This window comes from Comamonas suwonensis, from assembly GCF_012844455.2.
In the GTDB taxonomy this organism is placed as follows: domain Bacteria; phylum Pseudomonadota; class Gammaproteobacteria; order Burkholderiales; family Burkholderiaceae_C; genus Comamonas; species Comamonas suwonensis.
In genome coordinates this window covers 172773-228526 of record NZ_JABBCQ020000008.1, presented here as the reverse complement: position 1 = coordinate 228526, position 55754 = coordinate 172773, and the positions used below count along the sequence as shown (strand labels likewise).

General features: G+C 58.6%; 52 protein-coding genes. 29 read left to right on the top strand and 23 right to left on the bottom strand.

What is annotated here, in order from left to right; translation table 11 throughout:
• The 5 genes from HF327_RS11360 to HF327_RS11340 all read left to right on the top strand — a co-directional run.
• The coding region (locus tag HF327_RS11360; protein WP_268904687.1) for a PilC/PilY family type IV pilus protein at positions 1–1052 on the top strand (1052 nt) is incomplete at its 5' end.
• A gap of 2 nt (positions 1053–1054) precedes the next feature.
• A complete protein-coding gene (locus HF327_RS11355) occupies positions 1055–1567 on the top strand; it encodes a type IV pilin protein (protein ID WP_169108322.1) in 513 nt (170 codons plus the stop codon).
• Positions 1564–2145: a GspH/FimT family pseudopilin gene (locus HF327_RS11350; protein ID WP_169108321.1), complete on the top strand. Its 582-nt coding sequence runs from the start codon at positions 1564–1566 to the stop codon at positions 2143–2145. Before HF327_RS11355 ends, HF327_RS11350 begins: the two co-directional genes overlap by 4 nt.
• 98 nt (positions 2146–2243) lie before the next feature.
• Positions 2244–3332: a bifunctional diaminohydroxyphosphoribosylaminopyrimidine deaminase/5-amino-6-(5-phosphoribosylamino)uracil reductase RibD gene (gene ribD / locus HF327_RS11345; protein WP_236024146.1), complete on the top strand. Its 1089-nt coding sequence runs from the start codon at positions 2244–2246 to the stop codon at positions 3330–3332.
• Positions 3333–3384: 52 nt separating this feature from the next.
• Positions 3385–5085 (top strand): phospholipase D-like domain-containing protein, encoded by a 1701-nt coding sequence (locus tag HF327_RS11340; RefSeq protein WP_169108319.1) that lies wholly within the window; start codon positions 3385–3387, stop codon positions 5083–5085.
• Here the strand turns inward: HF327_RS11340 and HF327_RS11335 are convergent.
• Positions 5039–6082, bottom strand: a complete 1044-nt coding sequence (locus HF327_RS11335; RefSeq protein ID WP_169108318.1) for a tRNA dihydrouridine synthase — start codon at positions 6080–6082, stop codon at positions 5039–5041. The two genes, HF327_RS11340 and HF327_RS11335, sit on opposite strands and share 47 nt — an antisense overlap.
• A gap of 193 nt (positions 6083–6275) precedes the next feature.
• On the opposite strand from HF327_RS11335, the gene HF327_RS11330 reads away from it, so the two are divergent.
• Positions 6276–6803 carry a hypothetical protein gene (locus HF327_RS11330; RefSeq protein WP_236024144.1) on the top strand — a complete coding sequence of 176 codons (528 nt, stop codon included), beginning with the start codon at positions 6276–6278 and terminating at the stop codon, positions 6801–6803.
• Positions 6804–6821: 18 nt separating this feature from the next.
• Here HF327_RS11330 and HF327_RS11325 read toward each other — a convergent pair whose 3' ends face one another.
• The 6 genes from HF327_RS11325 to HF327_RS11300 form a co-directional block, all read right to left on the bottom strand.
• On the bottom strand, positions 6822–8021 hold the full coding sequence (locus tag HF327_RS11325) for a methyltransferase (RefSeq protein WP_407927037.1): 1200 nt from the start codon (positions 8019–8021) through the stop codon (positions 6822–6824).
• A gap of 31 nt (positions 8022–8052) precedes the next feature.
• Positions 8053–8577, bottom strand: a complete 525-nt coding sequence (locus tag HF327_RS11320; protein ID WP_099738175.1) for a GNAT family N-acetyltransferase — start codon at positions 8575–8577, stop codon at positions 8053–8055.
• A gap of 267 nt (positions 8578–8844) precedes the next feature.
• On the bottom strand, positions 8845–10284 hold the full coding sequence (locus HF327_RS11315) for a coniferyl aldehyde dehydrogenase (RefSeq protein WP_169108317.1): 1440 nt from the start codon (positions 10282–10284) through the stop codon (positions 8845–8847).
• Between the two features lie 179 nt (positions 10285–10463).
• Positions 10464–10820, bottom strand: coding sequence for a hypothetical protein (locus HF327_RS11310; protein WP_169108316.1), 357 nt, complete (start codon positions 10818–10820; stop codon positions 10464–10466).
• Positions 10821–10847: 27 nt separating this feature from the next.
• The gene (gene clpB, locus HF327_RS11305) at positions 10848–13460 is read right to left on the bottom strand and encodes an ATP-dependent chaperone ClpB (RefSeq protein WP_169108315.1); all 2613 of its coding nucleotides are present in this window, start codon (positions 13458–13460) and stop codon (positions 10848–10850) included.
• A 426-nt stretch (positions 13461–13886) separates the two neighbouring features.
• Positions 13887–14348 carry a molybdenum cofactor biosynthesis protein MoaE gene (locus HF327_RS11300; protein ID WP_169108336.1) on the bottom strand — a complete coding sequence of 154 codons (462 nt, stop codon included), beginning with the start codon at positions 14346–14348 and terminating at the stop codon, positions 13887–13889.
• A gap of 53 nt (positions 14349–14401) precedes the next feature.
• Here HF327_RS11300 and HF327_RS11295 point away from each other — a divergent pair, with 53 nt between their 5' ends.
• Both HF327_RS11295 and HF327_RS11290 read left to right on the top strand, forming a co-directional pair.
• Complete coding sequence (locus HF327_RS11295) at positions 14402–14656, top strand: hypothetical protein (RefSeq protein ID WP_169108314.1); 255 nt, start codon at positions 14402–14404, stop codon at positions 14654–14656.
• A gap of 14 nt (positions 14657–14670) precedes the next feature.
• Positions 14671–14994: a hypothetical protein gene (locus tag HF327_RS11290; RefSeq protein ID WP_169108313.1), complete on the top strand. Its 324-nt coding sequence runs from the start codon at positions 14671–14673 to the stop codon at positions 14992–14994.
• Positions 14995–15095: 101 nt separating this feature from the next.
• On the opposite strand, the gene HF327_RS11285 is transcribed toward HF327_RS11290, so the two are convergent.
• The 9 genes from HF327_RS11285 to HF327_RS11245 form a co-directional block, all read right to left on the bottom strand.
• The gene (locus HF327_RS11285) at positions 15096–15437 is read right to left on the bottom strand and encodes a recombinase family protein (RefSeq protein ID WP_169108312.1); all 342 of its coding nucleotides are present in this window, start codon (positions 15435–15437) and stop codon (positions 15096–15098) included.
• Complete coding sequence (locus tag HF327_RS11280) at positions 15434–16861, bottom strand: short-chain fatty acid transporter (RefSeq protein ID WP_169108311.1); 1428 nt, start codon at positions 16859–16861, stop codon at positions 15434–15436. Before HF327_RS11280 ends, HF327_RS11285 begins: the two co-directional genes overlap by 4 nt.
• Positions 16862–17075: 214 nt before the next feature.
• Positions 17076–17330 carry a molybdopterin converting factor subunit 1 gene (gene moaD, locus HF327_RS11275; protein WP_169108310.1) on the bottom strand — a complete coding sequence of 85 codons (255 nt, stop codon included), beginning with the start codon at positions 17328–17330 and terminating at the stop codon, positions 17076–17078.
• Between the two features lie 11 nt (positions 17331–17341).
• On the bottom strand, positions 17342–18586 hold the full coding sequence (locus HF327_RS11270) for a molybdopterin molybdotransferase MoeA (RefSeq protein WP_169108309.1): 1245 nt from the start codon (positions 18584–18586) through the stop codon (positions 17342–17344).
• 13 nt (positions 18587–18599) lie between these two features.
• Positions 18600–19163 (bottom strand): molybdopterin-guanine dinucleotide biosynthesis protein B, encoded by a 564-nt coding sequence (gene mobB, locus HF327_RS11265; RefSeq protein ID WP_328701785.1) that lies wholly within the window; start codon positions 19161–19163, stop codon positions 18600–18602.
• Between the two features lie 105 nt (positions 19164–19268).
• Positions 19269–20693 (bottom strand): threonine synthase, encoded by a 1425-nt coding sequence (thrC, locus tag HF327_RS11260; RefSeq protein ID WP_169108307.1) that lies wholly within the window; start codon positions 20691–20693, stop codon positions 19269–19271.
• 169 nt (positions 20694–20862) lie between these two features.
• Positions 20863–22143, bottom strand: a complete 1281-nt coding sequence (locus HF327_RS11255) for a hypothetical protein (RefSeq protein WP_236024143.1) — start codon at positions 22141–22143, stop codon at positions 20863–20865.
• Between the two features lie 145 nt (positions 22144–22288).
• A complete protein-coding gene (locus tag HF327_RS11250) occupies positions 22289–23623 on the bottom strand; it encodes a homoserine dehydrogenase (RefSeq protein WP_169108306.1) in 1335 nt (444 codons plus the stop codon).
• Positions 23624–23692: 69 nt separating this feature from the next.
• Positions 23693–24982: a pyridoxal phosphate-dependent aminotransferase gene (locus HF327_RS11245; RefSeq protein ID WP_169108305.1), complete on the bottom strand. Its 1290-nt coding sequence runs from the start codon at positions 24980–24982 to the stop codon at positions 23693–23695.
• A 165-nt stretch (positions 24983–25147) separates the two neighbouring features.
• On the opposite strand from HF327_RS11245, the gene HF327_RS11240 reads away from it, so the two are divergent.
• The 4 genes from HF327_RS11240 to HF327_RS11225 all read left to right on the top strand — a co-directional run bounded on the left by HF327_RS11240 (position 25148) and on the right by HF327_RS11225 (position 28499).
• Positions 25148–25516, top strand: a complete 369-nt coding sequence (locus HF327_RS11240) for an Mth938-like domain-containing protein (RefSeq protein ID WP_169108304.1) — start codon at positions 25148–25150, stop codon at positions 25514–25516.
• Between the two features lie 139 nt (positions 25517–25655).
• Positions 25656–26144 (top strand): peroxiredoxin, encoded by a 489-nt coding sequence (locus HF327_RS11235; RefSeq protein WP_169108303.1) that lies wholly within the window; start codon positions 25656–25658, stop codon positions 26142–26144.
• A 249-nt stretch (positions 26145–26393) separates the two neighbouring features.
• The gene (locus HF327_RS11230; RefSeq protein ID WP_169108302.1) at positions 26394–28094 is read left to right on the top strand and encodes a PhoH family protein; all 1701 of its coding nucleotides are present in this window, start codon (positions 26394–26396) and stop codon (positions 28092–28094) included.
• Positions 28095–28499 carry a hypothetical protein gene (locus HF327_RS11225; RefSeq protein ID WP_169108301.1) on the top strand — a complete coding sequence of 135 codons (405 nt, stop codon included), beginning with the start codon at positions 28095–28097 and terminating at the stop codon, positions 28497–28499.
• 280 nt (positions 28500–28779) lie between these two features.
• Here HF327_RS11225 and dnaB read toward each other — a convergent pair whose 3' ends face one another.
• From dnaB to rpsF, 5 genes are all read right to left on the bottom strand, one after another.
• Positions 28780–30213: a replicative DNA helicase gene (gene dnaB, locus HF327_RS11220; RefSeq protein WP_099738193.1), complete on the bottom strand. Its 1434-nt coding sequence runs from the start codon at positions 30211–30213 to the stop codon at positions 28780–28782.
• Between the two features lie 149 nt (positions 30214–30362).
• A complete protein-coding gene (rplI, locus tag HF327_RS11215; RefSeq protein WP_169108300.1) occupies positions 30363–30815 on the bottom strand; it encodes a 50S ribosomal protein L9 in 453 nt (150 codons plus the stop codon).
• An 11-nt stretch (positions 30816–30826) separates the two neighbouring features.
• Positions 30827–31108 (bottom strand): 30S ribosomal protein S18, encoded by a 282-nt coding sequence (gene rpsR / locus HF327_RS11210; RefSeq protein WP_099738195.1) that lies wholly within the window; start codon positions 31106–31108, stop codon positions 30827–30829.
• 18 nt (positions 31109–31126) lie between these two features.
• The gene (gene priB / locus HF327_RS11205) at positions 31127–31417 is read right to left on the bottom strand and encodes a primosomal replication protein N (RefSeq protein ID WP_169108299.1); all 291 of its coding nucleotides are present in this window, start codon (positions 31415–31417) and stop codon (positions 31127–31129) included.
• A 20-nt stretch (positions 31418–31437) separates the two neighbouring features.
• Positions 31438–31800 carry a 30S ribosomal protein S6 gene (rpsF, locus tag HF327_RS11200; protein ID WP_099738197.1) on the bottom strand — a complete coding sequence of 121 codons (363 nt, stop codon included), beginning with the start codon at positions 31798–31800 and terminating at the stop codon, positions 31438–31440.
• A 309-nt stretch (positions 31801–32109) separates the two neighbouring features.
• On the opposite strand from rpsF, the gene grpE reads away from it, so the two are divergent.
• The 3 genes from grpE to dnaJ all read left to right on the top strand — a co-directional run bounded on the left by grpE (position 32110) and on the right by dnaJ (position 35941).
• On the top strand, positions 32110–32655 hold the full coding sequence (gene grpE / locus HF327_RS11195) for a nucleotide exchange factor GrpE (protein ID WP_169108298.1): 546 nt from the start codon (positions 32110–32112) through the stop codon (positions 32653–32655).
• A gap of 113 nt (positions 32656–32768) precedes the next feature.
• Entirely contained in the window at positions 32769–34703 is a 1935-nt protein-coding gene (dnaK, locus tag HF327_RS11190) for a molecular chaperone DnaK (RefSeq protein ID WP_169108297.1), read from the top strand.
• 101 nt (positions 34704–34804) lie between these two features.
• Positions 34805–35941 (top strand): molecular chaperone DnaJ, encoded by a 1137-nt coding sequence (dnaJ, locus tag HF327_RS11185; RefSeq protein WP_169108296.1) that lies wholly within the window; start codon positions 34805–34807, stop codon positions 35939–35941.
• A gap of 84 nt (positions 35942–36025) precedes the next feature.
• On the opposite strand, the gene HF327_RS11180 is transcribed toward dnaJ, so the two are convergent.
• Positions 36026–37366, bottom strand: a complete 1341-nt coding sequence (locus tag HF327_RS11180; RefSeq protein ID WP_169108295.1) for an SEL1-like repeat protein — start codon at positions 37364–37366, stop codon at positions 36026–36028.
• Positions 37367–37716: 350 nt separating this feature from the next.
• On the opposite strand from HF327_RS11180, the gene HF327_RS11175 reads away from it, so the two are divergent.
• From HF327_RS11175 to accD, 11 genes are all read left to right on the top strand, one after another.
• A complete protein-coding gene (locus tag HF327_RS11175; RefSeq protein WP_169108294.1) occupies positions 37717–38685 on the top strand; it encodes a LysR family transcriptional regulator in 969 nt (322 codons plus the stop codon).
• 64 nt (positions 38686–38749) lie between these two features.
• A complete protein-coding gene (leuC, locus tag HF327_RS11170; protein WP_169108293.1) occupies positions 38750–40171 on the top strand; it encodes a 3-isopropylmalate dehydratase large subunit in 1422 nt (473 codons plus the stop codon).
• Positions 40172–40203: 32 nt separating this feature from the next.
• Positions 40204–40860: a 3-isopropylmalate dehydratase small subunit gene (gene leuD / locus HF327_RS11165; protein ID WP_169108292.1), complete on the top strand. Its 657-nt coding sequence runs from the start codon at positions 40204–40206 to the stop codon at positions 40858–40860.
• 293 nt (positions 40861–41153) lie between these two features.
• Positions 41154–42227 carry a 3-isopropylmalate dehydrogenase gene (gene leuB / locus HF327_RS11160; RefSeq protein ID WP_169108291.1) on the top strand — a complete coding sequence of 358 codons (1074 nt, stop codon included), beginning with the start codon at positions 41154–41156 and terminating at the stop codon, positions 42225–42227.
• Positions 42228–42729: 502 nt separating this feature from the next.
• The gene (gene asd, locus HF327_RS11155; RefSeq protein WP_169108290.1) at positions 42730–43842 is read left to right on the top strand and encodes an aspartate-semialdehyde dehydrogenase; all 1113 of its coding nucleotides are present in this window, start codon (positions 42730–42732) and stop codon (positions 43840–43842) included.
• Between the two features lie 369 nt (positions 43843–44211).
• On the top strand, positions 44212–47094 hold the full coding sequence (locus HF327_RS11150; RefSeq protein WP_169108289.1) for a FimV/HubP family polar landmark protein: 2883 nt from the start codon (positions 44212–44214) through the stop codon (positions 47092–47094).
• 40 nt (positions 47095–47134) lie between these two features.
• A complete protein-coding gene (truA, locus tag HF327_RS11145) occupies positions 47135–47986 on the top strand; it encodes a tRNA pseudouridine(38-40) synthase TruA (protein ID WP_169108288.1) in 852 nt (283 codons plus the stop codon).
• Entirely contained in the window at positions 47983–48756 is a 774-nt protein-coding gene (locus HF327_RS11140; protein ID WP_198460469.1) for a phosphoribosylanthranilate isomerase, read from the top strand. Before truA ends, HF327_RS11140 begins: the two co-directional genes overlap by 4 nt.
• Positions 48681–49976 (top strand): tryptophan synthase subunit beta, encoded by a 1296-nt coding sequence (gene trpB / locus HF327_RS11135; protein WP_169108287.1) that lies wholly within the window; start codon positions 48681–48683, stop codon positions 49974–49976. Before HF327_RS11140 ends, trpB begins: the two co-directional genes overlap by 76 nt.
• A complete protein-coding gene (gene trpA / locus HF327_RS11130; RefSeq protein ID WP_169108286.1) occupies positions 49973–50782 on the top strand; it encodes a tryptophan synthase subunit alpha in 810 nt (269 codons plus the stop codon). The genes trpB and trpA overlap by 4 nt, the downstream gene beginning before the upstream one ends.
• A 103-nt stretch (positions 50783–50885) precedes the next feature.
• On the top strand, positions 50886–51761 hold the full coding sequence (accD, locus tag HF327_RS11125) for an acetyl-CoA carboxylase, carboxyltransferase subunit beta (protein WP_099738211.1): 876 nt from the start codon (positions 50886–50888) through the stop codon (positions 51759–51761).
• 89 nt (positions 51762–51850) lie between these two features.
• Here the strand turns inward: accD and HF327_RS11120 are convergent, their stop codons facing one another.
• On the bottom strand, positions 51851–52423 hold the full coding sequence (locus HF327_RS11120; RefSeq protein ID WP_169108285.1) for a YggT family protein: 573 nt from the start codon (positions 52421–52423) through the stop codon (positions 51851–51853).
• 60 nt (positions 52424–52483) lie between these two features.
• Here HF327_RS11120 and HF327_RS11115 point away from each other — a divergent pair, with 60 nt between their 5' ends.
• From HF327_RS11115 to HF327_RS11105, 3 genes are all read left to right on the top strand, one after another.
• On the top strand, positions 52484–53134 hold the full coding sequence (locus HF327_RS11115) for an LON peptidase substrate-binding domain-containing protein (protein WP_169108284.1): 651 nt from the start codon (positions 52484–52486) through the stop codon (positions 53132–53134).
• 250 nt (positions 53135–53384) lie between these two features.
• Positions 53385–54929: a lysine--tRNA ligase gene (gene lysS / locus HF327_RS11110; RefSeq protein ID WP_169108283.1), complete on the top strand. Its 1545-nt coding sequence runs from the start codon at positions 53385–53387 to the stop codon at positions 54927–54929.
• Between the two features lie 509 nt (positions 54930–55438).
• The gene (locus HF327_RS11105) at positions 55439–55735 is read left to right on the top strand and encodes a methyltransferase domain-containing protein (protein ID WP_169108282.1); all 297 of its coding nucleotides are present in this window, start codon (positions 55439–55441) and stop codon (positions 55733–55735) included.
• Positions 55736–55754: the final 19 nt, after the last annotated feature.

Sequence of the window (55754 nt, the reverse complement as noted above, 5' to 3'; positions counted from 1 at the left end):
TAGCCCTAGACAAGTCTGCAGGTACATCATGGGCACTAGGAAGTAATTACTTCAAAATCTCACTGACTGCCGATTCCACATTAAAAGCAACATCCCCCACTGGAGTCGCTAATTTCACACCTCTGTATGGTTCCAATGGTGAAGTCACTGACATCTACACAGGGGATCTACATGGAAACTTATGGAAATTGCGTTTTTCCGACAAACCGACTAGCTCTTGGAATTTGACTGGCCTCTCATACATTAAAAGAGGAAGTGGCTCATCCGCTGTAGCCGCTCCTTTGTATATCGCTCGCGATGGCAGCACTACACCCAAAGTTCAATCAATTACCGCAGCACCTACCCTCTTCACCGGACCACTTGTAGGCGGTGTTGAGACTTTTTATATCGCTTTTGGAACAGGTAAATACTTGGAGTCTACGGATAACATAGCAACAACCACCAATAGTTTTTATGTTATTTACGACAATAATTCCACAGCACTCGACACATCCAGTGCATCTGATGGAGCCATTGCAGGCAGAGGTCGACTTGCCGCAGGCAGTGTCAATACCACAACCAAATTAATCACTGTTCCAGCATTCAAATGGGGCAGAGCATCCTCTGCAAGTGATACAACCAAGAGGTCAGGATGGTATTTCGATCTTCCATCCAATGGAGAAAAATTGGTAAGTAGCATTTCCGACTTAGGAATACTTAATGCCTCCTTCAATACCGTTATTCCTGGCTCATCTGGAGCGACTGCAGGCAGCTGCACCAATAACCAAGGCAGTGGTAACTCTTACCTTTTAAATATCAGCAATGGTTTAGCACAATACAAACAATCCACTGTGGGTATTCTTGGTCCTTCTGTATTCTTCACCAATGAAAATGAAACAACGGTGAGCAAAAGCGACAGTACCGGAAGAAGAATCAGAGTAATTACTAAACGCGGCCTGAGCATCGGACAATCCGGAGCAAATGCGAGCGGTCAATCGACCACCATTACGCAAAATATCGGACGTTTGAGCTGGCGCCAGATCAACAGCTATCAAGACATGAAAAATCAATAATTATGAAGAAAGAATTTCAACGTGGCTTTACTCTGCTTGAGCTGATGATTGTGGTTGCAGTCATCGGTATCCTGGCCGCTATTGCTTATCCATCCTATACAGAGTCAGTATTAAAGGGCAAACGAGCGCAGGCGCGAGCAGCTATTGCCGAGCTATTACAGCAGCAAGAACGCTATATGACACAGCGCAACTGCTATCTCGGCTTCTCGACAAATACCACCACAGGGGCTGCAACAGCCACAGCACCCTCTCCGTCTACGGCTTGCGGAGGAATTACTGCCGGCAATGTTCCTTTTAAAACATTTGCTGGAGAGAATTTAGCTGGTGCCAGCTATTTCCTAACGGCCACCACATGCCCGGGGACTGGTTCAAGCACTCTGTCGATTGCGACTTGCGTGAAAATAGTTGCTTCCCCTGTGAAATCAGACCCCAAAGTAGCCAATCTTGAAATGACTAGCAGTGGTTTGAAAACCTGTACAGGTACGACCACTAACAAGAGCTTGTGCTGGCCATGACCATTCATCGCACAATCAAATTACATGGGTTCACCTTGATTGAGCTGATGGTGATCATTGCGATTGCAGGTGTACTACTTTCATTGGCAGCACCTGGCTTTATTAGCTTTCAACGAAATTCCGAGCTGACTTCTTTGGCCAACAAAATTCTAGGATCCATCAATTCGGCACGCAGCGAAGCGATGAAATCCGGTAGAAATGCATTTGTTGTTCCAAATGATTCAAGCAGTTGGTCTACTGGCTGGTTTGTCTATGTCGACATGAATTCGAACAATTCCTTCGACGAAGGAACGGATTTATTCATTCAAACACAGCCTGCTCTTGTCAGTTACATCACGATGACCGGCAACAATAATGCAGCAGCATCAAACCCCTATATCAGCTTCGATAGCGCTGGCTACGCCCGCACTGTCGGCGGTAGTGGACTCACCAATTTGGCTTTATCCATCAAGCGCAACGATGTCAGCACTGCTGAAACACCAGAGCAAAGCCGTTTGGTTATCGTGGCACGCACAGGCCGGACACGGGCCTGCAAACCCTCGACCGACTCCAGCTGCACCACTAGTGCTACCAATTAAGTACGAGTCAATGAACCAATGAATTGAAGCTTCATTTCAGAGCGTCAATTTAAAAATTGACGCTACCATCAAAAGAAATGAATGATTCTTCCACTTGCATGAACAAAGCGCTTGAGCAGGCTGCCCAAGCGCTTTTTCTTTCCTCTCCCAATCCCCGTGTTGGCTGCGTGATCGTTGATAGCTTGGGCCAGATCATCGGCCAGGGATTTACCCAACAGGCTGGCGGCCCACACGCCGAGGTCATGGCACTGCGCGATGCGACGGCCCATGGCAATGACGTGCGGGGTGCAACGGCCTATGTAACGCTGGAGCCCTGCTCGCACCACGGCCGTACCGGACCTTGCTGCGATGCGCTGATTGCGGCAGGCATTGGCAAGGTCGTTGGTGCACTGACTGACCCCAACCCGCAGGTGGCGGGGCGAGGCTTTGATCGTCTGCGCGCAGCAGGGGTTGAGGTTGAAGTAGGGCCTGGTGCGACCGAATCGCGGGAACTCAATATCGGTTTTTTCAGCCGCATGATTCGTGGAACGCCTTGGGTGCGCATGAAGGCGGCCAGCTCGCTGGATGGTGTGACCGCTTTGCACAACGGCAATAGTCAATGGATTACTTCGTCAGAGGCCCGTATGGACGGCCACGCCTGGCGCGCACGCGCGTGCACGATCTTGACGGGCATTGGCACCGTGCTGGCAGACAACCCGCGCCTGAACGCACGCGATGTGTCAACGCCACGCCAGCCACGTATTGCCGTGGTGGACAGCAAGCTCGACATTCCGCTGGATGCTCATGTTTTAAAAGCGCCTAGCGGATGTCTCATTTACACCTGCAGTACAAAACAAGCCAAGATTGAGCAACTGCAAGCACTAGGCGCTACGATTATTAATATGCCCAATGCCCACGGCAAAGTCGATCTGGCCGCCATGCTCCGCGATCTGGCCCAACGCGGCACCAATGAGTTGCATGTGGAGGCGGGTTTCAAGCTCAATGGCTCCTTCATTCGTGAAGGCCTGGTGGATGAGTTTCTCTTCTATCAGGCACCCAAGCTGCTGGGCACAGGCGCCATGGGCATTGCCAATTTCGGCCCCCTGAATGAATTGAGCGAAGGCCTGCAACTGGAGTTTCATGATGTGGCACGACTGGGGCCAGACCTGCGCATCGTGGCCAGAGTTCAAGGCCACGACCAGTTCTAGCGGAGCCTGTGTCTGACATGCGGAAAAAGCCATCATCGGTTACAAGATAACAATGCTGGCGATCGCCTCCCTTCACCCCATACCTTTGCTATTGAGACGCTTGGTGCTACCTGCATGCACCGCAGCCGCACTGCTTATGACGGGCTGCGCCACCCAGCTCCCTAAAGATGTAGAGCGCCCCGTCAGCACTGCATTGAGCCAGCCTCAAAATACCAATCTGGGCGCATTCATTAATCAGAATCGCCCAGCCACCGCCAAGGACGATGCTTCAGCCTTCGCCTTGATCTCTGGCCCGCAGCAAGCCTTCAGCAGCCGCATGGCGCTGGTGGAGAACGCGCAGAAAACGCTGGACCTGCAGTACTACGCGATTCATGCCGATCAAAGCACAGGAAGTCTGCTGCGAGCCATCGTCCATGCGGCACAGCGCGGCGTGCGGGTTCGGGTGTTGCTGGACGACTTTCACAGCACCGGGCCGGATGCTCAGGTGATGCGCTTGGCCTTTGTGCCCAACGTGGATATGCGCATGTTCAACCCGCTGGCGGGCTCTCGAGCGTCCACCATCGGCCGTGCCTGGACGCTGCTGACCGACTTTCAGCGCGCGCAGCAGCGCATGCACAACAAAATGTTTGTGGCCGACAACGCCCTGGCGGTAATTGGTGGCCGCAATCTGGGCGATGCCTACTTCGACGCTTCCAACGACGGCAACTTTGTCGATTTGGACGTACTGACCGGCGGCCCCGTGGTCAAGGACCTGTCTCGCAGCTTTGACCGTTACTGGAACAATGTGCGCGCCTACCCGGTTCAATCACTGGTCAGCGAGGCTGAGTTGCTGCAACTCAAGGACCAGTTTGACCGTGAAGATGCCACCACAGAGGCTGAAGCCACCCAGCACATACGACCTTCCATCGACCTCGATGAAGAGTCTCTGAACCTGAGCCGGATTCCCTGGATCTGGGCCCGCGCCTTGGTGCTGGCCGATAGCCCGACCAAGATTCCCGTCGAAGGCAATGAGAGAGCAAGCGGCGCCGAAACCTTTGCCCAGGCCTTGCTCAAGGCAGACGATCCCAGCGCTCCGCCCGTCTCCGCAACCCCCGCACTTCAAGCGGAATCGGTCGTTGATGGCCTGCTGGCACTGATTCGCTCGGCCAAGCAGGACTTGCTGGTCGTTTCACCCTACTTTGTCCCCGGGGACGAAATCATGAGCGCGTTTCGCACCGCGCGCCAGCAGGGGGTGCGCATTCGCATTCTGACGAATTCACTGGCATCCAATGATGCACCGCTGGCTCACGCCGGTTACGCCCGCCACCGCAAGGAATTGCTGGAGATGGGAGTGATTCTTTACGAGATGCGCAGCGAAGCCGCCAATGTGCGCTCGGCACTGCGCGCTGGCGGCACAGGGTCGGGCGGGAGCACGGGTGCCTCTCGCGCCATGCTGCACACCAAGCTGCTGGTGATCGACGGGCACCTGGTTGCCGTGGGCTCGATGAATCTGGATATGCGCTCCCAACTCCAGAACACCGAGATTGCAGTGCTCATCGCCAGCCGCCGCTTCAGCCAGCTGGCCAGCGACAGCATTGACGAAAGCCTGCCCGAGAACAGCTGGCGCGTTGAGATGGACACCAACGGCAAGCTGATCTGGCGTGCGCCGCAAGACAGCGGCCTGAGCGACGCGCATTCAGAGCCCGATGCCAGCCTCGGCCTGCGTCTTATGCTGCAACTGATTGGACCTCTGGCTCCAGACAGTCTGTTGTAGCCGCAGCCTGCGGCCAGCGCCATTCCTGCTGCAAATCACGCTGGGGCAAGGCCTGCACCCAGTCGTTGATGGTGCTTTGATCGGTTTGCGTGCGCACTTCCTGAAAGGCGATTTCCGCTTCAGGAAAGCGCCTGCGCATCAGGTTAAGCCATTGCTTGAGTCGCCCAGCCCGCTGACGCGGCTCCAGGTCTTCGCAGACCATCTGCCAAAAGCGCTGCACCTGCGGCACCACCACCGGCCAGTCAATGCCAGCCTCGGTGGTGTGAGTGCCCTGAGCCAATGCCTTGCGGATGGCCAGAGCCAGCCCCGGGTCGGCCACAATGCCGCGCCCCAGCATCAGATCGTCGCAACCCGAAACTTCGCGGCAGCGCAGGGCTTCTTCCACCGTCCAGATCTCGCCATTGGCCACCACATTCACACCCACGGCTTCGCGGATGCGCGGAATTTCTTCCCAGAAGGCAGGCGGGCGATACCCATCAAGCTTGGTACGCGCGTGCACCACGATTTCGCAGGCACCGCCGCTTTCCATGGCCTGCGCGCATTCGGTCATCAGCGCCCGGTCGTTAAAGCCCAGACGCATCTTGGCCGACACAGGCAGATGTGCGGGAACCGCCTTGCGCACCGCCTCCACCACACGAGCGATCTGTGCCGGGTCTTGCAGCAGCGATGCGCCACCGCCATGGCGGTTGACGACCTTGGCCGGGCAGCCAAAGTTCAGATCAATCCCCTCAGGCCCCAGGCGCGCTAGGTTTGCAGCGTTCTCTGCCATGCTGGACGGGTCAGAACCCAGCAACTGGGCGCGCACCGGCACACCGGCCAGCGTTTTGCTGCCGTTGCGCAACTCGGGCATGATGCCCAGATACACCTTGTCGGGCAGCAGCGTGCCCGTGATGCGAATGAACTCGGACACGCAGCGGTCCGCGCCCCCGACCCGGGTCAGCACATCACGCAGTACAAAATCCAGCAGCCCTTCCATGGGCGCAAGCAGCAGTCTCATTTCAGACTCAAATCAAATTGACCTGTAGCGCCTATGCAGCATGCGCTTACAGCTATTAATTCAGAAGCAACCTCTGTGGGTTACAGGCGTAATCCAAGTGATTCACTACGCATTGAAGCAGATTCACACCAGTGTCATCGTCAGCACATGCAATAGCGCATCGCCATTTGTATTGCACCAGACAGCACCCACCATGATTTTGCAAAAAACCGCCAAGGCCCAAGAGGAACTTCAGCCCGGGACGCGCCAGCTGCCACAGCGTGCACGCTCCCTGCTGTTGATGGCCGGCGGCAAAAGCATGGAGGAACTCCAAGCCTTGCTGGGCAGCGATCATGCCGCACTGGCTCAGCAGTTGGTGGCACAGGGCTATCTTGAGTTGATCACCACCGGCGAGAGCAAAAGCAGCAGCCCCGCTTTAGCGCCAGCCATCAATATGGCGGGCACACGTATGTATTTGTTTGACCTGTGCGAGCGATTGTTTGCCAACCGTCACGAAACCCTTGCGCAGACGCTGCGCACGCAACTGCGTGAAGCACGGGACCTGAGCAGCTTGCGCAGCGCCAGCCTTAGCTTTCTGGAGGCCGTGCAAGAGTACGCGGGGGAGGAGCGAGCCCAGTCGCTGCGCGAGCGACTGGCGGCTTTGCTGGCCTGCCACGATGAGAGTGGCGAGGCCGTCAACGAGGTACCAAAAAGCGCAGCGACCGAAGCTTCTCTGGCTTAATGCAGCACTTAATTACGCTTAGATTGCGGCCAGACGCCAAAGCGAGGTGACTTCCGCAGCACGTGCAGCATGCAGCGGATCTTCGCTGTCTTGCACCTTGCCGTGGCTGGGGCGAATGTCTTCACGGCCCAGTACCTTGAGGCCTGCAGCCTCAATCCAGCCCAGCAGTTCTTCGCGCTTGCGCAGCTTCAGATGCACAGCCAGATCAGACAGAATGAGCCAGCCTTCACCACCGGGTTGCAGATGCGCAGCCAAGCCTTGAACAAAGCCACGCAGCATGCGGCTGTCTTCGTCATAGATGGCCTGATCGAGCAGCGATGCGGCCTTGCCCGGCAACCATGGTGGGTTACAGACAATCAGGCCGGCACGACCTTCAGGGAACAGGTCAGCACGCTGCAGCTTCACCTTGGCTGCATGGCCAAGACGTTGCAGGTTCTCGGTAGCACAGCCCAGAGCACGCTCGCTCATGTCGGTCGCCACAATGGATTTGACGCCGCGCTTGATCAGTTGGGCCGAGAGTACGCCAGTGCCCACGCCAATATCCCAGGCCTGCTGCATGCCAGCGGCGGGAATAGGCGCACGTGCCACCAGTTCAAGGTACTCGCCGCGTACGGGCGAGAACACGCCGTAATGGGCATGAATGCGTTCACCGTCCAGCGCAGCAAGCTCCACGCCTTTTTTACGCCACTCATGGGCACCAACGACGCCGAGCAAGTCGCGCAACGGCACCAGCACGGATTGCGCAGCGCCTTGCTTGGGAGCTGTGCCCCAGGCTTCAGTGCAGGCGACGCTCCAGTCAGGAGCACGGCGCAGTGCGCAGTGCCACTGGTCATCCAGCTCGATCAGAATGCTGGCCAGCACGCGTGCGCGCTGAGCCTGAGTCTGGCGATACAGATGAAAAGCATGGGGAAATGTGATTTCAGCAGCGACCGCCGCCTTGCGGCGTGTCACCTTTTTTTCCAGCCTGCGACCCAGCGCCACCAGGAGCTGGCGGGCGTTCTGAAAGTCACCGCGCCACAGCAGCGAGGCACCTTCGCTGATATGGCGAAACGCCGTATCAGCGGGCATGGTGTCATCGGCCAGCTCAATGCGCTTGGGCTGCGGCAGGCTGCTTTCAGCGCGCCACAAGGCGGAGCGGGGCTTGCCCTTCTCTTGCCACTCTAGCGGTTGATAGGCGGAGACTGAGGCCGCGACGTTGTTGTTATTGATGGTCTTCACGGCCTGTCTTTCAATGGGCTAACGGGCTGATTTAGCCGTTCAGAGGGCGCTTGACGCGCACTTCTTCAATCTTGATGCTGCCAACCACCGCCGTCTTGGCAGTGGACATCTCACGCTTGAAACCGGCCATTTCGTGGAAACGCAGGGCTCGTTCATTGCGCAGAGGAATCCAGGCTGTCACGTTGGTGCAGCCTTCTTCCAGCAAACCATCACGGGCAGCATCCCACAGAGCCACGCCAACGCCTTGGCTCCAGTGAGTGGGAGATGCATAGATGGCCCAAATCTCACCAGTCGTCTGGCGAGACTTTTCATCACGGGATCGGTCAAAGCCGACAAAGCCGACGATCTTGTCGCCTTCAATGGCAACCTGGACCTGCGGCTCACAGAATTCAATAGCTTCGCGCCAGTAAGCCTGGCGCTTTTCAACCGAGGACATAGCCTTCAGTTGATCATCGGGAACCAGACCTCGATAAGCCTCCAGTGCGGAAGCAGTATGGATCTGGGCAATCGCTTTTGCATCGCGAAGAGTAGCGGGACGGACCTGGATACTGGACATGGAAAAACCGGGGCAGAAACATGTAAGAATAGAAGGGCGCAATTGTCTACAAATTTAGAGTTTTGGCACGCGGCATGGTTGTTAGCCATTCGGTTGACTGCGGCTGTTCGCATTTCCTTGCCCTGTAGCAATCTATGTGCTATGCGCTCATCAAAGTAGAGCAGAAAGCCCGCATTCCTCAAGGGTTTGAGTCACATTCAATGACAAATAGTCAGGACTCAGATCACTCTTGATAGTGCTAAATCCGGCAATGCCATCAAAACGGCATCAGAGCCAGCGCCACATGAAGCGCATCATGCGATCAAACTTTTCACCAAACGGCGGGTAAAGCATTGACGTGGCAGCCCAGCGCGACTGCACGAAAACAGCCTTCTGGTGCACAAAGCGCAGAAAGCCTTGCTCCGAGTGATAGGCACCCCAGCCACTCTCCCCTACCCCGCCAAACGGCAGATTGTCATGCGCTACATGCAGCAAAGTGTCGTTCACACAGACACCGCCGCTGACCGTGCGCAGCAGCACCGCATCGCGTTCCGCCTCATCGTTACCAAACCAATACAGCGCCAGCGGGCGCGGGCTGGCGTTGATGGCATTGATCACGTCCTCAATGCGCTCGTACGAGATCACCGGCAGGATGGGGCCAAAGATCTCTTCCTGCATCAGCTGCATTTCGCCCGTGACACCAAACACCAGCGCGGGTGCGAGCTGGCGCTCAACCGCCTCCCCCCACAGCGTGGTATCACCATCTACGGCGGGCGCTGCAGCCTCATGCATCCAGTGCACCTGCGCGCCAAGGCTCTGGGCCTGGCGCAGCATCTGCTTGAGCCGTGCCAGATGGCGCTTGCTGATGATGGCTGTGTAATCGGGATTGCCTGAGATCCGCGGATACAGCTGCTGCACCGCAGCCTTGTAGGCCTCGGCAAAAGCCGGCTCCTGCCCACGTGGCAGCAGCACATAGTCGGGGGCGATACAGGTCTGCCCGGCATTGACCAGCTTGCCGTAGGCCACCTTGAGCGCCACGGCCTGCAAATCGCAGTCCTGCGCAACGATGCAAGGGGACTTTCCGCCCAGCTCCAGCGTCGTGGGCGTCAGGTGCACAGCAGCCGCCTGCGCCACGCGCCGCCCCACCGCGGTGGAGCCGGTAAACAGCAAGTGATCGAACTGAAGACCCGAGAACTGCGTAGCCACCCCCACATCGCCCTCGATCACACTGAACTCCTCAGGTGCAAAGAATTGAGCGACCAGTTCAGCCATCTTGGCGGAGGTATTCGGTGTCAGCTCACTGGGCTTGAGCATGACACGGTTGCCCGCCGCCAGTGCGGTGATGACTGGAGCCAGAGACAGCTGCACCGGGTAGTTCCACGGCGAGATGATGCCCACCACACCCAGTGGCTGGCGCTCTATCCAGGCCTTGCCGGGCTGCAGCATCAGCGGCGTGCGCACGCGCTGGCGTTTGCTCCATTTCGGCAGATGCTTGAGCGTGTGCTTGAGCATATTGCGCACCAGCATCAAATCCAGCATTTCGGTCCAGCGCTCAGAACGCACGCCAAAATCCTGCTCCACGGCCGCGCACAGCGCCGGGCCGTTTTCATCCAGCATCTTCTGCAGGCGCAGCAAACGCTCGCGCCGCACCAACAAAGGTGCATCGACCTGCGCGCGGCTGGCTTGGTATTGCAAGTCAAAAATGCGATGCAAGTCCATGTAGTTCATGCCCGTCTGAATATCTCAAAATTACAGCCCCGACGATAACGCGGGTCTACGTAAACACAGCGTAAAAAAAGAGCCTGATGCAACATTGCACAGGCTCTTATGTTTTGACCTCGGCATCAGCCTACGGCCTTTGTCGCCTCACTCACAGCAAAGTATGAAGGCTGCAAGCAGGCTTGTCATTACGACTCATGCACCTCGCGCGGCTGCACATCGGTTACATCACCCGCGCCAGGCAGAACGCCGCGGCGTGAGCGACCTTCGCGCGCATCGTCTTTAGTCTGCGCATTGCTCGACGATTGCGCCATCCACTCGGACCCCGAGCGGTACACCGTCTGCCAGCCAGCAAACGGGCTCATGGCGCCCATGCTCATAGGCACAATGGGCTGACCCGTGAGCCTGGCCCACAGAGCGCGCCCCCCCCATGCCAAAGCAATCAGGCAGGCCACGGCCATCAGGCACAGGAAGAACACCAGACCCACCAGCATCAGCACGATGCGGACGGCCCAACGGGTTGCGGTGGTGGCGAAATCGTTCAAAGCAATACCTTTCTATGGGCTCGGCCCTCAGGACACGCCCGAGGACTCAAACCTGAATACCCCGGGATCAGTCACCGGGTCTACTGTCACTGCAATCGTACTCTTAGGCGGGAACTTCCCTTCGAGTAACAACTTGGACAGCGGGTTTTCAATACGCTGCTGAATCGCACGCTTGAGCGGACGGGCACCGAACACAGGATCGAAACCGACCTTGGCCAGCTCGGCCAGAGCCTGCTCGGACACCTGAATGCTCAGCTCCATCTTTTGCAGACGGCTTTCCAGCAACTTCAGCTGTATCTTGGCAATCGCCTCAATGTTCTTGGCATCCAGTGCATGGAAGACCACAGTTTCATCAATGCGGTTCAGGAATTCGGGTCTGAAATGGTTTTTAAGTTCCCCCCAGACCGCTTCCTTCACATCATCCGCATCCTCACCCACCATGGCCTGGATCAAATGCGAGCCGATATTGCTCGTCATCACGATCACAGTGTTCTTGAAGTCCACCGTTCGGCCTTGACCATCGGTCAGGCGGCCATCGTCCAGCACCTGCAGCAGCACATTGAAGACATCAGGGTGAGCCTTTTCTACTTCGTCCAGCAGCAGCACGCTATAGGGCTTGCGGCGTACAGCTTCGGTCAGGTAACCACCCTCCTCATAGCCCACATAGCCTGGAGGCGCACCGATCAATCGTGCCACAGAGTGCTTTTCCATGAACTCACTCATGTCAACCCGTACCAGGTGATCTTCGCTGTCGAACAAGAAGCCTGCCAGCGCCTTGCACAGCTCGGTCTTACCCACGCCCGTAGGGCCCAGGAACAGGAAGGATCCTGTAGGACGATTCGGATCAGACAGACCCGAGCGCGAGCGGCGGATGGCGTTGGAAACTGCAGCAATCGCTTCTTCCTGGCCCACGACGCGTTCGTGCAGCTTGGTTTCCATCTGCAGCAGCTTGTCTTTTTCGCCCTGCATCATCTTGGCGACGGGGATACCCGTGGCACGGCTGACCACCTCGGCAATTTCCTCGGCACCGACCTGGGTGCGCAACAGCTTGTGAGCAGGCGCACCATCCCGGCCCTGCTCCTTGGCCTGGGCTTCGTGCAACTGCTTTTCGAGCGCAGGCAGCTTGCCGTATTGCAGCTCGGCCACCTTGTTGAAGTCACCCTTGCGCTTGAATTCTTCGATCTGAATGCGCAACTGGTCAATCTCCTTGCGGATTTGCTCCGAGCCCTGTGCACTGGCTTTCTCTGCCTTCCAGATTTCTTCCAGATCGGCGTACTCGCGCTCCAGACTTTCGAGTTCTTCCTCGATCAGCGACAGACGCTTTTGCGAGGCTTCATCCTTTTCGCGTTTCATGGCTTCGCGCTCGATCTTGAGCTGAATCATGCGACGCTCAAGCTTGTCCATCACCTCAGGCTTTGAGTCCATCTCGATCTTGATCTTGGCCGCCGCCTCGTCGATCAGGTCAATGGCCTTGTCGGGCAGAAAGCGGTCAGTGATGTAACGGTGGCTCAGCTCTGCTGCTGCAACGATAGCGGGGTCCGTAATATCGACGTTGTGGTGCGCCTCATACTTCACCTGCAAGCCGCGCAGAATGGCGATGGTGTCTTCCACCGACGGCTCGCCCACGATCACCTTCTGGAAGCGGCGCTCCAGCGCAGCATCTTTTTCGATGTACTTGCGGTATTCGTCCAGCGTAGTGGCACCCACGCAGTGCAGCTCGCCACGCGCCAGCGCGGGCTTGAGCATATTGCCTGCGTCCATGGCGCCATCAGCCTTGCCGGCACCCACCATGGTATGAATTTCGTCAATGAACAGGATGACGCGGCCTTCTTCCTGGGCCAGCTCCTTGAGCACGGATTTCAGGCGTTCCTCAAAGTCACCGCGGTACTTGGCACCGGCCAGCAGGCCTGCCATATCGAGCGATAGCACACGCTTGTTCTGCAGACTCTCAGGAACTTCTCCAGCCACAATGCGCTGCGCCAGACCTTCGACAATCGCGGTCTTACCCACGCCAGGCTCGCCAATCAGCACGGGGTTGTTCTTGCTGCGGCGCTGCAGCACCTGAATGGCGCGGCGGATTTCGTCGTCGCGGCCAATCACGGGATCAAGCTTGCCGCTGCGAGCTCGCTCGGTCAGGTCCATGGTGTACTTCTTCAACGCTTCGCGCTGGCCTTCAGATTCTGCACTGTCCACGTTCTGCCCTCCTCGTACGGCGTTAATGGCGGCTTCCAGGCTGGATTTGCTCACACCGCTTTGTTTGAGCAAGGCCCCGGCACGTGTGGCCGAGCCTTTACTGTCAGCCAGCGCCAGCAAAAAGAGCTCGCTGGCGATGAACTGGTCACCGCGATTGAGCGCTTCCTTCTCAGCGGCCTGCAGCAATCGGGCCAGCTCCGTGCCCACCTGCACATCGCCCTGCTGCTGCACACGTGGCAGGTCGGCCATGGCCTCCTCGGCCAGGTTTTTGAGTTGCTGCACATTACCGCCGGCACGCTGCAAAAGAGCGCGCGGACCGTCGTCCTGGCGCAGCATGGCAACCAGAAGGTGCAAGGGGTCGATCGTGGATTGGTCAGCACCGAGCGCCAGAGACTGCGCATCGGCCAAGGCTTCTTGAAATTTGGTCGTCAGTTTGTCAATTCGCATGGTGTGTCGCTCTCGCTCCATATCAATGTCATTGCAATTTATCTGATAGCCGTGCGGGTATTTTCAAGACCACGGCCCATAACAAAGCGGCCAAACGGCTTCAAGTGCTGCCTTGTTTGCGATAGATCAAATCTGCGCATCTGCACGCAGGCCACACCCAAGCATGGCGCGCGCCGTCAAACTACCGCGTAGGATAAAACCCACAATCCATAGTACAGCGGCACAACCCCATCAAGCCACCGCTCACCAGGTGACTGCTCACACAAAATCATCAAAAATCATAGCTACAAACGATTTATAGATAATCACTTCAGGCATTTTTTATGCAAAATCACCAATGGGAGCCCATGCCTCTAAGCCAGAGACTGCAAGCAGGAATCTGAGGCTAGCTCCTTGGAACCCAACCGCCCCTAGAAGATCACGCGCTCAGCAAGCCCAGCGCTGCAGCGCCTGCTCATCGCTGACGCGCGCATCCACCCAGCGGGCACCCTGCTCGGTTTGCTCTTTTTTCCAGAAGGGGGCTTCGGACTTCAGGTAGTCCATGATGTATTCGCAGGCCTCAAATGACTTGCCACGGTGGGCGCTGGTCACCGCCACCAGCACGATCTGGTCCATGGGCTGCAGCAGGCCGATGCGGTGAATGACACGCGCGCCAAAGATGCCGAAGCGCTCGACCGCCTTGTCGATGATGGCTTCTATGCTTTTTTCGGTCATGCCGGGGTAATGCTCCAGCTCCATGCTGGAGACAGCATCACCCTCATTGCGGTCACGCACCGTGCCGACGAAGCTGCAAACGGCCCCTACCCGTGCATCGCCCGCGCGCAGTGCGGCGATTTCGGCGCTCAGGTCAAAGTCTGGGGTCTGGATGGATACACGTGCAGCAGTCATCCCTGCATTGTCGCAGGCCAGCATGGTCATGCGCAGCGCATTAGCATTGAGCTATGCCCGCGCAAACCATCAATCTCCCTGAGTACACGCTGTACCCGTCGCCCCGTAACGAGCACCGGATGATCTTTGAATTTCAGATCTTCGTGCCCTACGCCTATGAGCTGATTCACCTGCCCGACTACAACTTCAAGGGCAAGGCCAGCTTGTTCGCCGCGCACCGCAAGGCAGACAAGAAATCGGGCCAGCTCATTACCTGCGAGCTGGCGGACGATCTGGCGCGCTTTGAACGCCTGTTTGAGCCCAGCTAAAGAGGCAGGTTCACATGGACGACACCAGCCAGATTCAGCCGCCGCCCAGCTTTGCGGACCTGTTTCGCACCCGCAGCGGCAAGCTGTCCGCCTCGATTGGCGAGGTGGTGCAGCGCTATGAGCTGTGCGAAGACCTGGCATGCCACCTGACGGAACAGGCGCAGACGCTCTACCACTCGGGCAATTCGTCTGAAGAGCAAGTGCTGCTGGGCATGCATGCCGGCCTGGCGGCTGATGGATCTGTGGTCAGCCCCGCAGAGGCAAGCTGGATTGTGCAGCGCATGGCCGAGCTGCTGGAGTGGCGTGCGCCGCAGCTGCCAGCCGCCATTTCAGAATAAAAACAGGCTCTAGACCAATAGATAAAAGCGCAAGCAGCTATCAAAATAAAAGCCGTGCAAGCAATGCTGCACGGCTTTTTGCATTACAGGCTCAGGCGAACTTATTCAACCTTAACCCAGTCCGCATAGCGGTTCAGGATGCGCTGCACTTGGCCGTGCGTCCATTCGCCGCCCTTGGCGGCTGTAATGCCCAGGGCATTGAGTTCCGCAGCCATGGCGCGGTGGGTCAGGCCTTTTTCTTGCAGCTGGGCAAACAGCGCTTCATGCTGCTTGGCAAAGGCATCAGCTGCCGATTTGCGCTTTTCTACCGTGGCGCGGATATTGGCTGCGCCCGCTGTGCCCAGCTTGACACCGCGCTCTCGCGCATCGGCCAGCGCACGGCGGGTACGCGAGCTGATGTCGGGGTTGATCTCGGTAGAAGGCAAATCGGCAGTGTCGGTCATGGCATTACAGGTGGGATATAGGTCAGAGTCTGACCCAGGAACCATAGCAGGAACAACACCAGCGGGGTGTGAACTAGCAATTGCACAAAGTTAAAGCCAATCAGATCGCGCGCCTTCAGACCCAGCACGCCCAGCAGCGGCAGCATGTAGAAGGGGTTGATCAGGTTAGGCAGCGCTTCGGCGGCGTTATAGATCTGTACGGCCCAGCCCAGGTGGTATTGCAGGTCATTAGCCACTTGCATGACGTAAGGTGCCTCCACAATCCATTTGCCACCGCCCGAGGGCAGGAAGAAGCCCAGCACGGCCGAGTAGGTCCCCATCAGCAGCGCATAGGTGTCATGCGTGGCGAAGTGGGTGAAGAAGGTGGAGATGTAGTGCGCAATGCTGGCGCCGTCAGCGCCTTTGACTTCCGTCATGATGGCGGCAATCGCGCCATACAGCGGGAACTGGATCAGCACGCCGGTCGTGGCGGGCACCGCACGCGCCACGGCATCCAGAAAGCTGCGGGGGCGCCAGTGCAGCAGCGCACCCACCATCAAGAAGATCAGGTTATAGGTATTCAGACCCGAAATCGCCTGAATGAAGGGCTTGCTGGAGAACTCCTCCACCATCCAGCCCACGGTCAGCGCCACCAGCATGATGATGAGGATGGGGCTGTGCTCCAGCCATTCACCGGGGCGCGTTGGCTTGGGCAGTTCATGCGCCACTTCCTGACCCAGATCGACCTGGCAGTCAGCCGCATCACGCGCTGTGCCTTCGCCGGGAGCTGTCATATAGGCCACCACGATGGACACAATCATCAGCGCTGCCAGCATCACGCCGGACTGCCACAGAAAGATGGTCTGCGTGAACGGAATCACGCCGGTAATCGCCAGAATGCCGGGCGGCAGGCTGGCCGGGTTGGCCTGCAACTGCGCCGCCGATGACGAAATACCCAACGCCCACACCGCACCCAGGCCCAGATAAACGGCTGCGCCCGCAGCGCGGTAGTCCATCTTGATGTCTGTACGGCGTGCCAGCGCCTTGACCAGCAGGCCACCGAACACCAGGCTCAGGCCCCAGTTCAGCAGCGATGCGGTCAGCGCCACAAATGCCACCCAGGCCACGGCACCGCGGCCGGTCTTGGGTACGCGGGCCAGCGCCTGAATCAGTCTGGAAGCAGGCTTGGAGCTGGCCACCACATAACCGCCAATCACCACAAAGGCCATTTGCATGGTGAAGGGAATCAGGCTCCAGAAGCCTTTACCAAAGGCCTTGCTGGTTTCCTGCACTGGAGCACCGATGGCGAACGCCGCCAGCACCACGATAAAAATGCCGACCACGGCAAAAACCCAGGAATCCGGAAACCACTTCTCCGCCCAGCTGGCGCAGCGCATAGCAAAGCGCGCAGTGCGGGTCTCCTCCATATTGACGTGAGTTGTCATGAGTGTGTGCTTTCTACTTTTTGCAAGAAAGCGCGGATTCTGCAAAATGAATCTCATCAGACTCAGGAAAACACCTCAAGGAAAACCCTAGTACGCAATCACACCTCTCGCGTAAACACCTAGAAATCATTCCATGCAAAAAGGCCTGTGCAAAGTGCTTGCACAGGCCTTTTCAGCAGACTCAGGGTGCCCTCAGGGCCGCATCCGTCCGCTATTAACCGCCGGTCACTGGCGGAAAGAACGCCACTTCATCACCGTTTTGAATGGCCGCATCCAGCGCGCACATATCTTGATTCAGCGCCATGCGCACGGCCTTGCCAGCGGCCAGGGCGTTGGCCGCGGCAGCGCTGCGGCTCATCAACTCTTCACGCAGAGCGCCCACGGTTTCGGCGGCGGTCTGCAGGCTTTCGCTGCCAGTGCCCAACACCTCGCGGATAGAGGCGAAATAACGAATGGTGATGGTCTTCATGCAGGACTCCTTCAAGCCATCAGCTCTGCGAACGGGATAAAGCGCACGGTATCGCCTTCGGCGATCGTGGTGCTGGGGGGATTGTCCACCACACCATCGCCCCAGGCTGTCGATGTCAGCACGCCCGAGCTTTGATTTTTGAACAGCTCCAGCCCGCCACGTTCGTTGTAGCGCACCCGCAAAAACTCACGGCGTTTGTCACCCTTGGGCCAGACAAAGTCGGCACGCGCATCAATTGCACGCGGCAGCACGTTCTGCACGCCTTGCAGGCGCAGCAGGAAGGGACGCACCAGCACCTGAAAAGTCACAAAGCTGGAGACGGGGTTGCCTGGCAGGCCGATGAAATGCGCAAAACCGGCGCCCTGACGATTCACGCGCCCATAGGCAAAAGGCTTGCCGGGCTTGATGCTGATCTGCCAGAGGTCCAACTGACCCAGCTGCTGCACAGCAGGCTTGATATGGTCTTCTTCGCCTACGGAGACACCACCGCTGGTGACGATCACATCATGGTCCACGGCGGCCTTGGCCAGCGCAGCCACTGTGGCCTCGCGGTCATCGGGAACAATGCCCAGATCGGTCACCTCGCAACCCATGCGCAGCAGCAGAGCGCGCAAGAAAAAGCGGTTGCTGTTGTAAATGCTGCCGGGCTTCATGTCCTGCGGCGCCACCGTGCCAGGCATGACCAGCTCATCCCCGGTAGAAAACATGGCCACGCGCGGCTTGCGGGCCACGGGCAAACTGGCAAAGCCCATGCTGGCCGCCAGCCCCAGATGCGCAGGTGTGAGGCGCACACCGGCCTCAATCACCGTAGCACCCTGGCGGATGTCCTCGCCCGAGCGGCGAATCCACTGACCCACCTTGGGCTGGGTCTTGATACGCACGCGGCCGTCTTCCAGCAGTTCGCAGTCTTCCTGCATGACGATGGCATCGGCCCCCGCAGGCACGGGCGCGCCCGTAAAGATGCGGGCCACCGAGCCAGCGATTAACGCATCGGGTGCGGTACCGGCAGGAATGCGCTGCGACACGGGCAGCTCCGCGCCACCACTGGCGCACTCCGCCGCATGCACGGCATAGCCATCCATGGCGGAGTTGTCTTGTGGCGGCACCTGCAGCGGCGAAACAGCGGCTTGCAGCAGCACGCGGCCATCGGCCTCAAACGTGTCAACGGACTCTGCGCCTGCCAGCGGCTGGGCATGGGCCAGCAGCTCTTGCAGGGCGTCATCCAGAGGCTTGAGTGGGGTACGTGGGGCTTGCATTGCGGTGTCTTTCTTAGTTCTTGTATTCGAGAGTGTCAGCATGGGCCAGCAGCCATTGCAAAACGGTTTGCGGCTGGCTCAGATCCAGCACGGGCTGGGCCGGCGCGGCGGGCAACTGGTCAGGATCGTCTGTGACAACGGCCAGCACCATGGCGTCATGCGGAAACAAGGGCTCCAAGGTCTTGCCCTTGTTCAGTCGGTCTTGCTGCTGCCGCCAGACTTCGATTTTGGGCACATCGCCATGCTTAAAGCCTTCGATGAGCACCCAGTCCACCGACGGGTCCAGCTGCGCAAGCATGTCGTGCACGCTGACCTGCGTGGGCTGAGCATATTCACGCATCAGCGCCATGCGCTGGTCGGATGCCAGCAGCACTTCATAGGCACCAGCCTTGCGGTGGCGCCAGCTGTCTTTGCCTTCGCGGTCCACATCAAAGTGGTGATGGGCGTGCTTGATGACCGAGACCTTGAGCCCGCGCGCCTTCATCAGCGCCACCAACGCCTCGACCAGCGTGGTTTTGCCCGCGCCCGAATAACCGGCAAAGCCTATGACCTTCATCTTGTTCAATATGCTTTTAATAGCTACCAGCGCTTGATGGACAAGAGCTAGAAGCCAATTTCATGTAAAGAAAAAAGCACCTGTCGCCAAGCTCCAGGTGCTTTTGAACTTTAACGCCGCAAGACTTTACTTGCAGTTTTCAGTGATAAAGGCCTTGACCTGGTTCACGTCGGAAGCCATCACCACCACACGTTTGGGCAGGTCTTCGATGCCGTTGAACTTGGCGGGGCGATCAGGCAGACGACCCAACGCTTCTTCGATGGTTTCCGCAAACTTGATGGGCAGAGCCGTTTCCAGCACCAGCATGGGCTCGGCACCTAAGTGCTCGCGCGCCACCTTCACACCGTCCGCAGTGTGGGTGTCGATCATCTGACCAAAGCGGTTGAACGTGTCCTTGATGGTGGCCAGACGATCAGCGTGCGTGCTCTTGCCACTCACAAAACCGTATTTGCCTGCGGCGTCCTTGAAGGCGGGGTCTGCGCTCAGGTCAAACTGGCCGTCCTTGGCCACGCCCTGGTCGAACAGCTGCTTGGTGCGCTCGCCATCGCGGCCGACCAGATCGAACACAAAGCGTTCGAAGTTGCTGGCCTTGGAGATGTCCATGGAGGGACTGGATGTCTCGTAGGTGTTGGCCGCGCCGCGCACCTGGTACACGCCGGTACGGAAGAATTCGTCCAGCACATCGTTTTCGTTGGTCGCCACCACCAGCTTGGCAACCGGCAAACCCATCTGGCGTGCCACATGACCCGCGCAGATATTGCCGAAGTTGCCCGACGGCACGGTAAAGCTCACCTTCTGGTCGTTGGTCTCGGTGGCTTGCAGATAGCCGGCAAAGTAGTACACCACCTGGGCCAGCAGACGCGCCCAGTTGATGGAATTGACGGTACCGATCTTGTACTGGGCCTTGAAGGCGTGATCGTTGGAGACGGCCTTGACGATGTCCTGGCAGTCGTCAAACACGCCTTCAATGGCGATGTTGTGAATGTTTTCGTCCTGCAGGCTGAACATTTGCGCCTGCTGGAAGGGGCTCATGCGGCCGTGGGGGCTGGTCATGAAGACGCGCACGCCCTTTTTGCCGCGCATGGCGTATTCGGCCGCGCTGCCGGTATCGCCGCTGGTCGCACCCAGAATGTTCAGCTCCTCGCCCCGGCGGGTCAGTTCGTACTCGAACAGATTGCCCAGCAGTTGCATGGCCATGTCCTTGAAGGCCAGTGTAGGGCCGTTGGACAGGGCTTCGATGTGCAGCACGCCATCGAGCTGGCGCACAGGCACGATGGCCTCGGTGCCAAAGACTTCCTTGGTGTACGTCTTGGCGCACAGGGCGCGCAGGTCGTCGGCAGGAATGTCATCGATATAGAGCGACAGAATCTCGAACGCCAGACCCGCATAGCCTTGGGTGGCCAGCGTTTCGCGCAGCTGGGTCAGCTTGGCATCGGTGATCTGGGGGTACTCCACAGGCAGGTACAGGCCGCCATCGGGTGCCAGGCCTGCTAGCAAAATATCGCAAAAACGCTTGCGGTCAGCATGGCCGCGGGTGGACAGATACAGCATCTCAAACTCGCCAAAAACTAAAATTCAAAACGGACAGCCAAAACGGGCAGAACTTACGCCGCCAAGCACATCATTATCGGTCAGCAGGCTGGCATTCACTCGGCGTAAATGCAGAGACCGGTCAACGCAGTTTCACCAGAGCAGCCAACTCAGCACAGACCTTGGCCGGTCAGGGCTGGAAATAACGCTCTGCATCAGGCTTGAGATAAGGCTGCAGTTTCTTGAACGAAATATTTACCCCGCTTCCCAGACACGCCCCCATCGCATGGCCAATGCCCGAGATCACAAAGCTCATCTTGTCCGGCTTGTTCAGCATCAGCGCCATGTATTCCGGCAAAAAATCGTTGCACTCCCTGTCGTCATGCGGCTCAGGCTGGTTGACAAGGCTTTTTTGAATGAAGCCAGTCATCTGCGGGCTGAACTCCAGCCTGTACTCCCCATACTTCGCGCCCTTGAACAGGCGTGTGAAGTCCATATCGCCGCCGCGCAGCAGGTCCAGTACAAACGGATCGAAATGGTTGTTGGGGTGAGCTCCGCCACAACCATTGGAGCCCGACTCCACCACGCTCATCAAAGCGCTGGATAAATAGCTGACCTTGACTTCTTCATGGTTGTAATTTCCCAGAGAGCCAGCTTCCGGGCCGCTGCTCAGGTAAATCGACCCCGCACAGCCCAGAGCCTCCAGGTTCATCTCCCAGTGGCGCAGCTCCAGCAAGGCATTGGTCTGGCTCAGAATTTTGGCATCCGGGTGGCGCGTCAGTCGTGGATACCAGAACCTCGTGCGTGCATCCCGCACCGGGCGCCAGGCCAGCGATGGATTGACCACCACCTCCCGGCCCTGCTCCAGCTTTTGCTCAATCATTTTCAGATAGTCGTAGGGCGCGCTTTGGGTCGTGAGCGCCACACCTTTGGAAACACTGCTGCCGTAGCCCTGAACAATCGTCTTGGTCACAGCCTCTACGCCCTGTGGCGCTATCTTTTCAGGATCGTACTTCGCAATACGTTTAAGGCTTAGCGGAAGTTTTTTGCCTTTAAAGCCATCCACCCATTCCCCCACCAAAAAATCACCCTGGGGCTGCAGCCGCCACTGCATGCTGCGCTGTTTGGCGTCGGAAAATACAGGCCAGTCGCTCTGGGCGCGACGCCATTCGTCATTGATAGGCAGCGCTTCTGCCAAAGCACCAAGCGTCCCTTTGAGCGGGATATCGACACCATTGCGCACATAGAAGTAGCGCCCTTCGCGCTCCCCCCCTGCCTTGGGCTGGCCCAGCTCCATCACCACATCCGCACCACCCAGCGTGCCGCGATAAACATCGACGGGTGCAGCCTGCACGCCCGTCACCGCAAAAGCAAAAAAGGCCAGCGCCACAGGACGCCAGCCTTTGATAACACCTGTAGTGTGCTTATCGCACTGAACAGGGGAAGATCCGGGTTGAGTGCAATCAGACATGCCAAGCTCCGAAACCATCATGTGGGAAACGGCCACTGACCCAGGTCAGTGACACCAAGCAAGGGCCTCCCCGCAGCGATGGTGTCGTCCCCTTCCGCAAAGCAGAGAGGGGAAGCGGCAAAGCCGCTCAGGGAGCGAACCCCAATCAGTTCAGCTCTTCTTTGCGGATACGGGTGAGAGGCGCCAGCACCGTGTGCAGACCCTGAATTTCATCCAGCGCCTTGTTCATGTCGCCTTCACGGGTGTCGTGCGTCAGGATGATCAGATCGGTCTGGGTCGAGCCTTCGCCGCCCACTTCATCGGCTTCGCGCTGCAGCACAGCATCGATGCTGATGCCGGCATTGGCCAGGATGCCAGTGATCTTGGCCAGTACGCCAGCTTCATCGGACACGCGAATGCGCAGGTAATAGCTGGTCACCACTTCACTCATGGGCAGCACAGGCAGCTCCTTGCCCGCAGCGGCAAGCGTGTGCGACTGAAATGCCAGCGCAGGCACGCTGTGGGCGGCATCAGCGCCTTGCAGGCGGGCAATGTCTACCAGATCGGCAATCACGGCCGACGCGGTAGGCTCGGAACCTGCGCCCTTGCCGTAGTACAGCGTGGTGCCCACGGCGTCGCCGTTCACCACCACGGCGTTCATGGCACCTTCCACATTGGCGATCAGGCGCTTGGCAGGCACCAGCGAGGGATGAACGCGCAGCTCGATACCCTTGTCGGTGCGCTTGGTGATGCCCAGCAGCTTGATGCGATAGCCCAGTTGTTCGGCGTACTTGATGTCGGCACCGGCCAGCTTGGTAATACCTTCCACATAGGCCTTGTCAAACTGCACGGGAATGCCGAAAGCGATCGCGCTCATCAGCGTGGCCTTGTGGGCAGCGTCCACGCCCTCGATATCGAAGGTAGGGTCGGCTTCGGCATAGCCCAGACGTTGGGCTTCCTTCAGCACCACGTCAAAGTCCAGACCCTTGTCGCGCATCTCGGACAGGATAAAGTTGGTCGTGCCATTGATGATGCCGGCCACCCACTGGATGGAGTTGGCCGTCAGGCCTTCGCGCAGTGCCTTGATGATGGGAATGCCACCGGCCACAGCGGCTTCATAGGCCACGATCACGCCCTTGTCGGCCGCCGCCTTGAAGATTTCGGTACCGTGCACGGCCAGCAGTGCCTTGTTGGCGGTCACCACATGCTTGCCAGCGGCAATCGCTTCCAGCACCAGAGCCTTGGCAATGCCGTAGCCACCAATCAGCTCGACGACGACGTCAATTTCGGGATTGGCAATGACTTCGCGGGCATCGGCTACGACCTTGACCTTGTCACCCACCACGCTCTTGGCGCGTTCGGTATCCAAGTCGGCCACCATCGTAATTTCAATGCCACGACCCGCACGACGGCGAATCTCGTCTTGATTGCGTTCCAGCACATTGAAAGTACCGCTACCGACGGTGCCAATGCCCAACAGGCCTACTTGGATGGGTTTCATAAGTTCTAAGGTCAAAAAAGCGCCGAAGCGCTTGAATAGCAAGCGCTGCCAGCTATCAAAAAGAAAGGGTTACGCGGCCTTGTCAGCCTTGACGGATTTCACCGTCTTGTCAGCTGTCACAGCCTTGGGCTTGTCTGTGCCATGGCGTTTGCGGTACTTATCAAGGAAGAGCGCCAGACGGTTGATGGCTTCGCGCAAGTCTGCCTCGTGCGGCAGAAAGACGATGCGGAAGTGGTCAGGGTTGGGCCAGTTAAAACCTGTGCCCTGCACCAGCATGACCTTGGTTTCCTGCAGCACTTCCAGAAAGAACTCCTGGTCGTCCTTGATGGGATACACCGCCGGGTCAAGGCGCGGGAACATGTACAGCGCGCCTTGCGGCTTCACGCAGGACACACCGGGAATGGCGTTGATCAGCTCCCAGGCCAGATCGCGCTGCACACGCAGGCGCCCGCCTTCCTGCACCAGCGAGTCAATGCTCTGGTGGCCCCCCAGTGCCGTCTGTACGGCCCACTGACCGGGCACGTTGGCGCACAGGCGCATGTTCGAGAGCATGTTCAGGCCCTCGATGTAATCCTTGGCGGGCTTTTTGTCGCCCGAGATCACCATCCAGCCCGCGCGGTAACCGCAGGAGCGGTAAGCCTTGGACAGGGAGTTGAAGGTCAGCGTCAGCACATCGATGGACAGGCTGGCCAGCGGCGTGTGCTTGACATCGTCATACAGCACCTTGTCATAGACCTCATCGGCAAAGATGACCAGACCATGCTCACGAGCCAGCTCCACGATTTCGAGCAGCAGTTCCTTGGAATACAGCGCGCCCGTGGGATTGTTGGGGTTGATAACGACAATGCCCTTGGTGCGCGGCGTGATCTTGGCGCGGATGTCAGCCATATTGGGCATCCAGCCGTTTTCCTCGTCGCACATATAGTGCACGGGCGTACCGCCCGACAGGCTGGTCGCAGCGGTCCAAAGCGGATAGTCAGGCGCGGGCAGCAGCATCTCGTCGCCGTTGTCCAGCAGCGCGTTGGTTGCCAGGCTGATCAGCTCGGAGGCGCCATTGCCCAGATAAATATCGTCTAGCGTCACACCCTTGATGCCCTGATGCTGCGTCTCATGCATCACGGCCTTGCGGGCGGCAAAAATGCCTTTGCTGTCAGAGTAGCCCGCCGAGTTGGGCAGGTTGCGGATCATGTCCTGCTGCACTTCCTCGGGGGCGTCAAAGCCAAACACGGCCAAATTGCCGATGTTGAGCTTGATGATCTTCTGGCCGTCGTCCTCCATCTTCTTCGCCGCGTCCATGATCGGCCCGCGGATGTCGTAACAGACGTTTGCTAATTTGGCGGATTTTTGAACGGTTTTCATGCGATTCAATGCAAAAGGATTTCAGGCACCCATGGTGGCATAAACCACCATGATGAAACCTATAATTTAAACACAGTTCCGCACTGCAGCAATGTCCCACCCGAGCTGTATGGAGACAGCAGCCATCGCCCCCGTCCATCGCTCTGATTGCGCACACTATCGACCATGAAATTCCAGGCAGACAAATCCGATGCACAAACCATCACCGGCTACGGCCCGGGCTGGATCGCTGTTGACAGGCAAAACCACGAGACCAGCCTGCTGGTCGGCGCGCGCGGTCTGCTTACCAGCTGGAGCTGCATGCGCTTTGAAGACCTGACGGCAGCGCATTTCGAAGAGCTGGCTCTGCTGGACGCGGAAGTGATTCTTTTTGGCAGCGGCAGCAAGAACCGCTTTCCGCCCGTGGCCTGGCTCAAACCCTTGATGACTAAGCGCATAGGACTGGAAACCATGGACACCGCATCAGCCTGCCGCACCTATAACGTGCTGGCCAGCGAAGGGCGCAATGTGGTCGCGGCCCTGCTGCTGGCATAGCCTTGTAAGCCAGCATTGAGAAAAATACGTATTTCAGGGTAAAATCGCAGGTTGCGGCTGGGGGTAATTCGCAACAAAAATAACAATATCGACGAACACCCTCGGCATTTCAACGAACACACCCGAGAGATATAAGCGCATGGCGATCGTTGTCAACAAACCCCTTCCAGAATTTGAAGCCAACGCCACCGGCGGCATCAAGGTGTCCAACACCTCGCACAATGGCCAGGTTCTGATTCTGTACTTCTACCCCAAGGACAACACGCCCGGTTGTACCACGGAAGCGATGCAGTTCCGCGACAAGTACAAGGATTTTGTCAAGGCGGGAGCGACTGTGTTTGGCGTTTCGCGCGACAACATGAACTCGCACAACGACTTCAAGGAAAAGCTGGAACTGCCGTTCGAGCTGATCGCTGATACCGAAGAAAAGATGTGTCACATGTTCGGCGTGGTCAAAAACAAGATCATGTACGGCAAGAAGGTCAAAGGCATTGAGCGCTCGACCTTCCTGATTGGTGCCGATGGCCTGCTGGCTCAAGAATGGCGCGGCCTCAAGGTTCCTGGTCACGTGGACGAAGTGCTCAAGGCCGTCAAGAGCCTGAAGACTCAAGATAAAAAAGTGGCCTGAGCCACCTGCGCCTTCTTAAGGCACTATCTTCACCAAAGACCTGAACCCTGCGCGCGTCTACACGCAAAGCATTTCAAAGTCTTTAAACAAGGCAAAACAGGAAATACTGCTTCCAGCCCCGCATAGCCTATGCATAATGGGCCAATGCCTCAGCGCTACACAGTATTACCTGTTCACCCCACCAAAGCCGCCTCGGTTTCCAGGCGGCTTTGTGCTTTTTGAATCTTGTTGAGGAACGGTTCGTCCACTATGCCCCTGCCCCCCGCCCCCGGCCACCGCGCCGCAAAGCTCCCCGCAGAAGCCTTTTTGTCCAACCGCAAAACTGCCAAGCAGACTGCAGCACTTGACGAAGATCTGAACCCCTCCAGCGGGGCGACCACCGTCGCCAACGCTGCACCTTCGGCCAGCAAGCCCCGCCGCAACACCAGCAAGGTCACAGCCGCGAGCGCTTCTACTGCTGCAGTTCAGGTCAAAGCAACACCTGCACCCGCCGCAACCACAACAGCCGCCAAGCCCGCACCGAAATCCGTACGCCGTGCCCGCAATAAGCGCACCGGTCCGACCACGCTGTTTGTGCTGGACACCAACGTTCTGCTGCACGACCCGAGCAGCCTGTTCCGTTTTGAAGAACACGACATCTTCCTGCCCATGGTGGTACTGGAAGAGCTGGACAACCACAAAAAGGGCATGACCGAGGTGGCGCGCAATGGCCGACAGGTCAGCCGCACGCTGGATTCTCTGGTTGCCTCTCAGCCCGATGATGGCTTGGAAAAAGGCCTGCCGCTGAACGCTACAGGCCAGCGCACTGCCACGGGCACGCTCTACTTCCAGACCAATCCTCTGGATACCACCCTGCCTGACAGCCTGCCCCAGAGCAAGGCCGACAACCAGATTCTGGGCGTGGTCGCTGCGCTGCGCGAGCAGCACAAGGACCGCGAAGTGGTGTTGGTATCCAAAGACATCAATATGCGCGTCAAGGCACGCGCACTGGGTCTGGCTGCCGAGGATTACCAGAACGACAAGGTACTGGAAGACGGCGACCTGCTGTACTCCGGCGCTCTGGCCCTGCCCCACGACTTCTGGACCAAGGCCGGTAAGAACGTGGAAAGCTGGCAGGAAGGCGCTATTACCTACTACCGCGTCAGCGGTGCCATTGTGGACTCGCTGATGATCAATCAGTTTGTCTATTACGAAGCACCAGGCGAGCCCAGCCTGTACATGCGCGTGACCGAAATCCGCGACAAAACGGCCGTCATGAAGACGCTGCGCGACTTTGGCAACCCCAAGAATGCGGTCTGGGGCGTCTCCACGCGCAACCGCGAGCAGAACTTTGCCATGAACCTGCTGGTCAACCCCGAGGTGGACTTTGTCACCCTCACGGGCACCGCAGGCACCGGCAAGACCTTGCTGGCACTGGCCGCCGGTCTGGCACAAGTGCTGGACGAGCGCCGCTACACCGAAATCATCATGACCCGCGCCACCGTGAGCGTGGGCGAGGATATCGGCTTCCTGCCCGGCACAGAGGAAGAGAAGATGGGCCCATGGATGGGGGCCCTGGACGACAACCTGGAGTTTCTGGCCAAGGGCGATGGTGGCAATGCAGGCGAATGGGGCCGCGCCGCGACCAATGAGCTGATCCGCAGCCGCATCAAGATCAAGAGCATGAACTTCATGCGCGGCCGCACCTTCCTGAACAAGTACGTCATCATCGACGAGGCGCAGAACCTGACTCCCAAGCAGATGAAAACCTTGATCACGCGCGCCGGCCCCGGCACCAAGATCATCTGCATGGGCAATCTGGCCCAGATCGACACACCGTACCTGACAGAAGGCAGCTCAGGCCTGACCTACGTGGTGGATCGCTTCAAGGGCTGGCCCCACAGCGGTCACATCACACTGGCACGCGGCGAGCGTTCGCGTCTGGCGGACTTTGCCAGCGAGGTTCTGTAAGTGGTGAGCTGGATTTCTGCGCTCAAGCTCGTGCCCTGGGGCGAGGTCATCAAGGCCACGCCTCAGGTCGTGAAGGCGGCGCAATCCCTGCTCAAGAAAAAAGAGGCGCAAGCCGAAGCCTATGAGCACAGTGCCAGCGCACAACAAGAGGCGCAGCACCTGTCACCACCCACCTCGACGGGCGAGCAAGCCTTGTTGCTGATTCAGCAGCAGGAGCTGCGCATTACCCAACTGGAGCAATCCCAGCGCCAGTCGCTGGAGATCATCGAAAAGCTGGCCCAGCAAAATGCACAGATCGTCACCACTGTAGGCGCCCTGCGCACGGGCGCTCAGCGCCTGGCATGGGCCTGTGGTGTGCTGGGTCTGTGCGTGATTGGACTGGGGATTTACCTGTTCAGCCGCTGAGATCGCAACCCCAAAAACAAAGCCCGCAAGCATCACGCTTGCGGGCTTTTCTATTGAGCGCTAGAAACTCCATAGCTTCTAGCGCGTGATATTCATAGATATCAGATCGATAAAAGCCTGAGATCCTTATTGATCGAGCGCTAGCAGCTATCCTTCTTAGAGCCGTTAAGACAACCCTTGAGACGTCGTTACTTCGCCTTCTCGTACTGCAGCACTGCCTGCGGCTTCGCGCCTCGTCCCAAACGCAAATTTGCGGTTTTCTGAGCTGCGTGAGCTGCTTTTAATACTCATCACCGCCACCGTAGCCCATGGCCAGATTCTCAAAGCGGGTCTGGTTCTTCTGGAAGAAGACTTTCACCGTCCCGGTCGGTCCATTACGCTGCTTGCCGATGATGATCTCGGCCACATTGGGCTCTTTGCTTTCTTTGTTGTAGTAATCGTCGCGGTAGATGAACATGATGATGTCGGCATCCTGCTCGATAGCGCCGGATTCGCGCAGGTCGGACATCATGGGGCGCTTGTCGGTGCGTTGCTCCACCGATCGGTTGAGCTGAGACAGCGCAATCACCGGGCATTGAAGCTCCTTGGCCAGCATCTTCAAGCCACGCGAAATTTCACCCAGCTCGGTCGCACGGTTATCACCGCCACTCCCCCCAGAGCCTGTCATCAACTGCAAGTAGTCAACCACAATCAAGCCCAGCTTGCCGCATTGGCGCGCCAGACGGCGGGCGTTGGCACGCAGCTCAGAAGGCGTCAGACCCGGTGTTTCATCAATGTGCAGGGACACGGTGCGCAGCTTCTCGATCGCCTCCGTCAGGCGCGGCCATTCGTCGTCGCTGAGCTTGCCGGTACGCAGATTACCCTGATTGACCCTGGCAATAGAACCAACGATACGAACCGCCAGTTGGGCGGCCCCCATTTCCATGGAGAAAATGGCGACTGGCAGACCTTCATTGAGCGCCACATGCTCGGCAATATTCACGGCAAACGAGGTCTTGCCCATGGAAGGACGTGCCGCCAGCACCACCATGTCACCCGCCTGCAGGCCACTGGTCATGCGGTCCAGATCGACAAAACCGGTAGGCACCCCGGTCACGTCCATGGGGTTGTCGGCCATCTCCTGAACACGGTCCAGCAGATCAACCACCAGCGTATCGAGTGACTGGAAGCCCTGCTTGTTGCGAGCACCCTCTTCACCGATGGCCATGATCTTCTGCTCGGCCTCGTCGAGCACGCGCTCCACCGTCTTGCCCAGCGGGTTGAAGGCGTTGGTCGCAATCTCATCGCTGGCCGTGACCAGCTTGCGCAAAATGGCCCGGTCACGCACGATTTCCGCATAGCGACGAATATTGCTGGCACTGGGTACATATTGCGCCAGCTGGTTCAGATACATCAAGCCGCCGATTTCTTCGGCCTTGCCTATGCTTTGCAGCTGCTCATAAACCGTAATCACGTCAGCCGGCTTGCTGGCATTGACCAGCTTGCCAATCGCGTCATAAATCAGCTTGTGCTCGTGTCGATAGAAATCGCTCTCACTGAGCAAATCCCCCACGCGCTCCCAGGCATTGTTGTCCAGCAGCAAACCGCCAAGCACCGACGATTCCGACTCCATGGAGTGCGGCGGCACGCGCAGCTGCGCCACTTGCTGATCAGCAGGCGGGACAGGCGCGAATGCATCATCGTGCAGATCAAGCGGGGGCATTACAGACGACATGAGACTCCTTGGGTCAAGCCCTCCATCGTAGCCGGAGGCAGCAAAAGCATCAGCGTGGATGGCTATAAAAACACTGTTCCATCCAGGATCGCCAAAAAACAAAAAACCGCCCGAAGGCGGTTTCTTGCCAATTCAGACCGGAGTCTGGATTAGGAGTGGTCGCCGTACACGGAGACAGACACTTCTGCAGACACGTCGGTGTGCAGAGCCACCACAACAGTGGCGTCGCCAACGGTCTTGATGGGGCCGTTAGGCATGCGCACTTGCGACTTGTTCACTGCAAAACCAGCCTTGGTCAGTTCTTCAGCGATGTCGGCGTTAGTGATAGAGCCGAACAGACGACCGTCAACACCGGCCTTCTGAGTGATCTTCACGGTGGAGCCGTTCAGCTTTTCGCTCAGTTCTTGAGCAGCCGCCAGCTTTGCAGCAGCAGCCTTTTCCAGCTCAGCGCGCTTGGCTTCGAATTCGGCCTTGGCAGCAGCTGTCGCACGACGGGCAGCGCCCGTAGGGATCAGGAAGTTGCGAGCGTAGCCATCCTTAACCTTGACGATATCGCCCAGGTTGCCCAGATTCACAATCTTTTCGAGCAGAATAATTTGCATTGTCGTGCTCCTTAGATCTTGTGCTGGTCAGAGTAAGGCAACATAGCCAGGAAGCGAGCACGCTTGATGGCTGTGTTCAGCTGACGCTGGTAAATTGCGCGCGTACCGGTCAGGCGTGCGGGAACAATTTTGCCGTTTTCAGCGATGAAGTCACGCAGGGTGTCCACATCCTTGTAGTCGATTTCTTCGACGTTGGCGACGGTGAAGCGGCAGAAGCGCTTGCGCTTGAACAGCAACGACTGGGTGTTGCGCTTAGGACGCTTGTCCTTGTTGAATTTCTTGAACGTGGCCATTTCTGGACCTCTTGAAAATTAGTTTTGTTGGATATCCTGAATGTGAAAAACCAGCATCTTGCTGTTGCGCGGCGTTGCCAGAAAACCTTGAAAGGTCCATTGACTACCGGGAGCTTGGCGGGCCAGCTTTTCAGCCAGGGCGCCAAAGGCAACAGCTTTAACAGATGCAGTGACGCTGCGCGCGTTGCCTAGCTCTTGCTGCTGCGAACTGTGTTCAATTCGCAAGTCCAGTGCAGGCAATCCGGCGGGCGTGTAGCGCAAAGCAGCTTGCTCTGCGAGGTTGCCCGTCAACACAACGCGGTTTTCCACTCCTTCAGTGTCTGATGCTATTAAGCGTGCTCAGCCTGGTTGGCCTTGCGAGCTTCTTCGCGCTCAACGCTCTTCATCATGGCGGAAGCGGCTGTGTCAGCCTTCTTCTTTTGCACAGTCAGGTGGCGCAGCACAGCATCATTGAACTTGAAGGCGTGCTCCAGTTCAGCCATCACGGCTTGATCAGCTTCGATGTTCAGGCACAGGTAGTGGGCCTTAGCGAGCTTGTTGATCATGTAAGCCAGTTGACGACGGCCCCAGTCTTCTTCGCGGTGCACCTTACCGCCACCAGCGGTAATCATGCCCTTGTAGCGCTCCAGCATTGCAGGAACTTGTTCGCTTTGATCCGGGTGGATCAACAAAATGATTTCGTAGTGACGCATAACCACTCCTTTTGGGTAAACGCCGCCCACTGCGTCTGTAGTGGTGCGGCAAGGCAAAACGTTAGATTCTAGCCTAGCGCCTGAGTATATGTACACTCTGGGACGCATAAACCTTCAGATCGCTTGGGGCTATGCAGACAAAAGCCTTGCCAACACAATCACTTAGTCTCTGAAGCCCCATCCGACATTGCTGACGCGCTGCAGCCATGGCGCTTGCTAACCAACTTTGGCAGAGCAGGTCTTGAAATAGATCGGCACGCGCGCATCTAGCCTGCAGATTGTCTTAAGTTTTGAGAAACCTTCACACCTATGACCGAGAACAACAACCCTAATCCATTCAATGACGCCAGCCCCGAAGAGCTGGAAGCAGCCATGGCCGCCAATGCATCGGACGAGCTGGGTCGCCTGAAGGCTGAGCTGGAAGAACTCAAGGCCAAGAGCAGCGATCTGGCAGATCAGTATCTGCGCGCCAAGGCAGAAGCCGAGAATGTGCGCCGCCGCGCTGAAGAAGAAGTCTCCAAGGCCCGCAAATTCGGCATCGAAAGCTTTGCCGAGAGCATGTTGCCCGTGATCGACAGCCTGGATGCCGCTCTGGCCATCCAGAACGCCACACCCGAGCAACTGCGCGAAGGCTCTGACGCCACACTGCGCCAGCTGACGTCAGCCCTTGAGCGCAACAAGGTTATGGCCATCAACCCCGCTGCAGGCGAGAAGTTTGACCCTCACCATCACCAGGCTATCAGCATGGTTCCTGCAGACCAGCCATCGAACACGGTGGTGAGCGTGCTGCAAAAAGGCTATGTGATTGCCGACCGCGTGCTGCGCCCCGCTCTGGTGACTGTGGCCCAAGGCTGATTCGACACCTGACACTGTCACGGCGAAATTTTGTGGCACCGGACTCTTGAAGCCAGCCGCAGCGCCCACAAGTGATAAATCAAGCAAACATTTAACAAATTACGGAGAGAAACATGGGAAAAATCATCGGTATTGACTTGGGCACCACCAACAGCTGCGTCGCGATCCTCGACGGGAACAACACCCGCGTGATCGAGAACAGCGAAGGTGCACGTACCACGCCTTCCATCGTTGCTTACCAAGAAGACGGCGAAATTCTGGTGGGTGCCTCCGCCAAGCGCCAGGCCGTCACCAACCCCAAGAACACCATCTACGCTGCCAAGCGCCTGATCGGTCGCAAGTTTGACGAAGCCGAAGTGCAAAAGGACATCGGCCTGATGCCCTTCCAGATCATCAAGGCTGACAACGGCGACGCATGGGTGCAAGTACGCGACCAGAAGCTGGCTCCTCCTCAAATCAGCGCCGAAGTGCTGCGCAAAATGAAGAAGACCGCCGAGGACTTCCTGGGCGAGCCCGTGACGGAGGCCGTGATTACCGTTCCTGCGTACTTCAATGACGCACAGCGCCAAGCCACCAAGGATGCTGGCCGCATCGCTGGTCTGGAAGTCAAGCGCATCATCAACGAACCAACGGCTGCAGCTCTGGCCTTTGGCCTGGACAAGCATGACAAGGCTGACCGCAAGGTTGCCGTGTATGACCTGGGTGGCGGTACGTTCGACGTGTCCATCATCGAAATCGCTGATGTGGACGGTGAAAAGCAGTTCGAAGTGCTGTCGACCAACGGCGACACCTTCCTGGGCGGCGAAGACTTTGACCAGCGCATCATTGGCTACATCATCGACGAGTTCAAAAAGGACCAAGCCGTTGATCTGTCCAAGGACGTACTGGCTCTGCAACGCCTGAAGGAAGCGGCTGAAAAGGCCAAGATCGAGCTGTCGAACTCCGCACAGACTGACATCAACCTGCCCTACATCACGGCTGATGCCACAGGCCCCAAGCACCTGAACATCAAGCTGACCCGCGCCAAGCTGGAATCGCTGGTGGACGACCTGATCGAGCGCACCATCGCTCCTTGCCGCACAGCTATCAAGGATGCAGGCATCTCCGTGTCCGACATCGACGACATCATCCTGGTCGGCGGTATGAGCCGCATGCCCAAGGTGCAGGAAAAGGTCAAGGAATTCTTCGGCAAGGAACCCCGCAAGGACGTGAACCCTGACGAAGCCGTGGCCGTGGGCGCTGCCGTACAAGGCCAGGTGCTGGGTGGCGAGCGTTCCGACGTGCTGCTGCTGGACGTGACGCCTCTGTCTCTGGGTATCGAAACCCTGGGCGGTGTCATGACCAAGATGATCACCAAGAACACGACTATCCCGACGAAGTTCGCACAGACCTTCTCGACGGCCGAGGACAACCAGCCTGCCGTGACCATCAAGGTGTTCCAGGGCGAGCGTGAGATTGCCAGCGCCAACAAGATGCTGGGTGAATTCAACCTGGAAGGCATCCCACCAGCATCGCGTGGCACGCCCCAGATTGAAGTGACCTTCGACATCGACGCCAACGGTATCCTGAACGTGTCGGCCAAGGACAAGGCTTCCGGCAAGGAAAACAAGATCACCATCAAGGCGAACTCGGGCCTGTCGGAAGAAGAAATCCAGAACATGGTCAAGGATGCGGAACTGAACGCCGCCGACGACAAGAAAAAGCTGGAACTGGTGACCGCCAAGAACCAGGGCGAAGCCGCTGTTCACAGCGTCAAGAAGAGCCTGACCGAGCATGGCGACAAGCTCGATGACGCTGAAAAGTCTGCCATCGACGCCGCTTCCAAGGATCTGGAAGAAGCGCTGAAGGGCGAAGACAAGGACGCCATCGAAGCCAAGACTACGGCACTCATGGCTGCCGCTCAGAAGCTGGGCGAGAAGATGTACGCTGAAGCTCAGGCCGCTGCTGGCACTGAAGCAGCGGGTGCATCGGCCAGCGCAAGCGCCTCGGCAGCAGCCGCTGACGACAATGTCGTCGACGCCGAAGTCAAGGAAGTCAAGAAGGACTAAGCGCAAGCAGGTCCTGGCCTTAGACCATTGACCGCTTGCCGCCGCGCTGGCTCTGAAAAGAGTTAGCGCGGCGTTCTTGCTCTATCCGACCGGAATCCCACATGTCCAAACGTGACTACTACGAAGTTCTGTGCGTTGTCAAAAGCGCCACGGACGATGAAATCAAAAAATCCTATCGCAAGCTGGCGATGAAGTTCCACCCTGACCGCAATCAAGGTGAAAAGGCCAAGGAAGCTGAAGAAAAGTTCAAGGAGGTCAAAGAGGCCTACGAGATGCTTTCCGACAGCCAGAAGCGCGCCGCCTATGACCAGTACGGTCACGCCGGCGTGGACCCCAACCGCGGCATGGGCGGCGGTGAAGGCTTTGGCGGCGGCTTTGCCGAAGCCTTTGGCGATATCTTCGGCGACATGTTCAACGGCGGCGGTGGCCGTGGTGGTCGCGGTGGCCGTCAGGTCTATCGCGGCAATGACCTCAGCTATTCCATGGAAGTCACCCTGGAAGAAGCAGCCAAGGGCAAGGATGCCCAGATCCGCATCCCCAGCTGGGACAGCTGCGACACCTGCCACGGCAATGGCGCCAAGCCCGGCACCAGCACCAAGACCTGCACCACCTGTAACGGCATGGGCACGGTTCAAATGCGCCAGGGCTTCTTCAGCGTGCAGCAATCCTGCCCGCACTGCCGCGGCACGGGCAAGATCATTCCCGAGCCCTGCACATCCTGCGGCGGCCAAGGCAAGGTCAAGCGCCAGAAGACGCTGGAAGTCAAGATCCCCGCTGGTATCGACGACGGCATGCGCATTCGCTCCGCAGGCAACGGCGAACCCGGCACGAATGGCGGCCCGGCAGGTGACCTGTATATCGAGATCCGCGTCAAAGATCACGACATCTTCGAGCGCGACGGCGATGACCTGCACTGCAATGTGCCCGTGAGCTTCATCACCGCGGCACTGGGCGGCGAGATTGAAGTGCCTACGCTGCAAGGCAAGGCAGCGATAGACATTCCTGAAGGCACTCAGGCCGGCAAGCAGTTCCGTCTGCGCGGCAAGGGCATCAAGGGTATTCGCTCCAGCTACCCCGGCGACCTCTACTGCCACATCGTGGTGGAAACACCCGTCAAGCTCACCGAGCACCAGCGCAAGCTGCTCAAGGAACTGGACGAATCTTTGAAAAAGGGCGGCGCCAAGCACTCGCCCAGCGGTGAAAGCTGGACAGATCGCCTGAAAAGCTTCTTCAGCTAAGCACTGAAGCCACAAAAAAGCCCACCAGCCTCCGCCGGTGGGCTTTTTTCATGGCGCTTGAAAGCTGCGCCGCCTGAAAGCGTCTTAGCTCTGTGGCTTCCAGTTACGCACCTCGCGCTGCACCCGCACCTTGTCTGCCGGGGTCAGCTCCTGCTCCAGCGTTTCCACCCGGCTTTGCACAGACGCATCTTTGGCCTGCGCCAGCAACAGCCAGTAATAGGCCTTGCTCACGTCTTTGCGAACACCCTGCCCACTGATGTACATGGCAGCCAGATTCGTCTGCGCCAGCGTGTAGCCCTGCTTGGCTGCCTGCTCGAACCAGCGCGCGGCCGTCGATGCATCCTTGCTCACCCCCTGCCCGTTGGCATACAAAAACCCCAGCGACGACTGCGCTGCAGCATTGCCTTGCGCAGCTGATTTCTCCAGCCACTGCGCAGCACGCGGCAGATCTTGCGACACCAGTGCGCCCACTGCATAAATCATGCCGGCGTTGTACTGTGCATCCGCATGGCCTTTGCCTGCCGCCTGCTCAAACCAGCGCAGCGCAGCCACGCCATCTTCCTTGGTGCCCCGGCCGCTGGCCAGCATCACACCCAGGCTGTATTGACCGGCAGCGTCACCGCTTTGCGCCGAGCGCTCAAACCATCGCAGGGCCTGCGCCTCATCCTTGGTCACGCCGCGGCCTTCGGCATACATCAGGCCCAGGTTATTCTGGGCAATGCCATCACCCAAATCGGAAGCCTTGCGGTACCAGTACACGGCCTGCGCTTCGTCCTGCGTCACACCTCGCCCATTGGCATACAGCACGCCCAGATCGGACTGGGCAGGAGCGTAGCCCTGATCCGCCGACTTGCGATACCACTGCACGGCCAGCGGCAAATCCTGCTTCACATCCTTGGCAAAACGATAGCGCGAACCCAGTTCGTACTGTGCCTTGGCATCGCCTGACTCGGCTTCGGCACGCAGGGTAGCAAGCTCTCTGGCGTTTTCACCCCGATTGGTAGAACCCGGAGTCGGCGCCCAATGCTCAAGGCCCATGGGTGCAGCTGCTGCTGCGCCAGCGGCAACAGCACCCACTGCGGCAGTCCGGCCAGCCTTGCATGATTTTTTGCTGCCAGCCTTGCCGGTCGAATGGGCTGCAGACTTGCCAGCCACGTTTTTACCTGGCTTGGCTGCGGAGGCACTCTTGCCGCCCTTGGCAGGCGCTGGTGCACTGGATTTGCTGCTTGCTTTGCTTTGCGTCTTCCCCTTGGCCATGGCCGGCACAGCAGCGCCCCCCGCCAAAGCCAGAGCGACGGCCAGCAGGCAGGCCTGACTCCAGCCGGCAGCTTTGCGGGACACAGAAGTGCATAACGAAGGGCTTAAAGCAGCGGCAGAAAATTCGGGATGCTCACCCTCGGGCAGCGGATTGTTTGGAGCTCTCATGGCTCTCATTTTTGCAGCAAATAGCCAGGCCTTGAACAGGTTTGCTGACGATTCGCCGCGGTGCCCGAGGAAACATCACGCAGCTTGACGTTCGTCACTGCCTTTGTACGGAAAACAGCTTCTAGCCTTTATCGATAAAGCGTTAGCAGCTATCAAAATCAAAGTCGTTTCAAGCAAACGTTGACGCCTGCTGCATCCGCCTCCATCAAGCCATCGCAAACCAGCAATTGAGGCATCGCCATAATTTACCCATCGCGAAACAAGACATCTCGGCTAAAGATGGATAAAGCGAAATTTATCGGTAAAAATGCTGAAAACTTCTCGAAACGAGAAGACTAAAGTTAGCCCACATGAAGAATTCAGAGCGCAGTTTTGCGCGCCGTATCGATCTCACCTCGCTTCAACTGTTCGTCGCTGTATGCGAACTGGGAAGCATTGGCCGCGCTGCAGAGCGCGAATTCATTGCCGCCTCCGCCGTCAGCAAGCGCCTGTCCGACCTGGAGGCCACGGTAGACACCGCCCTGCTCTACCGCCACAGCCGCGGCGTGACGCTGACCCCTGCCGGTGAAAGCCTGCTGCACCATGCCCGCAACGTGCTGTACGGGCTGGAGCGCATGCAGGGCGAGCTGAGCGAGTACGCCGACGGCGTGCGCGGCCATGTGCGCATGCATGCCAATATGTCGGCCATCGTGCAGTTTCTGCCCGAGGACCTGGGCGCTTTTGCCCGCGAGCACAGCCAGATCAAAATTGACCTGCAAGAGCACCTGAGCCCCGATGTGTTGAGCGCTGTGGCCGAGGGCACGGCCGACATTGGCATCTGCACGCTGGGCATTGGCAAAAGCAGCGAAAGCAACCGCGCCACCGTTCAGATCACCCAGGGCAATGTGCCGCTGCAGTACCGCACTTATAAAGAAGACCGCCTGGTCGTCGTCGTGCCAGAGCGCCATGCGCTGGCGGACCGCAAGAGCGTGGCTTTCACCGAAGTGCTGGAATGGGACATCGTCAGCCTGCATTCGGGCTCTTCCATCAGCCTGGCCATGCGCGCTGCAGCGGCGCAGGCCGGCCATCCGCTGCACCAGCGCATTCAGGTCACGAGCCTGGACGCCATGTGCCGCATGATCGACAACGGCCTGGGCATTGGCCTGCTACCTGACCGCGCCTTTGAGCTGATGCACGGCGTGGGCCACCTGCGCGCCGTACAGCTGACCGACGAATGGGCGCACCGCGAGCTGTGCGTCGTCGCCCGCGACTTTGAAGCACTGCCTGTGACAACCCGCCTACTGGTCGATCACCTCTGTCCGGCCAGTGCCAAGTCTTGAAGTCCGCTTCCGGCCTGACCAGAATAAACCACCCAACAAACTCAACTCACGAGAGCAAAGCACCATGGGACGCACCCTCTACGACAAGATTTTTGACGAGCACGTCGTTCACACCGAAGAAGACGGCACCTCCATCCTCTATATCGACCGTCATCTGGTGCACGAAGTGACCAGCCCACAGGCTTTCGAAGGCCTGCGCGAAGCCGGTCGCAAGCTGTGGCGCGTCAGCTCCGTGGTGGCGACAGCCGATCACAACACCCCCACCGACGGCTGGGAACGTGGCTATGACGGCATTGCCGACCCCATCAGCAAAGAGCAGATCGTCACGCTGAACAGCAATATTGCCGAGTTCGGCTCGGCCGCCTTCTTCCCTTTCATGGACAGGGGTCAGGGCATTGTTCACGTGATGGGCCCGGAGCAAGGCGCCACCCTGCCCGGCATGACCGTGGTCTGCGGTGACAGCCACACCTCCACCCACGGCGCTTTCGGCGCGCTGGCCCACGGCATCGGCACCTCTGAAGTCGAGCACGTGATGGCCACCCAGACTCTGCTGGCCAAGAAAGCCAAGAACATGCTGGTGCAGGTCAACGGCAAGGTCGCGCCCGGCGTAACCGCCAAGGACATCGTGCTGGCCATCATCGGCAAGATCGGCACCGCCGGCGGCACGGGCTACACCATTGAATTTGCGGGTGAAGCGATTCGCGACCTGTCCATCGAAGGCCGCATGACCGTGTGCAACATGGCCATCGAAGGCGGCGCACGCGCAGGCCTGGTGGCCGTGGACGAGAAAACCATCCAGTACGTCAAGGGCCGCCCACTGGCACCCGTGGGCGCCGAGTGGGATGCTGCCGTCACCTACTGGAAGACACTGCACTCCGACGCTGATGCGAAGTTTGACGCCGTAGTGGAGCTGAACGCCGCCGACATCGTGCCGCAGGTGACCTGGGGCACCAGCCCTGAAATGGTGCTGGGCGTGGATGCCTCCGTGCCCGATCCAGACAAGGAAAAAGACGCCAACAAGCGTGGGGCCATTGAGCGCGCGCTGACCTATATGGCGCTGGAGCCCGGCAAACCTCTGAACGACATTTTCGTGGACAAGGTGTTCATTGGCTCCTGCACCAACAGCCGCATCGAAGACATGCGCGAAGCCGCTGCCGTGGTGAAGAAGCTGGGCCAGAAGGTCGCCAAGAACATCAAGCAGGCGCTGGTCGTCCCCGGCTCGGGTCTGGTCAAGGAACAAGCTGAGCGCGAAGGCCTGGATGTGATATTCAAGGCCGCAGGCTTTGAATGGCGCGAACCCGGCTGCTCCATGTGCCTGGCCATGAATGCCGACCGCCTGGAGCCCGGCGAGCGCTGCGCATCGACCAGCAACCGCAACTTTGAAGGCCGTCAGGGTGCCGGTGGCCGCACCCACCTGGTCAGCCCCGCCATGGCGGCGGCTGCGGCCATTCACGGCCACTTCGTGGACATCCGCAAGTTCGCTTAAGTCGCCAAGCCTCAAGATTCTGGAATCACGCCATGCAAAAATTCACCGTGCACAAGGGCCTCGTTGCCCCCATGGACCGCGAGAACGTTGACACCGACGCCATCATTCCCAAACAGTTTCTGAAGTCGATCAAGAAAACCGGCTTCGGCCCCAATCTGTTTGACGAGTGGCGCTATCTGGACCAGCCCGGCCAACCCGGCCAGCCCGAGTCCTCGCGCAAACCCAACCCCGACTTTGTGCTGAACCAGCCGCGCTACAAGGGTGCCAGCGTGCTGATCGCTCGCCAGAACTTCGGCTGCGGCTCCAGCCGCGAGCACGCGCCATGGGCACTGGACCAGTACGGCTTCCGCGCCATTCTCGCCCCCAGTTTTGCCGACATCTTCTTCAACAACAGCTTCAAAAACGGCCTGCTGCCCATCGTGCTGCCCGAAGCCGTGATTGAGCAGCTGTTCAATGAAGTGGCGGCCTTCCCCGGCTATGAGCTGACCATTGACCTGGAGCGTCAGGTCATCGTTCGTCCACAAGGCGAAGAGATTCCCTTCGACGTCATCGCCTTCCGCAAGTACTGCTTGCTGAACGGCTTTGACGATATCGGCCTGACCATGCGCCATGCCGACAAGATCAAAGCCTTTGAAGCCGAGCGTCTGGCGCAAAAACCCTGGCTGGCACATACGCTGATTCAGAAGTAACCCCCTGAGCCGCTTTGCGGCCTCCCCCCTCTCTCTTCGGGAGGGGGACGGCATCTGTGCTGCGGGGCGGCCCTTGCTCGATGCCCTTAGCTGGGTCGCGCCGGGGCTGAGGCAATGCCCACACTGGCATTGTTCATCTCACGCAGTTGAGGGATGCAAGCCGCTTGGACCTAAAGTAAAAATATCAAGAAGTGAGCTACAAGTGCTTGTTTTTATTGGATATCAAACAGTATTCAATATGAAATCTATGAATATCAAGCGCTGCTAGCTATCAAATTAATCAAAGGAACATCATGAAGATTGCAGTTTTGCCCGGTGATGGCATTGGCCCCGAAATCATTGCAGAAGCCGTCAAGGTGCTCGAAGTCCTGAATCTGGGTCTGGAGATGGAAACCGCTCCTGTGGGCGGCGCTGGCTACGAAGCCGCCGGCCACCCTCTGCCCCCCGCCACACTGAAGCTGGCGCAAGAAGCCGATGCCATTTTGTTCGGTGCCGTGGGCGACTGGAAGTACGACACGCTGGACCGCCCTCTGCGCCCCGAGCAAGCCATTCTGGGCCTGCGCAAGGCACTGGGCCTGTTCGCCAACTTCCGCCCCGCCATCTGCTACAAGGAACTGACCCATGCTTCCAGCCTCAAGCCCGAGCTGGTGGCAGGTCTGGACATCCTCATCATCCGCGAACTGACCGGTGACATCTATTTCGGCGCACCCCGTGGCCGCCGCGTGGCTCCCGATGGTCACTTCCCCGGCAGCGAAGAAGCGTTTGACACCATGCGCTACTCGCGCCCCGAGATCGAGCGTATTGCCCATGTCGCCTTCCAGGCCGCCCAGAAGCGCGACAAGCGTGTGACCAGCGTGGACAAATCCAATGTCCTGGAAACCTTCCAGCTGTGGAAGGACGTGGTCACCGAAGTCGCCAAACAGTACCCCGATGTGGCCCTGGACCACATGTACGTAGACAACGCCGCCATGCAACTGGTCAAAGAACCCAAGCGCTTTGACGTGGTGGTGACCGGCAATATGTTCGGCGACATTCTGTCCGACGAAGCTTCCATGCTGACCGGCTCCATCGGCATGCTGCCTTCGGCCAGCCTGAACGACAAAAAGCAAGGCCTGTACGAGCCCAGCCACGGCTCGGCCCCCGACATTGCTGGCAAGGGCATCGCCAACCCCCTGGCCACCATCTTGTCGGCCGCCATGATGCTGCGCTTTAGCCTGGGTATGGAAGAAGCCGCTTTGAAGATCGAAGCCGCCGTCCAGAAGGTACTGGCCGACGGCCTGCGCACCGCTGATATCTACAGCGAAGGCACGACCAAGGTCTCCACCAGCCAGATGGGCGACGCCGTGGTCAAGGCGCTGCAAGCCTGATGCACAAGGCCTGAGCCGAATTGGTTCAGGCACCCGCATTCAAGCCGGATGGAGGTTCATCCATCCGGCGGTTTCAAGGCAAGTAGCTCAAATCCGCATCCAGGCCAGTCCGGCAATACTCGGACTTTTCTGCACGGCTGCACCGACCAGAAAGCAGACCCGGCGCGATCTTCAGCGCATAACGCCTTGAAAATCCATTCACCAACCAACAAAACGTCAAAATTTTATTCATTTTTTTGACGAAGTGACCAAATAATTCATTGATTCTGACACACTGAGGTTTCCACTCATTGGCTAGAATCACGACTGTCATGTTTGCCACACGCCCTTTCATCACTGAAACCACAACACCTGCTGCTCAAGCCGGTGTGGACGCGTGCGCAATCACCATTAAGACGATTACAGGCTGACCCAGCCCGGTTCGTCGTGCGCCCCTTCCGGCCAGACGAGCCGGACGAAGCAGTCAAAAGCTACTGTTTTCAATACTGAAAGGGCGTTTCAAATGAGCAAGCAACTGGTAGGTTTGGTGGGCTGGCGCGGCATGGTCGGCTCCGTGCTGATGGACCGCATGCAAGCCGAAGGCGACTTCGAGCTGATCGAGCCTGTGTTCTTCTCCACCTCCAATGCCGGCGGCAAGGCCCCGGCCATGGCGACGGTCCACACCCAGCTCAAGGATGCCAACGACATCGCCGAGCTGTCAAAGTGCGACGTCATCATCACCTGCCAGGGCGGCGACTACACCAAGGAAGTGTTCCCCAAGATCCGCGCTGCGGGCTGGAACGGCCACTGGATTGACGCCGCCTCTTCGCTGCGCATGGAAGACAACGCCGTCATCGTGCTGGACCCCGTCAACGACGACCTGATCAAGGCCAAGCTGGCTGCGGGCGGCAAGAACTGGATTGGCGGCAACTGCACCAACTCCATCTTGCTGATGGGTTTGGGCGGTCTGTTCAAGGCCGGCCTGGTGGAGTGGGTTTCCTCCATGACCTACCAGGCCGCCTCGGGTGGTGGTGCCAACCACATGCGCGAACTGCTCAAGGGCATGGGTGTGGTCCACGCTGCCGTGGCCACAGAGCTGGCAACGCCTGCTTCCGCCATTCTGGAAATCGACCGCAAGGTGGCCATCACCATCCGTGAAGAAGTGTCCACCGAATTCTTTGGTGCCCCTCTGGCTGGCGGCCTGATCCCCTGGATCGATGTGCAACTGCCTAACGGCCAGTCCAAGGAAGAGTGGAAAGGCCAGGCCGAGGTCAACAAGATTCTGGGCACCGAAGCCACCATTCCCGTGGATGGCCTGTGCGTGCGCATTGGCGCCATGCGCTGCCACTCGCTGGCTTTGACATTGAAGCTCAAGAAGGATCTGCCTCTTGAAGAGATCGAAGCGCTGATCAAGGGCGGCAACCCCTGGGTGAAGTTTGTGGCCAACGACCGCGCAGAAACCGTCAAGGAGTTGACGCCTGCGGCTACCACCGGTGGTCTGGAAGTTGCAGTAGGCCGCGTGCGCAAGCTGAACATGGGCCCCGAGTACCTGTCGGCTTTCGTGATTGGTGACCAGCTGCTGTGGGGCGCTGCCGAGCCCCTGCGCCGCATGCTGCGCATCTTGCTGGCTGATTAATCCCAACCGTGATCAAGCCGCTAAGCGGCTTGATCGCGTGAAAAGCGCCATGTCATCCTGGTGATGTCTGGCGCTTTTTTATGTCCGCGCCTTGGGTTAGCTCAGGCTTTTCGGCTTATTTCGCTGAACAAAGACTGTGAATGAACCTAGATTAATTTGCATCTCGTTGCCAATCGACAACAATTGCGCGCCTTGTCAAGCCTGCTTTTGCTCGCAATGCAATAGCGTCGTTGACAATGCATGCAGTGTCCCCATGTCAATGAGCCGCTCATTGACTACTGGATTTTTCAATTTACATGTGCACCGCAGCCACAAACCCGGCTAATAACAAAAAGGGCTGTTGGCTGCACAAATCAAGTTTGATGCCATATGCAACGCTGGAAACTCTCTGCGCTCGCCGCAGCCACCCTCGCTCTGTCTAGCCTGTCGGCCACCGATGCATGGGCATTGGCACTGGGTCGTATCACGGTCCAGTCGGCTCTGGGAGAGCCTTTGCGTGCAGAGGTCGAGATTCCTCAGCTCAGCGCTGCCGAAGCCGATAGCCTGCAAGCCGCCGTGGCATCACCTGCGGCGTTCCGCGCGCAGGGCATGGAGTACTCAGGTACCGCCAACACTGTTCGCGTCAAGGTCCAGAAGCGCTCCAATGGCTCGACTGTGCTGCAGCTGAGCAGCTTCCAGCCAGTTAACGATCCCTTTGTGGACCTTGTGATTGATGCCAACTGGGCCTCTGGCAAGCTGCAGCGCAACTACACCTTGCTGCTGGACCCCCCCACATCGCGTCGCCCGACACCTGCGCCGACAACAGTGGCCCAGGCTGCTCCTGCTGAGATGCCAGCCCGCCCTGCGGTAGCAAGTCGCCCCGCGTCTGCCCCTGTGGTTGCAGCAGGCCGCGACCTGCGCAATGACCGCGATCTAGACAGCACATCGGCCAAGCCTCAACGCAAGACCGGCACCGCTGCAGCAACGCCTTCCAGCACTAAGGGGGAGGTTCGCGTCAAGGCCGGCGATACCGCCGGCCGTATTGCTGCCGCATACAAGCCTGCAGGCGTTTCGCTGGATCAAATGCTGGTCGCCATGCTGCGCAGCAACCCACAAGCGTTCATCAACGGCAACATCAACCGCATGCGCAGTGGCGCCGTGGTTCAGTTGCCCGACGAAGCAGCGACTCAGTCCACTTCCGTCAAGGAAGCGCGCCAGATCATGGCAGCCCAGTCGCAGGACTTCAATCAGTTTCGCCGTCAACTGGCTGGCGTAGCACCTGTGGCCACGGTCGAGGCCGCGTCGCGCAGCGCATCCGGTCAGGTTCAGGCCCATGTCGAGGATGCCAAGCCCAGCACTGCAGCGCCAGACAAACTGACCCTATCCAAGGGCACAGTCAAGAGCACTGCCGCAGACGAACAACTGGCGCAGCAAAAGCAGACTGCCGATCAGGCGGCTCGCGCTGATGAGCTCAAACGCAATATGGCAGAACTGAGCCAGATTGCAGCCGCCACCAAGCCTGCAGGCAGCCCGGCAGCCACAGCGGCTGCAGCAGCGCCACAAGCCCCTGGCCTGGGCGTACCCTCCGCCACTACAGCAACCACCAATACGGCAGCGGCTGCAGTGCCACCTGCTGCACCCGCTCCTACAGCTACGGCCTCCGCCGAAGCTGCAGCGCCTGAAGCAGCCAAGCCCGTTGATACCGCCAACGCACCAGCAGAAGGTGGAGAGAGAACCCCAGAGGCTGCGCCCGCAGAAGCAGCGGCACAACCAGCACCGGTGGCGCCTCCTAAACCAGCTGCAGCACCCATTGCTGCACCTGAAGAACCCAGTTTTATCGATGGTTTGATGGACGACCCCAGCATCCCTCTGGCCGGAGCAGCCTTGCTCGCCTTGCTGCTGGGCTACGGTGGCTACCGAGTCATGCAACGCCGCAAGGCAGCGGCCGCCGGCGCAGACAGCACGCTGGGTGACAGCCAGCTTTCCGCAGACTCCTTCTTTGGTGCCAGCGGTGGCCAGCGCGTGGACACCACGACCAACAGCAGTCAGCTGTCGGCTCAGTCCATGCAGTACTCACCCAGCCAGCTGGATGCCGGTGACGTGGACCCATTGGCCGAGGCTGATGTGTATCTGGCATATGGCCGTGACCTTCAGGCCGAAGAAATCCTCAAGGAAGCGCTGCGTACCGACCCCAACCGTCTGGTTCTGCACCAAAAGCTGGCCGAAATCTATGCCAAACGCCATGACCGCATGGCCTATGCATCTGTCGCAAACAATCTTTACGGGCTGACTCAGGGCAAGGGCCCAGAATGGCAGCGCCTGGCGGATCAGGGCCGAATCCTCGACCCTGACAACGCGCTGTACCAACCCGGTGGTTCGCCCCAGACCCGTCACTCCGATGCAGCTGCGAGCATGAGCAATGCCTTCAGCCCCACCGACCCAGCCTCGGCCCTGACAGCGGGCACTGCTGCTGTCGCCTTTGGCTCGGCACTGGCTGCTGCCAAGGAGGCTGACCGCGAAGGTCCTCCTACTCAGCCCGCAGGCTTGGACTTCGACATGGACCTGGATCTGCCCGGCGGCCTGTCGCCAGCGGCAGCACCCGTTGCCGCAACGCCTGCAGCCCAGCAGCCCAGCGAGCAAGACTTCGCCTCACTGGCGCAATGGGAGGCGCCTGCTGCAACGCCAGCAAGCCCTGCACATGCCGCAGACAATGGCCTGAGCCTAGATTTGGATGACTTGGCCTCATTCAGCCTGCCCGCCACCGCATCGCAAGCCCCTGCTCCTGAAGCGTCGCCTGTCGCTGCACCTATCGAACAAGGCTCGCTAAATGCTCTGGAGTTTGACCTCGACAGCTTTACTCTACCGCTTCAGTCCGCTACTGAAAGCACGGAAGACAAAGACACTTCCCGCGCTGAACTGACCGCTCACCACGCTGCGTCCGAGGAAGAAAGTCACAGCACCGAAGCCATGACCTTGCAACTGCCGATGGATGCCGTCAGCACCCACGCCATCAGTGACCAAAAAGCCGAACCCACTTTTGACCTGAGTGGTTTGTCGCTGGACCTGGGCACGCCCAACCATGCAGTGGATCTTGGCACCGTCGCTTCGCCTGCTGAACCCGAAGACCCGCTGGCAACCAAGCTCGCTTTGGCCGAAGAGTTCAATGCCATCGGCGACAGTGACGGAGCGCGTACACTCATAGAGGAAGTGATCGCCGAAGCCCATGGCGATCTCAAAGCCAAGGCTCAAAGCCTGCTCTCTCAGATTGGTTAATTGATTTGATGCGTTCCCCCCCCACGCCGGGAGCCATGCCATGCGCATAGCTCTTGGCGTAAGCTACAACGGTCAGGCCTACCAGGGCTGGCAAAGCCAGTCCTCCGGCAACACCGTACAAGACAAACTCGAAGCGGCCTTGGGCCGCTTTGCTGCTGAAAAAGTGTCCACAATTTGCGCAGGCCGCACCGATGCCGGTGTTCATGGCCTGATGCAAGTCGTGCACTTTGATACTGAGCTGGACCGTGCCCCCTACTCCTGGGTGCGCGGCACCAATACCTTTTTGCCCGCTGACATTGCCGTGCAATGGGCGCAGCCCGTGTCTGAAGAATTTCACTCACGCTATTGCGCCACGGGCCGCCGCTATGCCTATGTGCTGATGCAGTCGCCCGTGCGCCCCAGCGTAGAAGCGGGCCGCGTGGGCTGGATGTTCTATCCACTCGATGGCGAGGCCATGCAAAAAGCCACACAGTATCTGGTGGGCGAGCATGACTTCTCGTCTTTCCGCGCCTCAGGCTGTCAGGCCAAGACGCCGGTCAAGACCCTGTACGACATACGCGTCACCCGTCGCATGACCAGCGGCGGCTCTCGCGAAGCGGCAGCCAGCTCCATGCGCCCTGGTGATACCGAGCCCATGGAGTGCTGCTACTGGCGCTTCGAGTTTGATGGCAGTGCTTTTTTACACCACATGGTGCGCAACATCATGGGCTGCCTGATTGCCATTGGTCAGGGCCAATATCCGCCTGAATGGATGAAAACCGTGCTTGCAGCCCGCGCGCGTGATGCTGCTGCACCCACGTTTTCGCCGGATGGTCTCTACTTCCTCGGCCCCATCTACGATGAAAAATGGGGTCTACCCACCCGTACGGTGGGCTTTGACTGGTTGCCATGAACCGAACCCGGATCAAGATCTGCGGCCTGACCCGCGAGCAAGATGTAGACGCAGCCGTCGCGGCAGGAGCTGACGCTATCGGCTTTGTGCTCTACGCCCCAAGCCCCCGCGCCGTCACGCTGCAACGCGCGGCGGAGCTGGCCAGACGCCTGCCGCCGTTTGTCACACCTGTTTTGCTTTTTGTGAATGAACTTGCTAGCAATGTCATAGCTGCTTGCGCAGAGATACCAAACGCTTGCGTGCAATTTCATGGTGATGAATCACCCGAGGACTGCGAAGTCGCCACCCGGGGCGTGCAACCCTGGCTGCGGGCTGCCCGCATACCCCTAGGGGATGATGCGGCGCATTTTGACCTCGTAGAATACGCACAACGTTATTCAAAAGCCCAGGCCATATTGCTCGACGCCCATGTCGACGGTTATGGCGGCGGCGGAAAAGCATTCAATTGGTCACTTCTGCCAACAAGCGTCGACTCTCACCTCGTTTTGTCTGGTGGACTCACGCCTGCAAACGTGACCGATGGCATCTTGCAAGTACGCCCTCGCGGGCTGTCGCTTGCCATTGATGTGAGCTCGGGCGTCGAGGCCGATGGCCCCGATGGCAAGCCCCTCAAAGGCATCAAGGATGCCCACAAGATTCACCGCTTCATGGCTGCCGTACGCGCAGCTGATGCACAAATTTTGCAGACTGACACATGTTTGAATACCAATACCCCGACGTCCAAGGCCACTTCGGCCGCTACGGCGGCAGCTTCGCCAGCGAGACCCTGACGCACGCTCTTGTCGAGCTGCGCGACGCCTACGCCAAGTACCAAAACGACCCTGAATTCATCGCTGAATTCCAGTCCGAGCTGGCCCACTATGTGGGTCGCCCTTCGCCCGTCTATCACGCAGACCGCATGTCGCGCGAAATGGGTGGCGCTCAGATCTATCTGAAGCGTGAGGACCTCAACCACACCGGCGCGCACAAGATCAACAACGTGATTGGCCAGGCCATGCTCGCCAAGCGCATGGGCAAGCCGCGCATCATTGCTGAGACGGGCGCGGGCCAGCATGGCGTGGCTACGGCCACCATTTGCGCACGCTACGGTCTGGAATGCATCGTTTACATGGGTGCAGAAGACGTAAAGCGCCAAAGCCCCAACGTCTACCGCATGAAGCTGCTGGGCGCCACTGTGATTCCCGTCGAGTCCGGCAGCAAGACGCTGAAAGACGCGCTCAACGAAGCCATGCGGGACTGGGTGGCCAATGTGGACAACACCTTCTACATCATCGGTACGGTAGCAGGCCCGCACCCCTACCCCATGATGGTGCGCGACTTCCAGAAGGTCATTGGCGACGAGTGCCTGACGCAGATGCCCGAGTTTCTGGGCCCTGAGCAGCAGCCCGACGCGGTGGTGGCCTGCGTGGGCGGCGGCAGCAATGCCATGGGTATCTTCTACCCCTACATCCCGTTTGAAAACACCCGGCTGATCGGCGTAGAAGCCGCTGGCGAAGGTCTGGAAACCGGCAAGCACTCGGCATCGCTGCAAAAAGGCAGCTCGGGCGTGCTGCACGGCAACCGCACCTTCATCATGCAGGACGACAACGGCCAGATTCTGGAAACCCACTCCATCAGTGCCGGTTTGGACTACCCCGGCGTGGGCCCTGAGCACGCCTGGTTGCAGGAAATCGGTCGCGCCCAGTACGTGGGCATTACCGACACCGAAGCGCTGGACGCCTTCCACTATCTGTGCCGTGCCGAAGGCATCATCCCCGCTCTGGAATCCAGCCATGCCGTGGCCTACGCTATGAAACTGGCCAAGACCATGCGCACCGACCAGTCCATTCTCATCAGCCTCTCTGGCCGCGGCGACAAGGACATTGGCACCGTGGCAGACCTGTCGGGTGCCGAATATTTTGACCGTCCATCCATGCGCGGCCTCACCGTCAAGGGTGCGCCCGGCCACGATGCGGCCAAGGCAGCCGCAGGTGGGAGCAACAAGTTATGAGCCGAATTTCCGACACCTTCAGCAAACTCAAGGAAGAAGGCCGCAAGGCGCTGATTCCTTATGTGACCGCTGGTTTTCCCTTTGCCGCCATCACCCCTTCCCTCATGCACGGCATGGTGGAAGCTGGCGCTGACGTGATCGAGCTGGGCGTGCCCTTCTCCGACCCCATGGCCGACGGCCCCACCATTCAGCGTGCGGGTGACAAGGCTATCGCCAACGGCGTGGGCCTGGCCCAGGTGCTGGCCTATGTGGCCGAGTTCCGCAAAAAGGACCAGACCACCCCCGTGGTGCTCATGGGTTATGCCAACCCGGTCGAGCGCTACGACCAGATTCACGGTGAAGACGCCTTCGTCAATCACGCCAGCGAGTCTGGCGTGGACGGCATTCTCATCGTGGACTACCCACCTGAGGAATGCGAAGAGTTTGCCGCCAAGCTCAAAGCCCGCGACATGGACCTCATCTTCCTGCTTGCCCCCACCAGCACCGATGAACGCATGCAGCAAGTGGCCCGCGTGGCGACCGGCTATGTCTACTACGTCTCGCTCAAGGGCGTGACCGGCTCCGGCGCACTCGACACTGCGGCGGTGGAAGCCATGCTGCCCCGTATTCGCAAGCATGTGAGCATCCCTGTGGGCGTGGGCTTTGGCATTCGCGACGCCCAGACCGCCCAGACCGTAGGCCAGGTGGCCGATGCCGTCATCATTGGCAGCCGCATCATTGACCTGCTCGACAACCAGCCGCATGAAAAAATCGTGCCCCTGGCAATAGACTTTCTGCGCGGCGTGCGTAAGGCACTCGACGCATAATGCTCCCCTTGCACATGCAGCTGGCCCAAGCCAGCTCCATGTGCCACCAGCGTCTGCCAACGGTCATAAGAGCCCTGAGAGCAGCGCCAGAAAAGGAAACACCATGTCTTGGCTTGAAAAACTTCTGCCTGCAAAAATCCAGCAGACTAACCCGACGGAACGCCACCAGCAGATTCCCGAAGGTCTGTGGATCAAATGCCCCAGCTGCGAATCCGTTCTGTACAAGACCGATCTGGAAAAGAACCAGAACGTCTGCCCCACCTGCGGTCATCATCACCGCATCGGTGCGCGTGCGCGCCTGAACCATTTCCTTGACGCTGAAGGCCGCTATGAAATCGGTCAGGAAGTCATTCCTGTCGACCCCTTGAAGTTCAAGGACAGCCGCAAGTACCCCGAGCGCCTGAAAGAAGCGCTGGAGAACACCGGCGAGACCGATGCCCTGATCGTCATGGGTGGCTCTGTCAAGAGCATCAACATGGTTGTGGCCTGCTTTGAGTTCGACTTTATGGGTGGCTCCATGGGCTCCGTGGTCGGCGAGCGCTTTGTGCGCGGCGTCGAAACCGCTATTGAGCAAAAAGTACCTTTCGTCTGCTTCACGGCCACCGGTGGTGCCCGCATGCAAGAAGGCCTGCTCTCGCTGATGCAAATGGCCAAGACCAATGCGGCGCTGACCCGCTTGGCCAAGAAGGGTCTGCCCTATATCTCCGTGCTGACCGACCCCACCATGGGCGGCGTGTCTGCTGGCTTCGCCTTTGTGGGCGATATCGTGATTGCAGAACCCAAGGCCCTGATCGGCTTTGCCGGCCCGCGCGTGATCGAGACCACAGTGCGTGTCAAGCTGCCTGAAGGCTTCCAGCGTGCCGAGTTCCTGCAGGAAAAGGGGGCCGTGGACATGATCGTCGACCGCCGCGAACTGCGCGACCGCATCTCCAGCTCGCTGGCCATGCTGCAGCGCTTGCCTGCTGACGCAGTGGAATAAGCCACTTCGCTATCAAAAGAAAAGCGGCTAACGCAGATTCTGTCTGCGTTAGCCGCTTTTTTTATGCCTGTTTCAGCAGCTCATCACACTCAATGCCCAACCAGTCCTGCAATCGTCACCAGCCCACCCGCCTGTACGTAGTTGAGCACCATCAGCAGCACCTGCAGAATAATCAAGGCGATCAGCGACGAAAAGTCCACATTGCCGATCAGGGGCACCACCTTGCGAATGGGGGCGACCAACGGGTCAGACAGGCGCTGCAGCACGCCATAAATAGGCGAGTAAGGCTGCACCCAGGAAAGAATCACGAAGACCAGCAAAATGCCCACCATCCCCGACAGGATGACTTTGAGCAGCCCGCAAAAGGCCAGCCAGGGCAGCGCCAGCGCCGTGCTTTTGGCGCCCAGCAGCAGCCAGATCAGCAGCACCTGCGCAAATTGCAGCAGCAAGGCAGCCAGCAGGCTTGATTTGTCCCAGCGGCCTTTGGCGGGAACGATCTTACGCAGCGGCATCACAATCCAGTCGCTCAAGGCAAACACCAGCTGCCCGACGGGGTTACCGAAGGGCACACGCTGTGCCTGCATATACATGCGCAGCAGGCAGGCGCCGCTGATCAACCCGACGACAACGTCCAGCAAGAACAAAACAATTTCAAACAGCATGTGACTCAATTCAGGATGCAGCGAACGTATCGCCTATTCGTGGGATGATAGCCGCGCACCATGACTGACACACAAAGTCTGCACTCTCTGCCCCTGTTCCCTCTGAACACGGTGCTGTTTCCTGAAGGCCTGCTGAGCCTGCAGGTCTTTGAAGTGCGCTATCTGGACATGGTCCGAAAATGCCAGCACGCAGGAGCCCCTTTCGGGGTAGTGGCGCTGCAATTGGGCCATGAAGTGCGCAAGGCTGGCTCAAAGGTAGAGCAGCTCCACGCCGAAGGGGTGCTGGCCCACATCACCCAGCTCGACTCGCCCCAGTCAGGCCTGCTGCATCTGCAATGCAAAGGCACGCAGCGCTTTCATATTCAGCGCTGCTGGCAACTGCCGCACGGTCTGTGGGTGGCCGATGTGAACATGTTGCCAGCCGACCCCAAAGTCGCCGTCCCCCCGCATTTACGGAGCACTGCTTACGCCCTGGCACAGGCTCTGCTTAATCTGCATGGCCACGACCCAGACCACGCCCAGCTCCCCACACCCGAGCAAATGCATGATTGCGCCTGGGTGGCCAATCGCTGGGCGGAGATGCTGCCGCTGCCGGTACGCATCAAGCAGCAGCTTATGACACTGGACGCCCCCCTGCTGCGACTGGAGCTGATTGCAGACATGCTCGAGCAAAGCGGCATTGCAGGCATGCCATCTGCACCAGATTCATAAGAATCAGGCTAATCCTCAATAAATACAAGCACCAATAGATCTTATTTTGATAGTAATTGCCATTATTTATTGATGACCCAACGCTGCCGACAAGCCGCATACCGCAGTTCCAGCCAGCGCTTTGCCCGGCTGTTCGCCGCTGCTTCGGCAAAAAACTTAAAATCTCGGCTTTCGGGCTGCGCAATCCTTGCCGCCTCCCATCACTCCCTTGTGGACTCAAACCGGCGCTTGTCGCTGGCGCTCTCTTTTCATGACTGAACAAAACATCTCTTCTGCGGCAGAAAACACCGCCCCTCAGGACGAAAACAAACTCATCGCTGAGCGCCGCGAAAAACTCAAAGCCTTGCGCGAGCACGCCAAGGCCCAGGGCATCACCGCTTTCCCCAATGACTTCAAGCCTGAGCACCGCGCCGAAGCGTTGATTGCCGAGCATGGCGATAAGGAAGCGGAAGCACTGGACGCCGCAGCCGTCACCGTCAGCGTGGCAGGCCGCATGATGCTAAAGCGCGTCATGGGCAAGGCCAGCTTTGCCACCGTGCAAGACGCCACCGGCCGCATCCAGGCCTATGTCACCCGCGACGCCGTGGGTGAAGAGGTGTACGCCGACTTCAAGAAGTGGGACCTGGGCGACATCATCGCCGTCGAAGGCCAGTTGATGAAGACCAAGACCGGCGAGCTGTCGATCAAGGCCACCAAAATCCGCATGCTCACCAAGAGCCTGCGCCCCATGCCCGATAAGTTCCACGGCATGGCCGATCAGGAACAAAAGTATCGCCAGCGTTACGTCGATTTGATGATGGACGAAGATGCCCGCAAGCGCTTTGTGGCCCGCAGCAAGGCCGTGTCTGGCCTGCGCGACTTCATGGTGCAAAACGGCTTCCTCGAAGTCGAAACGCCCATGCTGCACCCCATCCCCGGTGGCGCCAACGCCAAGCCGTTTGTGACCCATCACAACGCGCTGGATCAGGAGATGTACCTGCGCATTGCGCCCGAGCTGTACCTCAAGCGTCTGGTGGTCGGTGGTTTTGAGCGCGTGTTCGAGATCAACCGCAACTTCCGCAACGAAGGTATCTCGGTACGACACAACCCCGAGTTCACCATGATGGAGTTCTACGCGGCCTACTGGAACTACCAGGACCTGATGGACTACACCGAAGCGCTGATCCGCGACGCCGCCATGAAGGCCGTGGGCACGCTGCAGCTGACTTACGGCGGCAAGCCCGTGGATCTGGAAGCTCCGTTTGAGCGCCTGACCATCGTGGAAGCCATCGTCAAGTACACCGAAGCCGGCGAGAACGTCACCAACCGCGAGTGGCTAACCAACGCCCTGCAAAAGCTGGGCATGAAGGAAGAGAAGAACAAGCTCTCGACCCGCACACTGGCCAGCCTGCAAGTGCTGTACTTCGAAGAAGTGGTGGAAGAGAAGCTGTGGAACCCCACCTTCATCATGGAACACCCCACCGAAATCTCGCCTCTGGCCCGCGCCAATGACGAGCGCCCTGAAGTGACCGAGCGCTTTGAGCTTTACATCACCGGCCGCGAATTCGGCAACGGCTTCTCGGAGCTCAACGATGCGGAAGACCAGGCAGCGCGTTTCAACGCCCAGGTCGATGCCAAGGACAGCGGCGATGACGAAGCCATGTACTTTGACCAGGACTTTGTGCGCGCGCTGGAATACGGCATGCCCCCCACCGGTGGTTGCGGCATCGGCATTGACCGCTTCATGATGCTGCTGACCGACAGCGCAAGCATCCGCGATGTGATTCTGTTCCCCGCTTTGCGCCGCGAAAGCTGATCCAGCACTCCTGCCACCATGCCCAGCGCCTGCCGCGCATTGGGCATGGCAATGGGCATCGATTATCTGCCCGAGGGTCGCCACCCTTATTGAATTCATCGACCGAGGGGGTGGGCAGATGTCCCACAGCTCACCCCAGATGGTCAACAGTCATCGCATTCGCCGCTCACTAGCGCGCTTGGGCGTTTCGTTTTAAGCGCTGTGCTGATTGCATGTCTGGTACTCATGGCCCGATACTGTTTCACCATCAAGCCCCGTGTTTGATGAGTGCATGCGATCCCACCATGATCGCGAGACCCATCAGTCTTCCCCTTTTCTGATTACAGACCTGAAAGCAGCATGTCTCATATTCAGCAGCGAATTTTTGTCGACGGCGTCAAGCAATTCCCCCCCGGCATTTTGAGGACTGCAAAGTTCTTGAAGTAGGCAGCCTGAATATCAACGGATCGGTACGGGATTTTTTCAGCGGTTGCCAATACACAGGGCTGGATGTGGGGCCAGGACCTGGTGTGGACGAGGTCGGTTACGGAGAAAATTACGGCAGCCCCGCGAATCACTTCGACATGGTGATCTCATGTGAAGCCATGGAACACAACCCTGGCTGGCGTAAAACCTGGTTGAACATGCTGCGTATGCTCAAGGGCGATGGGCTGATGCTGATGACCTGCGCCACTTTAGGCAGACGTCAACACGGCACGGATAACTTCCAGCCCAATGATTCCCCGCTGACCATCGGCCTAGGTCAAAGCTATTATCAAAATCTCAGCGAGTCGGATTTTCTGAGCCTGCTCAATCCGCAGGCCTAGTTCTCCGTCTGGGGCTTTT

Coding starts and splice junctions, on each gene's coding strand:
- HF327_RS11355 (WP_169108322.1), top strand. CDS start 1,055: ATGAAGAAAGAATTTCAACGTGGCTTTACTCTGCTTGAGCTGATGATT.
- HF327_RS11350 (WP_169108321.1), top strand. CDS start 1,564: ATGACCATTCATCGCACAATCAAATTACATGGGTTCACCTTGATTGAG.
- ribD (WP_236024146.1), top strand. CDS start 2,244: ATGAACAAAGCGCTTGAGCAGGCTGCCCAAGCGCTTTTTCTTTCCTCT.
- HF327_RS11340 (WP_169108319.1), top strand. CDS start 3,385: ATGCTGGCGATCGCCTCCCTTCACCCCATACCTTTGCTATTGAGACGC.
- HF327_RS11335 (WP_169108318.1), bottom strand. CDS start 6,082: ATGAGACTGCTGCTTGCGCCCATGGAAGGGCTGCTGGATTTTGTACTG.
- HF327_RS11330 (WP_236024144.1), top strand. CDS start 6,276: ATGATTTTGCAAAAAACCGCCAAGGCCCAAGAGGAACTTCAGCCCGGG.
- HF327_RS11320 (WP_099738175.1), bottom strand. CDS start 8,577: ATGTCCAGTATCCAGGTCCGTCCCGCTACTCTTCGCGATGCAAAAGCG.
- HF327_RS11315 (WP_169108317.1), bottom strand. CDS start 10,284: ATGAACTACATGGACTTGCATCGCATTTTTGACTTGCAATACCAAGCC.
- clpB (WP_169108315.1), bottom strand. CDS start 13,460: ATGCGAATTGACAAACTGACGACCAAATTTCAAGAAGCCTTGGCCGAT.
- HF327_RS11300 (WP_169108336.1), bottom strand. CDS start 14,348: ATGACTGCTGCACGTGTATCCATCCAGACCCCAGACTTTGACCTGAGC.
- HF327_RS11295 (WP_169108314.1), top strand. CDS start 14,402: ATGCCCGCGCAAACCATCAATCTCCCTGAGTACACGCTGTACCCGTCG.
- HF327_RS11290 (WP_169108313.1), top strand. CDS start 14,671: ATGGACGACACCAGCCAGATTCAGCCGCCGCCCAGCTTTGCGGACCTG.
- HF327_RS11285 (WP_169108312.1), bottom strand. CDS start 15,437: ATGACCGACACTGCCGATTTGCCTTCTACCGAGATCAACCCCGACATC.
- HF327_RS11280 (WP_169108311.1), bottom strand. CDS start 16,861: ATGACAACTCACGTCAATATGGAGGAGACCCGCACTGCGCGCTTTGCT.
- moaD (WP_169108310.1), bottom strand. CDS start 17,330: ATGAAGACCATCACCATTCGTTATTTCGCCTCTATCCGCGAGGTGTTG.
- HF327_RS11270 (WP_169108309.1), bottom strand. CDS start 18,586: ATGCAAGCCCCACGTACCCCACTCAAGCCTCTGGATGACGCCCTGCAA.
- thrC (WP_169108307.1), bottom strand. CDS start 20,693: ATGCTGTATCTGTCCACCCGCGGCCATGCTGACCGCAAGCGTTTTTGC.
- HF327_RS11255 (WP_236024143.1), bottom strand. CDS start 22,143: ATGTCTGATTGCACTCAACCCGGATCTTCCCCTGTTCAGTGCGATAAG.
- HF327_RS11250 (WP_169108306.1), bottom strand. CDS start 23,623: ATGAAACCCATCCAAGTAGGCCTGTTGGGCATTGGCACCGTCGGTAGC.
- HF327_RS11245 (WP_169108305.1), bottom strand. CDS start 24,982: ATGAAAACCGTTCAAAAATCCGCCAAATTAGCAAACGTCTGTTACGAC.
- HF327_RS11240 (WP_169108304.1), top strand. CDS start 25,148: ATGAAATTCCAGGCAGACAAATCCGATGCACAAACCATCACCGGCTAC.
- HF327_RS11235 (WP_169108303.1), top strand. CDS start 25,656: ATGGCGATCGTTGTCAACAAACCCCTTCCAGAATTTGAAGCCAACGCC.
- HF327_RS11230 (WP_169108302.1), top strand. CDS start 26,394: ATGCCCCTGCCCCCCGCCCCCGGCCACCGCGCCGCAAAGCTCCCCGCA.
- dnaB (WP_099738193.1), bottom strand. CDS start 30,213: ATGTCGTCTGTAATGCCCCCGCTTGATCTGCACGATGATGCATTCGCG.
- rplI (WP_169108300.1), bottom strand. CDS start 30,815: ATGCAAATTATTCTGCTCGAAAAGATTGTGAATCTGGGCAACCTGGGC.
- rpsR (WP_099738195.1), bottom strand. CDS start 31,108: ATGGCCACGTTCAAGAAATTCAACAAGGACAAGCGTCCTAAGCGCAAC.
- rpsF (WP_099738197.1), bottom strand. CDS start 31,800: ATGCGTCACTACGAAATCATTTTGTTGATCCACCCGGATCAAAGCGAA.
- grpE (WP_169108298.1), top strand. CDS start 32,110: ATGACCGAGAACAACAACCCTAATCCATTCAATGACGCCAGCCCCGAA.
- dnaK (WP_169108297.1), top strand. CDS start 32,769: ATGGGAAAAATCATCGGTATTGACTTGGGCACCACCAACAGCTGCGTC.
- dnaJ (WP_169108296.1), top strand. CDS start 34,805: ATGTCCAAACGTGACTACTACGAAGTTCTGTGCGTTGTCAAAAGCGCC.
- HF327_RS11180 (WP_169108295.1), bottom strand. CDS start 37,366: ATGAGAGCTCCAAACAATCCGCTGCCCGAGGGTGAGCATCCCGAATTT.
- HF327_RS11175 (WP_169108294.1), top strand. CDS start 37,717: ATGAAGAATTCAGAGCGCAGTTTTGCGCGCCGTATCGATCTCACCTCG.
- leuC (WP_169108293.1), top strand. CDS start 38,750: ATGGGACGCACCCTCTACGACAAGATTTTTGACGAGCACGTCGTTCAC.
- leuD (WP_169108292.1), top strand. CDS start 40,204: ATGCAAAAATTCACCGTGCACAAGGGCCTCGTTGCCCCCATGGACCGC.
- leuB (WP_169108291.1), top strand. CDS start 41,154: ATGAAGATTGCAGTTTTGCCCGGTGATGGCATTGGCCCCGAAATCATT.
- asd (WP_169108290.1), top strand. CDS start 42,730: ATGAGCAAGCAACTGGTAGGTTTGGTGGGCTGGCGCGGCATGGTCGGC.
- HF327_RS11150 (WP_169108289.1), top strand. CDS start 44,212: ATGCAACGCTGGAAACTCTCTGCGCTCGCCGCAGCCACCCTCGCTCTG.
- truA (WP_169108288.1), top strand. CDS start 47,135: ATGCGCATAGCTCTTGGCGTAAGCTACAACGGTCAGGCCTACCAGGGC.
- HF327_RS11140 (WP_198460469.1), top strand. CDS start 47,983: ATGAACCGAACCCGGATCAAGATCTGCGGCCTGACCCGCGAGCAAGAT.
- trpB (WP_169108287.1), top strand. CDS start 48,681: ATGTTTGAATACCAATACCCCGACGTCCAAGGCCACTTCGGCCGCTAC.
- trpA (WP_169108286.1), top strand. CDS start 49,973: ATGAGCCGAATTTCCGACACCTTCAGCAAACTCAAGGAAGAAGGCCGC.
- accD (WP_099738211.1), top strand. CDS start 50,886: ATGTCTTGGCTTGAAAAACTTCTGCCTGCAAAAATCCAGCAGACTAAC.
- HF327_RS11120 (WP_169108285.1), bottom strand. CDS start 52,423: ATGCTGTTTGAAATTGTTTTGTTCTTGCTGGACGTTGTCGTCGGGTTG.
- HF327_RS11115 (WP_169108284.1), top strand. CDS start 52,484: ATGACTGACACACAAAGTCTGCACTCTCTGCCCCTGTTCCCTCTGAAC.
- lysS (WP_169108283.1), top strand. CDS start 53,385: ATGACTGAACAAAACATCTCTTCTGCGGCAGAAAACACCGCCCCTCAG.